We start from the raw sequence: 57,671 nt of genomic DNA, 5'->3' as shown, positions 1-57,671 counted from the left end.
CGACTGCCATCACGCGGCATACCTCGAATACAACTGGAACGGCAGGAGCGTCGATATGGTGTTCGAGTTGAATCAGGTCGGGTGACAGAAGAGCGGCGAAGCAGCGCGGGGACTTCAGCCGTTCAAGGCAAGGCCAATTCCGCCGCCCCTTCCGCGCGCGCGGCCTCGACCGAGATCGACCAACGACGCAACGCCTGCGGCTGCACGATCGTCAACGTGCCGTCCGGCCCGAACGCGCCCGTATCGATGAACACTTGCGAGCCGATCTGCGTGATGTCGCGCACCGGCGTATGGCCGCAATAGGTCAGCGACAGCCCGCGCTGCCGCAGCGGATCGCCGTTGCCCAGCGCGAGCTCGCGACCCCACAGCAATTGCTGGCGCGTTTCGGCCGAATAATTGCCCGCGTCGAGCTCGGCGTCGGAGCCGAAAAATTCGGCGTGCAGAACGTTGAAGCGCGCCTTGCCGCTGCCGATCACGCGCACGAGCGGCAGCGTGCGCAGATGCTCGGCGTAATAGCGCAGACGCTCGTCGGGCACCTCGGCCGCCCACGCGCCGCCGATGCCGTACCACCACTGCCGCCGCAAGCGGCCGTCGGCGACCGCGCACAGCGCGTCCTCGTGATTGCCGAGCACCGCATGGAACCACGGCTTCTCGAGCAGCGCGAGCGCCTGCTCCGAGTGCTCGCCCCGATCGACCAGATCGCCGACCGAAAACAGCCGGTCGCACGTCGGATCGAACGCGATCTGACGCAGCAGGTAGCGCAAAGCGTCGACGCAGCCGTGCAGATCGCCGACCACGAAATCGCGGCCGGCCTCGTTGGCGTCGTGATGCTGAACGAAGTTGGCGGGGGTGGAATTCATTCCACCATGATAATGCGGCCGACGCGCACGCGTATGCGGGGTGCCTATCGTATCCGGACGCTTCATCGAGCAAGAAAGACATCGAACGACGCAAAAATGACGCTGAAACGCCACATTTGCGGTATGCGTTACCGGAAATGCACGTTTGCGCGAGTCACTCCTGGCGCGCGCCCGAGTCGTCCCGCGCGTTATTGCAGCGTGCGCAGCTTCGCCACCTGGTCGGCCGCGATCGTCGCCTGCGGATTGCCGAACTGTTTCGTCACGTAGTTGGTGATCGCCGCGATCTGCTCGTCGTCGAGATGGCCGCCGAACCCGGGCATCAGCACGTCCGCGTGCGCGGTCGTGCGATTTACGCCGTGCAGAATGACCAACGCGAGATTGTTCGCGTCGTTCGCGCCGACCGTCGAGTTGTGGATCAGCGACGGATACGCGCCCGGCGCGCTCGCGCCCACGCCCTGCCCAGTCCAGCCATGACAGGTCGCGCAATTGGCGACGAACAGCTGCGCGCCGTTCACGCCGGTGATCGCGGTGCCGCGCATGGCGGTGACGTCGCTGGCCGGCTTGCCCCATTGATGACGGGGACGCGCGTCGCCGCCGCTCACGGCCGGCACCGAGCGCAAGAACACGACGATCGAGCGCAGATCCACCGGCGTCAGATACTGCGTGCTGTTCGCGACCACTTCGCCCATCGGGCCGGCCGCGTTTGCGCGGCTCGGCGCCGCGCCGGTCGACAGATACGACGTGAGTTCGTCGTCGCGCCAGTCGCCGACGCCGCTCAGCTTGTCCGGCGTGATATTGAACGCATGCCAGCCGGCCTGCACCGCACCGGAGAAACGCGCGCTCGACTTCAGCCCCTGCATGAAATTGCGCGGTGTATGGCATTCCTCGCAATGCGCGAGCCCTTCGACCAGATACGCGCCTCGGTTCCATTCGGGGCTCTGTTTCGGGTCCGGCACGAAGCGCCCCTCGGTGAAGTTGAACAGGTTCCAGAACACCATTAGCCAGCGCTGATTGAACGGGAACTTGAGGCTGTTCGAGGGCGGCGTGTAGTGAATCGGCGCGAGCGTGTTCAGATACGCGCGAATCGCGAGCACGTCCTGTTCGGTCACGCGTGTGTAGGCGGTGTATGGGAACGCCGGATAGAGCCGCTCGCCGCCTTTGCCGATGCCTTCGTGCATCGCGCGCATGAAATCGGCGTCGCTCCATTGGCCGATGCCGGTGTCGGGATCGGGCGTGATGTTCGGCGTCACGATCGTGCCGAACGGTGTGCTGATCGGCAGGCCGCCCGCGAATGGGCGCGACTTGTCCGCCGTATGGCAGGCCGCGCAATCGGCAGCACGGGTCAGGTATTGGCCGCGCTTCACGAGTTCGCCATTCGCGGCCTTGCCGGCGAGCATGGCCGGGCCGCCGACCGAAGCCTGCGCCGCGTCGTCGGCGCGCGCCTGGGTGATCGGCATTTCGTCGGTCGAGTCTGCGTCCGGGCCGTGCGACTCGTGCCACGCTATCGACAGCGCAAGCAGCGAAAACGCGGCCGCGAGCGCCGCGCCGCCGAAGCGGCGGCGCTGGTTGACGTGCATCAGCACAGGGTCCGGCTGCGCGCGACAGGTCTTCTTCGTCATTGTGGCTCTCCGGTCGGCGCTCAGATTTCGCGCTTCAGCTTGTCGCCCAGTTTCAGCGACAGTGCAGCGATCGTCAGCGTGCAGTTCACCGACGCGGCGGTGGGCATCACGCCGCTACTGGCGATGAACAGGTTCGAATGATCGTGCGTGCGGCAGTCCGCGTCGACAACCGAACTCGCCGCATCGCTGCCCATGATCGTCGTGCCCATGATGTGATTGTTGGGCGCGAAGCTGTCGTCGAACGAGACCTCGGTGCCGCCGAATAGCGTCGCGATCTGCGCATACAGTTCGTGCGTATTGGCGGCGCTCTTCTTCACGTACTCGTTGATCGAGTAGTAGATCTCGGGCTGAGGAATCCCGAGCGCGTCCTTGTGATCTGCCGACGGCACGATGCGGTTCTGCGGCTCCGGCAGATGTTCGTGAAAGCTGTTGATGTTCAGCGTGCGCGCCGCGCGGTCGCGAATCTGCCGGTCGAGTTCGGCGCCGGTCAGGCCTTTTTTCAGCAGGTCGGCGGTGACCCCCATCGTCGGCACGCCGTTCGACAAATGCAGCTTCTTCGCCGCGTGATCGGAGCGGAACGCGCCGTCGCGGAAGTTGACGATCGAGGTCATCTCCATCGGGCCACGGCCGGGCCACAGCGGTTCGTTGGCGAGAAACGTGACGCCGGTGCCGGGATGGTCCATCAGGTTGCGGCCCACCTGATCGGAGCTGTTGCCGACGCCGCGCGGGAATTTGTCGGAGGTCGACATCAACATCAGCTTCGGCGTTTCGATGCCGTTCGCCGCGAGCACGAACAGCTTGCCCGTGACGCGTGTGCTATTGCCGTTCGGGTCCTTGTAGTGGACCGCGGTGATGAGCCCTTTGTCGTCCGCTTCGATGCGATGCACGACCGCTTCGGGAATCAGTTTCGCGCCGGCCTGCTCGGCCTTCTCCGCGTGAATCACGCCGTTGTACATCGCCGCGATCGGGCAGATCGGCATGCAGTTGTTGTTGCCGCAGCAGGTGGGCCGCGCATCGTACGGACGGCTGTTGCGCGCGACCGGTTCGGGCACGACCTTGAAGCCCTGCGCGTTGAGCACGTCGCTGAACCGCTGATCCATGTACGACAGTGGCAGCTGCTGCATCGGATAGGGCTTCGAGCGCGGCGAACCGAGATCGATCGAACTATCGGGACCGGACACGCCGAGCTGCACTTCGGCGGCCACGTACCACGGCTCGAGCGTTTCGTACGGATACGGCCAGTCGCGCCCGACGCCATACAGCTTGCGCAACTGGAAGTCCGACGGCAGCAGCCGCCACGCGGCGGCCGCCCAGTGCCAGGTCGTGCCGCCAACCAGCCGCACGTATTGTGAGTTGTACGGATAATCGCCCTTCTGGATCAGGTAGTTGTTCGCGGGCGCGTACTCGGGATGCGGCGCGTAAGGCGTCGACGGATACGGCGTCGCGAAGTCGGACTTGGCCGGCGAGTTGCGGAAGTTCTCGACGATCTGCCAGCGCGGAATGCGCGGCCCCGCTTCGAGCAGGATCACCGACGCGCCCGCCAGCGCCAGCTGATGCGCAACCAGACTGCCGGCGACGCCGGAGCCGACCACGACGATATCGGCGGATTGTGTGTTTGCCATCGTTTCTCTCTTCGATGCCCTGCCTGTTGCGGGCTTTGTTCGTGCGACGCTTGCGGGTCCGGCGTGCTGGTTGCGCTGCTGGCGTGGCCCGCTCGCGGGCTCGCGCGGCTCGCGCGGCTCACGCGGGCGTCGGCTTCTGCGTCCAGTAGAACGGCACGTCGCGGCAATAGGAGGGAATCGTGAGCACGTCTTGCACGGGCTCGAACATCAGCGCCTTTTCATACGCGATCACCTGGACGTGCGGCATGTCGCCGACGAGGCCCAGATACCACGCGCGCATGATCGCGCCGACCGTTTTCGCGAGCGCGGGCTGGTCGGTCTGCAGCGCCTGTGTGACCGTATCGGACGGCACGCCGCCGTGGCCTTGCAGCCATGTGTTCAGCGCCGCGACGTTCTGCGCGAACTGGTTATCGGCACGCGCCAGCGCATCGTAGACACGTTGGCCAAGCACGGTATCGAAACTGCTACGACCGGTGAGGTGTTGCGAAACCGCGAGGAAGGCATCGAGTCCGCCCCCGGCTGGCCGCGTATCGGCGAAGGCGGGCGCGATCCACGACAGCGAACGGCTCGCGCCGGCGAACGCGAGCGCCGCGGCCGTCGCGCACGAGCCGAGCACCCAGGCCCTGCGCGAAGCGGAAAACGACGGCGGCAAGCCGGTGAAACGTGTGGCATTGCGATAAGACTTCGCTCCTTGCCGATGCGTCACGTGGGGATGCGCATCGTTATCCTCAGGAACATCTGTCATGGGGGCTCCAGATGATGAGTCGTTCTCGACGAGCAGCGCGGCGAGGGCATGATGCCGTTCGCCTGCCGCTTCGTTTGCTCCTCCCCAAACCTGGTCTTACGCCGCTTCAGCGGTCTCGTATCCGTGCGCGTAATTCACGCGCGCCGCATGTGCGGTGTTGCATGCATGACCGCAACGATTGCTGCCGTCATCTACCAATCGCCTTTCAACTGAAAGCGGCGCGCAAGGCCGCCGCGAAAGACTATAGCCTGTGACCCACCATTCGACAATCGGTCCGCGTTGCACGCGTAGAATCCGCGACACCGACTGCCCTACACTTCGTCGTTCATCGAGTCCATGTCCATCAACTACTATCCGCAGCTTCTTCGCAATCGGCCCCGCACGGTGATCGGCCTCGTGATCGGGATCGTCGTCGCGTTCCTCGTGCCCGGTCATACGAGTCCGATCGCCCGCACACTGATCGGCTGGGACGCGGCCATCTGGAGCTACCTGCTGATGATCTGGGTGCATATGGCTCTTGCCGACGAGCACCGCGTGCGCGAATACGCGATGCGCGACGACGAAAACGCGGGCGTCGTGCTGGTCGTCATCTGCGTCGCGACGATCGCGAGCGTCGCCGCGATCGTGCTCGAACTCGCGTCGGCCAAGGGCGCGGGCGGCGCAACGACCGTCTGGCACTACCTGCTGACCGGTCTGACGCTGATCGGCGCATGGTTTCTGATTCCGACGATCTTCACGCTGCACTACGCGCGCCTCTACTTCGACACGGACGCGCAAGAGACCGCGTTGAAGTTTCCCGATCACCATTTGCTGCCGAACTACTGGGACTTCCTGTACTACTCGTTCACGATCGCGGTCGCGTCGCAGACTTCCGATGTCGTGTTGCGCTCACGCGAAATTCGCCGCGCGACGCTCGCCCAATCGGTCCTGTCGTTCTACTTCAACGTCGCGGTGCTCGGCCTGTGCGTGAACATCGCGGCGGGACTGCTGGGTTCGTGACACGGCCGCTGCGCGGCGTTCGGATGAATTTCATGCGAATGCCACGCGCGTGCCACATGGCTGCCACGCGAGCGGCACCCAGGCTTCACGCGTCCGCTTGAACCGCATTCCGGGCAACGCGGGGCCGCCCGTGTAAAACCGGCCCCACACCACCCCGTTTTACATGCCGGCCAGCCGCGGCGTGCGTAACAATGCCCGCATTTTTGCGCGCGCTCCGTGCGCGCGCGCACCTTCGGCACCCGCCATCTCACCGTAACCTCCCCGTTTCCGCGCTAGCGCGGTGCCCGGCTGCCCGCGTTGGCACACGGTTTGCTCCTTTCCGCGACGAGTGACGACCAGTCCCGCGAGACCGGCGTCTGGCGTCAAAGCACCCGCGACTGGCCAGCGGCGCGACGATCTTTGCACTACATTGACCAGTACGTGCCCCCGCTGACGCATCGCGCGGTATCCGGCTCGGGAAGCCCAATGAGCGCTGTGATCGCATGCCAAGTGCATCCACACCGCAGCAGGACAATTCTGGAAACGACCGATGGAATCTCCAAACGGGTACGCGCCGCGGATTTACTTTTTTCATTCTCTTCTCGTCGGGCCCCTCGATGCCTGGCCCGCGCAGTTCGCTCATGCGGCCGGGCTCGGCTTCGATCATGCGTTGATCGGCGGGCTGTTCGAGCCCGGCCAGGCCGGCCATGGCCAGGTGGTCGGCAATCACGCTCGGCTGCATCCGGTGTTCGAGGCGCAGCATTCGGTGCACGACGCCGTGCGCATGCTCGCCGATGCCGCGCGCCGCAACAACCTGACGCTGCTGGTCGATCTCGTGATCGACCGCATGGCCGCGGACGGCGTGCTGTACAGCGAGCATTCGGACTGGTTTCACGCGCGTGAGTCCGAGCTCGCACGGCTCGATCCGCGCCACGTGCATCGCGAAGACAACGTTGCCTACGCGAATTTCGACGACCCCGCGACGAGTGCCTCGCTGAGCGTCTGGTGGACCCAGCAACTGCTCGCGCTCGCCGAGGCCGGTGTCGGCGGCTTCCGTTTCGATTCGCCGCATCGCGTGCCGGCTGCCGTATGGCGGCACCTCGGCGATGAAGTGCGCGCGAAGCATCCGCGCGTGCGCTTTCTCGCGGCAACGCCGGGCCTGTCGCGCGGCGATCTGCCCGGTCTCGAAGCAGCCGGCTTCGACAGCGCGTTTTCGTCGGTGCGCTGGTGGGATTTCCGTTCGAGCTGGATGGCCGAGGAGCATGCGGCGCTCGCGCGCGTTGGTGCGCCGATCGCCTTTCCCGAAGCGCCGTACGGTACCCGCCTCGCCGCCGAGCTGATCGACGTGCATGATGCGGCGATCGTCGAGCGGGCGTATCGACGCGCGCTGTTCACGTCGGTTGCATTGGGCAGCGGCTGGATGATGCCGATGGGCTTCGAATACGGCATCGCCGAACCGATGTCGCAAACGCGCGGCGACGCCGCGCAGTTCGCCCGCGCCGCGCAGTCGCGCCGCTTCGATCTGAGCGCCGCCGTCACCCAGGCCAACGACTTCGCGCGCAACACGCCGACACTGCACGCGAACGGTGAATTGCGCCCATTGAGCGGCCCCGGCGCATCGGCCGCGGTTCTGCTGCGCGGCGACGCAGCCGATCTGCGCGACGCCAGCGAAGCAGTCCTGATCGTCGTGAATCCCGAACTCGGCGCGCCAGTGCGTGTCGATCCCGCGCGCTTCCTCGCGGGCGTGCCGGGCAGCTTTACGCGCTTCGCGCCGCTCGACGCGCGCGGCCGAACCGAACCCGCGGCACTCGCGCCGTTCGCGCTCGCGCCCGGTGCGGTGCGGCTGCTGCGCGCGTTCGCGGAACAGCCGATCTGCCTCGCGCCGCCGATCGACAAGGCGAACAGCAAGCGCAGCGGCCGCAAGACAGTGCTCGACGCGATCGAAGCGCCGCGCGTCGCGATCGAGAGCGTGTCGCCGTCGGTGGAGAACGGTCGCTTCGCGGCCAAGCGCAGCGTCGGCGAGCGGGCGGAAATTCGCGCGGCGATCTTCGCCGAAGGTCACGACAAGATCGCGGCTGCCGTGCTGTGGCGCGCGGCCGACGAAACCGCGTGGCACGAAGAACTGATGTCGCCCGCGCCGCCGGCCGGGCTCGACTTGTGGAGCGCGCGCATTCCGCTCGAGCGGATCGGCCGCTACGAGTTCACCGTGATCGCGTGGCGCGACGAGTTCGCGTCGCTCGTCGAGCACATCCAGAAGAAGCTGAAGGCGAACCAGACCGTCGAGATAGAACTCGACGAAGCCGCGCATCTGTTCGCGCTCGTGCTCGCCGAAGTCGAGACGACCGAAGGCGCCGACAAGGAGCCGCTCGAACACATCGTGCGCGACTTCCAGAAGGCCGACGCCGAACAGAAGCTCGCAGTGATTCTCGCGCCCGCCACAGCGAAGGCAATGACCGCCGCGCGCCATCGCCCGTTTCTGAGCCGCGACCCCGTGATCTACAAGATCGACGCGGAACGCACGGCCGCCTATTTCGCGAGCTGGTACGAGATCTTCCCGCGCTCGATGAGCGACGACGAGTCGCGCCACGGCACGTTCGCGGACGTGAGCGCGAAGCTGCCGCGCATCCGCGACATGGGCTTCGACGTGCTGTACTTCCCGCCGATCCACCCGATCGGCCTCGCGAACCGCAAAGGCCGCAACAACACGCTGACCACGCAGCCGGGCGATGTGGGCAGTCCCTATGCGATCGGCGCCGCCGAGGGCGGTCACACCGCCGTGCATCCGCAACTCGGCACGCTCGACGATTTCAAGGCGATGCTCGCCGCCGCGCATGCGCATGGCCTCGAGATCGCGCTCGACTTCGCGATCCAGTGCTCGCCCGATCACCCGTGGCTGAAGGAGCATCCGACGTGGTTCGCGTGGCGCCCTGACGGCACGCTGCGCTACGCCGAGAATCCGCCGAAGAAGTATCAGGACATCGTCAACCCGGACTTCTACGCGCACGACGCCAAGCCCGGCCTGTGGCTCGCATTGCGCGACGTGATCCTGTTCTGGGTCGACGCGGGCGTGCGCATCTTCCGCGTCGACAATCCGCACACCAAGCCGCTGCCGTTCTGGGAATGGATGATCGCCGACGTGCGTGCGCGCCACCCCGACACGATCTTTCTCGCCGAAGCCTTCACGCGGCCGCGCATGATGAACCGGCTCGGCAAAATCGGCTTCTCGCAGTCGTACACGTACTTCACGTGGCGCGAGTCGAAGCGCGATTTCACCGAGTACATGGGCGAACTCACGCAGACCGGCGCGCGCGATTTCTATCGGCCGAACTTCTTCGTCAATACGCCGGACATCAACCCGCGCCATCTGCAATCGCAGGGACGCACGGGCTTTCTGATCCGCGCGGCGCTGGCCGCGACCCTGGCCGGCCTGTGGGGCGCGTATAGCGGCTTCGAACTGTGCGAGGCCACCGCGCTGCCGAACAGCGAAGAGTATCTGGACTCCGAAAAGTATCAGTTGCGGGCGTGGGACTGGCACCGGCCCGGCAATATCGTCGGCGAGATCACCGCACTGAACCGCATCCGTCGCGCGAATCCGGCGCTGCAAACGCATCTCGGTCTCACGTTCCTCGCCGCGCACAACGACCACATCCTGTGCTTCGAGAAAGCGACCGAATCGCGCGACAACGTGATCGTCGTCGCGATCAATCTCGATCCGTTCAACGAACAGGGCGCGGACATCGAGTTGTCGTGGGACACGTTCCAGCGCTGGCATCTACACGATCACGCCACGCTCGAAGTGATCGACCAGATGACCGGCGCACGCTTCGAATGGCACGGACGCTGGCAACACGTGCGGCTCGGCTCGGGCCAACCCTTCTCGATCTGGCGAATCGCGCCGCTAGGCGGCCTGCCCGCCGATCGCCCCGAGGACAGCGACCACGATCCCGACAGCGCTCCTCACGCAGACGCTGTCAACCCAACCTGGATGGAAGGTGGAACATGAAGCGCGACGATCCAGCCCAAACCGCGCACGAGGCGCAAACGGCGGTGGCCGTCGGCACCGCGGCGAAGGTACGCACGCGCCGCCGCGGCAAACCCGCGGCCCTCAGCGACGATCCGCTGTGGTACAAGGACGCGATCATCTATCAGGTGCACATCAAGTCGTTCTTCGATGGGAACAACGACGGCGTCGGCGATTTCCCCGGTCTGATGGCCAAGCTCGACTACATCGCCGAGCTCGGCGTCAACGCGATCTGGCTGCTGCCGTTCTATCCGTCGCCACGCCGCGACGACGGCTACGACATCGCCGACTACCGCAACGTACATCCCGACTATGGTCAGCTCGCGGACGTGCGGCGCTTCATTCAGGAAGCGCACGCGCGCGGCATCCGCGTGATCACCGAGCTCGTCATCAACCACACGTCGGATCAGCACCCGTGGTTCCAGCGCGCGCGGCGCGCGAAGCCCGGCTCGAACTATCGCAACTACTACGTGTGGTCCGATACCGATCAGAAGTACCCGGAGACTCGCATCATCTTCATCGACTCGGAGCCGTCGAACTGGACGCACGATCCGGTTGCGGGCGCGTACTACTGGCACCGCTTCTACTCGCACCAGCCCGATCTGAACTTCGACAATCCGGCGGTGTTGAAAGAGGTGCTGCACGTGATGCGTTTCTGGCTCGACATGGGCATCGACGGGCTGCGGCTCGATGCGGTGCCATACCTCGTCGAACGTGAAGGCACCAACAACGAGAACCTGCCTGAGACGCACGAGATCCTGAAGCGGATTCGCGCGACCATCGACGCCGAGTACCCGAACCGGATGCTGCTCGCCGAGGCGAACCAGTGGCCCGAGGACGTGAAGGAGTATTTCGGCAACGAAGACGAATGCCATATGGCATTCCACTTCCCGCTGATGCCGCGCATCTACATGTCGATCGCGAGCGAAGACCGCTTCCCGATCACCGACATCATGAAGCAGACACCGGAACTCCCCGAATCGAACCAGTGGGCGATCTTCCTGCGCAATCACGACGAGCTGACGCTCGAAATGGTCACCGATTCCGAGCGTGACTATTTGTGGAACACCTATGCGAGCGATCGCCGCGCACGTTTGAATCTCGGCATTCGCCGCCGTCTCGCGCCGCTGATGGAGCGCGACCGCCGCCGCATCGAGCTGATCAACTCGCTGCTGCTGTCGATGCCCGGCACGCCGGTCATCTACTACGGCGACGAACTCGGCATGGGCGACAACATCCACCTCGGCGACCGCGACGGTGTGCGCACGCCGATGCAGTGGTCGTCGGATCGCAACGGCGGCTTCTCGCGCGCCGACCCTGAGCAACTGGTGCTGCCGCCCGTGATGGGTACGCTGTACGGCTTCGACGCGGTCAACGTCGAAGCGCAGAGCCGCGACCCGCATTCGCTGCTGAACTGGACCCGCCGCATGCTTGCGACGCGGCGCGCGAAGCAGACCTTCGGACGCGGCACGATCCGCTTTTTGAAGCCTGAAAACCGCAAGATTCTCGCGTATCTGCGCGAGATGCCCGGCGCGGCGCCGATCCTGTGCGTCGCGAATCTGTCGCGTGCGCCGCAGGCGGTCGAGCTCGAGCTGTCAGAATTCAAAGGCTTCGTGCCGATCGAGATGACCGCCGATTCGGTGTTCCCCGCGATCGGCCAGTTGACCTATCTGCTGACGTTCCCGCCCTACGGCTTCCTGTGGTTCATGCTGTGCGAAGGCGGCGGGCGTCCGACATGGGCGCAGGCGCATTCCGAGCCGCTGCCCGAGTTCGTCACGATCGTGATCCGCGAAGGACAGTCCGGGCCGACACCCGAAAACGTGCGGCTGCTGGAATCCGAGGTGCTGCCGTCGTGGCTGAGCCGGCGCCGCTGGTTCGCGTCGAAAGATCAGAAGATGCACGCGGTGCGGCTCGCCGCGCTGACCACGATCCCGAACGGCGGCTTCGCGTTCACTGAAATCGAAGCAGACGTCGGCAACCACACCGAGCGCTACGTTGTGCCGATCGCGATCACATGGGGCGGCGAAACCACCACGCCGCTGTTTCTGCAACTGGCGCTTGCACGCGTGCGGCGGGGCCGCAACGTCGGCCATCTTACCGACGCGTTCTCGCTGCCGATCTTCGCGCACAACGTGCTGCGCAAGATGCGCGAGCGCGCGGTCGTGCCGACCGTGCAGAAAAGCGAGATCAAGTTCCTGCCGACTGAGCGCTTCGCCGAACTCGACGCTCTCGGGGAGCGGCCCGAGATTCGCTGGCTCGCGGCCGAACAGAGCAACAGCTCGCTGATCGTCGCCGATGCCGCGGTGCTGAAGCTGGTGCGACGGCTCGTCAGCGGCATCCATCCGGAAGCGGAAATCAGCCGCTATCTGACGCAGCTCGGCTATGCGAACACCGCACCGCTGTATGGCGAAGTGGTGCGCGTCGATCCCGAGGGTGTGCCGCATACGCTGGCGATCCTGCAGGGCTTTATCGACAATCAGGGCGATGCGTGGAACTGGTCGCTCGACTATCTGCGCCGCTCGGTCGACGAACTCGCGATCGCGATTGACACCGAGACGCAGAGCGTACCCGATCGCACGAACGAGTCGATTCTGCTGGACGGTTACGGCGAACTCGCGGGCATCATCGGCCGCCGGCTCGGCGAGTTGCACGTCGCGCTCGCCACGCCGAGCGACGACCCCGCGTTCGCGCCGGAACCGGCCAACGCCAAACAGGTGAAGGCATGGGTCGAGGCGGCGCAGACGATGCTCGCGGCCGCGCTCGATCTGCTCGCGCCGCGCATCGCGGACATGAGCGACGCGGACACGAAGGGGCTTGCGCAAAGTCTGATCGATCGCCGCGCCGCGCTCGTCGAGGCCGTCGACAAGCTGGTGCCGGGCGACGCGGGCGCGTTGCGCATCCGCATCCATGGCGACTTCCATCTCGGCCAGGTACTGGTCGCGCACGGCGACGCGTACCTGATCGACTTCGAGGGCGAGCCCGCGCGTTCGCTCGACGAGCGTCGCCAGAAATCGAGCCCGTTGCGCGACGTGGCCGGTCTGATGCGCTCGCTCTCGTATGCGAGCGCAGCCGCGCAATCGACCACCGAAGGCGCGCCGCAACAGACCGCCGATCGCAAGCGCGCGCTGTTCGAACGCTTCCGCGCGCACGCGACTGGCGCGTTCCTCGCGGAATATCGCGCGGCCGCCGCGCAGTCGCCGACGCCGCTCGTCGCGCCCGAATCCGAGGAGGCGCTGCTCGATCTGTTCCTGATCGAGAAGGCCGCCTACGAAATCCGCTACGAAGCGGCCAACCGACCCGCGTGGCTCGGCTTGCCGGTGCGCGGCCTCGCGGCGCTCGTGAGCCGGCTGCTCGGCGACACCGGCAGGCCGCCGCACCACGATCCGTCAACCCAGGCGCCTGGCGCGGCCACGCCGCCTAACCCGGCCGAGGGCGACTATGAGTGAGCATGATCCGGCCGCAGGCCTTCAACCCGTCGATATCGACGCGCTCGTCGAAGCGCGTCACCCCGATCCGTTTTCGCAGCTCGGGCTGCATCAGACGGACGCGGGGCCGATCGTGCGCGCGCTGCTGCCGAACGCCGCGCACGTCACCGTGATTTCGCGCGCTGATGGCGCGACGCTCGGCGAACTCGAACAACTGCGCCCTGGCCTGTTCGCGGGCCGCATCACGTCGGCGATGCCGTATCGCTTGCGCATCGACTGGCATGGTGTGGTGCAGGAAGTGGAGGATACCTATTCGTTTGCTCCGGTGCTCGGCGGCGAGCCGCTCGAACGTCTCGCGCGCGGCGATCCGTACGCGGTGCTCGAATGTCTGGGCGCGCGGCCGGTCGACGTCGACGGTGTGCCGGGCGTGCGCTTTGCGGTGTGGGCGCCGAATGCGCGGCGCGTGTCGGTGGTCGGCGACTTCAATGCGTGGGACGGCCGCCGCCATCCGATGCGGCTGCGTCACCAGGCGGGCGTGTGGGAGCTGTTCGTGCCGCGTGTCGGCGCCGGCACGCGCTACAAGTACGAGCTGCTGTCGCGCGACGGCCATCCGCTGCCGCTGAAGGCCGACCCGTGCGCGATGCAGACGGAAAAGCCGCCGGGCACCGCATCGATCGTCGCACACGTCGACGAGATCGAGCAGTTTCCGTGGAGCGATCACGAGTGGATCCAGTCGCGCGCCGACAAGCAGACCGCGCGCACGCCGATCACGATCTACGAAGTGCACGCGGAGTCGTGGCTGCGCGTCGCCGAGGAAGGCCAGCGTGGTCTCGTCTGGGAAGAGCTCGCCGAGCGGCTGATTCCCTACGCGAAGAGCATGGGCTTCACGCACCTCGAATTTCTGCCGATCGCCGAGCATCCGTTCGGCGGTTCGTGGGGCTATCAGCCGCTCGGGCAGTTCGCGCCGTCCGCGCGCTTCGGCAAGCCCGAGCAGTTCGCGCATTTCGTCGATCGCGCGCACGAAGCAGGGCTCGGCGTGATTCTCGACTGGGTGCCCGCGCATTTCCCGAACGACGCGCATGGCCTGATCGATTTCGACGGCACGCCGCTCTACGAGCATGCCGATCCGCGCGAAGGCTATCACCAGGACTGGAACACGATGATCTATAACCTCGGCCGCAACGAGGTCAGCGCGTTCCTGATCGCGTCGGGGCTCGCGTGGTTGAAGCGCTATCACGTCGACGGCCTGCGCGTCGATGCGGTCGCGTCGATGCTGTATCGCGACTACTCCCGTGCGGCCGGCGAGTGGGTGCCGAACATCTATGGCGGCCGCGAGAATCTCGAATCGATCGCGTTCCTGAAGCGGTTGAATCACGAGGTCCGCTATGTGCCGGGCGCGCCCGGCGCGATCACGGTCGCCGAGGAATCGACCGCATGGCCGGGCGTGACCGCGCGCCTCGCGGACGGCGGCCTCGGCTTCGACTTCAAGTGGAACATGGGCTGGATGCACGACACCCTGCACTACATGCACGAAGACCCGATGTATCGCCAGTATCACCACCACAACATGACGTTCGGCATGGTGTACGCATATTCCGAGCACTTCGTGCTGCCGCTTTCGCACGACGAGGTGGTGCACGGCAAGGGCTCGCTGCTCGGCAAGATGCCCGGCGACCGCTGGCAGCGTTTCGCTAATCTGCGCGCGTACTTCGGTTTCATGTGGACGCACCCGGGCAAGAAGCTGCTGTTCATGGGCGGCGAATTCGGCCAGATGGCGGAGTTCGACCATGACGGCTCGCCGCATTGGCATCTTCTCGACGATTCGAACCACCACGGCGTGCAATTACTGGTGCGCGACCTGAACCATCTGTATCGCAACGAGCCCGCGCTGCATCTGCTCGACAGCGAACCGGGCGGCTTCGAATGGTTGATCGGCGACGACAGCGGCAACAGCGTGTTCGCCTATCGGCGCACCGACGGCGCGGGCCAGGAGTTCGTCGTGGTGTGCAACATGACGCCGGTGCCGCGGCTCGGCTATCGGCTGGGCATGCCGCGCGGCGGACGCTGGGTGGAAGTGCTGAATACCGATGCAGGCGTGTATGGCGGCTCGAACATGGGCAACGGCGGGCTGATTCATTCCGACCATGTATCGAGCCACGGCAGGCCACATTCCGCCGCGCTGATCTTGCCCCCGCTCGCGACGATCGTATTGCGCGCGGACTGAGAAAACGTGCCGTAACCCGGGCGCGCGGCGCACAGGCAGCCGCCGCGCGCCCGTTGCATGAAGACCCAGTCAGACCCGAGCTCCAGCTCGACAATCAGAACAGGAAAGGGAAATCATGTCGCATGCGTTGCCCGAGCGGTTGCTGCCCGGCTCGCCGTATCCGCTCGGCGCGAACTGGGATGGGCTGGGTGTCAACTTCGCGGTGTTCTCGGCCAATGCGCAGAAAATCGAGCTATGCCTGTTCGATTCAACCGGCCGCAAGGAGATTCGCCGCTTCACCATGCCCGAATGCACCGACGAGATCTGGCACGGCTATCTGCCGAACGCGCATCCGGGCACCGCGTACGGCTTTCGCGCGCATGGGCCGTATCAGCCGCATTTCGGGCATCGTTTCAATCCGCACAAGCTGCTGCTCGACCCGTATGCGCGCAAGCTCGTCGGGCAGTTTCGCTGGTCCGACGCGCTGTTCGGCTATCGCGTGCATTCGAATCGCGCGGACCTTTCGATCGACCGGCGCGATTCCGCGCCCGCGATGCCCAAGTGCGTCGTGATCGACGAGGCGTTCGACTCGTCGCACGACAGGCGGCCCGACGTGCCGTGGGGCGGGACCGTGATCTACGAAACGCACTTGCGCGGCGCGTCGATGCTGCGCTCCGATCTGCGCCAGCATGAACGCGGCACGTTCGCGGCGCTCGCGTCGCCGGAGTTCATCGAGCATTTGCTGAAGCTCGGCGTGACCGCGGTCGAGCTGCTGCCCGTGCACGCGTTTCTGAACGACCGCTTCCTCGTGGAGCGCGGCCTGCGCAATTACTGGGGCTACAACACGGCGGCGTTCTTCGCGCCGGAGCCGACCTATCTGAGCACGCACCGGCTCGACGAAATGCGCATCGCCGTGCGCCAGCTGCACGCGGCCGGCATCGAGGTGATTCTCGACGTGGTCTACAACCACACTTGCGAAAGCAATGAGATGGGCCCGACCATTTCATGGCGCGGCCTCGACAATGCCAGCTATTACCGGCTGATTCCCGGCGACGAGCGTCACCATATCAACGACACGGGCTGCGGCAACACGGTCAATCTGCCGCATCCGCGCGTGCTGCAGATGGTGATGGATTCACTGCGCTACTGGTCGACCGCGTTCAATATCGACGGCTTCCGTTTCGATCTCGGCGTGACGCTCGGGCGCGAAAGCCACGGCTTCGATCCTGGCTCGGGCCTGTTCGACGCGTTGCGCCAGGACCCGGTGCTATCGCAACGCAAGCTGATTTCCGAGCCATGGGATCTCGGCCCTGGCGGCTATCAGCTCGGCAATCATCCGCCGGGATTCAGCGAATGGAACGACCGTTTCCGTGACACGGTGCGACGTTTCTGGCGTGGCGATGCCGGCCTGCGGCCCGACCTCGCCGCGCGCCTGACCGGGTCGGCCGATCTGTTCAACCGGCGGCATCGCAAGCCGTGGGCGTCGATCAACTTCGTCACGTCGCATGACGGCTTCACCTTGGCCGATGTCACCGCGTACGAGCAGAAGCACAACGAAGCCAACCTGGAAGACAACAACGACGGCCACAACGAGAATTGCAGCCGCAATTGGGGTCTCGAAGGCGCGACCGACGACCCCGCGATCCTCGCGACCCGCCGTCGGGTGTCGCGCTCGCTGATCGCGACACTGATGATCGCGCTCGGCACGCCGATGCTGCTGGCCGGCGACGAAGCGCTGCGCACGCAGCGCGGCAACAACAATGCGTACTGTCAGGATAACGACCTATCCTGGATCGACTGGGACCTCGCGGATTCGCCGGAAGGTCAGCGCATGACCGAGTTCGTCGCGCGCGTGATCGGGTTGCGCAAGCGTCATCCGCTGCTACGTGAAACGCGCTTTCTGTTCGGCGACCGCGAAGTGCTGCCCGGCCTGTTCGACGTCGGCTGGTTCGACGAACACGGCGATCCGCTGACGATCGAAGCGTGGCAGGACCCGGAGGGACGCGCGTTCACGTTGCGTCGCGCGGGTCCGGGCCTGAATGGCGAAACCGAAGTATTGTTAATGATGCTCAACGCTCACGAGGAACCGCTGCAGTTCGCGCCTCCCGCGCCGCACCTGGAATGGCATGTGCTGTTAGACACGGCCGATCCGGAACGCGCGCCGCAGCGGCTCGCGACGGCCGAACTCGAGGTCGCCGCGCACGGCCTCGTGATACTCGCCGCGCAACCGACCGGTGAAGCGGATTGGCAAGCCGGCTGGGTGGCTGGCGCGCAGCACGGGCCGCGGCTGTTGACCGCGCTGCCGCCCGATCCGGGCGCGCAGACCGCAAACGATGTTGGTTCGCAATGAACGATGCACTGCGGCGACCTCGTTCGAGCGTGGACAAATCGCGCCGCAGCCGGGGTGGCAAGAATGTTGCGACGCAATGCCTGCTTGCGTTGCGTCGCATTGCCGTCCAGGCTCGTTAGCAGATTCGAATGGTGAAGACATGTCTGAAAGTCCGATTGATCCTCACACGCATCATCACGCGCACTGCCTGCCGTTCAGCGCGCAGTTGATCGGCGCGAGCGGCCCGCGACCGCGCACGCGGTTCCGTTTTTGGGCACCGTCGTGCAACAGCGTGCAGGTGGTCGTCGAAAACGGCCCCGCGCAAGGCGCGCACGACATGGCTCCGACCGGCAACGGCTGGTTCGAGACCACCGTCGAGAGCGGCGCGGGCACGCTGTATCGGTTCCAGCTCGACGACGGGCAGGCGGTGCCCGATCCGGCCTCGCGGTTCCAGCCGCGGGACGTGCACGGCCCGAGCGAGGTCATCGATCCGCGCGCCTACCATTGGGAACACACCGAATGGCACGGCCGGCCCTGGGAAGAAACGGTGCTGTACGAATTGCACGTCGGTGCGATGGGCGGGTATGCGGGCGTGCAAAAGCGCCTGCCCGAGCTCGCCGCGCTCGGCGTCACCGCCATCGAACTGATGCCGTTGAACGACTTTCCCGGTCGTCGCAACTGGGGTTACGACGGCGTGTTGCCGTACGCGCCCGACTCCGCATACGGCCGCCCCGAAGAACTGAAGGCGCTGATCGACGCCGCGCATGGTGTGGGCCTGATGGTGTTTCTCGACGTCGTCTACAACCACTTCGGACCGGACGGCAACTATCTGCATACGTACGCGGAGCCGTTTTTCCGCGCAGGCGTGAACACGCCGTGGGGCCCCGCGATCGACTTCGAGCGCAGCGAAGTCAGCGACTTCTTCACCGACAACGCCGTCTACTGGATCAACGAGTACCGCTTCGACGGACTGCGCTTCGATGCGGTGCATGCGATCGACAATCCCGGGTGGCTGCGCGAGCTGTCGGACCATATCCGCGCGCGCGTGCAGCAGGGCCGTCACGTGCATCTGGTGGTCGAAAACGAGCACAACAGCGCGAGCCTGCTCGACGCGCATTTCGACGCGCAATGGAACGACGACGCGCACAACACGCTGCACGTGCTGCTGACCGGCGAAACCGAAGGCTATTACCACGCGTATGCCAACGAGCCGATTCGCCGGCTCGCGCGAGTGCTGGCCGAAGGCTTCGCGTATCAGGGCGAGCCGTCGCCGCTGCACGATGGTGCGCCGCGTGGCGAAGCGAGCGCGCATCTGCCGCCGACGTCGTTCGTGATGTTTTTGCAGAACCACGATCAGATCGGCAACCGTGCGTTCGGCGAACGTCTGCGCAAGCTGACCTCGGATGACGCGCTGCGCGCCGCGACCGCGTTGCTGTTGCTGTCGCCGCAAATTCCGCTGCTGTTCATGGACGAGGAGCACGGTTCGACGCAACCGTTCCTGTTTTTCACCGATTACACCGGCGATCTCGCCGACGCCGTGCGCGAAGGGCGACGCCGTGAATTCGCGCGCTTTGCCGCGTTCAGCGATGAGAAACGCCGCGCGCAGATTCCCGATCCGAACGATGCCCAGACCTTCGCCGCCTCGTCGCCACCCGCGCCCGATGTAAAGCCGACGCCGGATCGGCTCGACTGGATGCATTACTACAAGTCCGCGCTCGCGGTGCGCGCGAAGCTGATCACGCCGCGCCTGAAACATACGAAGGCGTGCGGCGCGACCGTGCTGCGCGATGCCGGTGGCGGCGACGCGAACGCGCTGATCGCGCGCTGGAATCTCGGCGATGGTGAGACGCTGTCGATCGCGCTGAATCTGTCGCAGCAGAACGTCGCGTTCGACGCCATCCCCGACGGCAAGATCATTTTCGAAACACCGCCGCGCGCGCGCGAACAGGCCGACGCGCGGGTGTTGCCCGCGCATGCGTGCATCGCTTGGCTGACCGGCGACATCAACGAATTCGCGAGCCGCCACGATGCGCGCATCGCATCGCACGAGGAGCAGCGCGCGTGACGACCCGACGCCCCAACGACAGGCTCGCCGCGCTCGCCACCCGCGCAGGCTTCGAGGTGGAGTGGCAGGACGCGCACCATCATACGCAGCACGTGCCGGAGAAGACTCTTGGCACGCTGCTCGAACGCATGGGTCTGCCGTGCGGCAACGTCACGGATATCCGCCACAGCGCCGCTGCTCTGGAGGCCGAACTATCGGGCCGCCGGCTGCCGCCGCTGATGACCGCGGTGATCGGGCGTGGCATCGCGCTGCCCGCGGCCGCGGTCAGGTCGGGCAGCCATTACCGGATCGAGCTGGAGAGCGGCTCGATCATCGACGGCCGCTTCACCGCGCCGAAAGGCGAGGAAGCGCTGCTCGCGCCGATCGACGAAACCGGCTATCACACGCTCGTGATCAACGACCAGCGCATGACGCTCGCGGTCGCGCCGCCGCGCTGCTACACCGTCGCCGACGCGTGGCGCACGCTGCACGGCGGCGGCGGAGAAGGCGAACGCGAAGCCGCGCCGCCCGCGCCGCCACTGTGGGGCATCGCCGCGCAACTGTATGGCTTGCGCCGCACCGGCGACGGCGGCATCGGCGATTACACGGCGCTCGCGCAGCTTGCGCGGCACGGCGCGCAGCGCGGCGCGCACGCGCTCGCCGTCAGTCCGACCCACGCGATGTTCAGCGCGCAGCCCGAGCGCTTCAGCCCGTACGCGCCGTCGTCGCGTTTATGGCTCAACGTCACGCATATCGATCCGGCCGCGGTGTTCGGCGCGGATGCGTCCGCGTCCGCATCGGCGCAGGCCGGCAACGCGTGGTCCAAATATGAAGAGCTGCCGCTGATCGATTGGCCGCACGCGACCCCGCTGAAGCTCACGGTTTTGCGCGCGCTGTACGAGCAGTTCAGCGCCAACGAGCGCCCGCAGCACTCGCCGCGAGCGCTCGAATTTCACGGCTTCTGCGAACGCGCGGGGCGCGGGCTCGAAGATCATGCGCGCTTCGAAGCGCTGCAGGCCGCGCAGCTCGCGCAAGGCGGCGACGGCCATTGGCGCAACTGGCCCGATGCGTTGCGCGACCCACGCAGCCCCGAAGTCGAGGCGTTCGCCGCCGCGCATCGCGACGAGGTCGACTTTCATCTGTTCCTGCAGTGGCTGGCATCGCGCGGGCTGTTGCACGCTCAGCACACCGCGCGCGAAGCCGGCATGGCGGTCGGCCTGATCGCCGATCTCGCGGTTGGTTGCGACAGCGCCGGCAGTCATGCATGGTCCTATCCCGACGACATGCTGCAGGGCGTGTCGGTCGGCGCGCCGCCCGATCTCTTCAACCAGGCCGGCCAGTCGTGGGGACTCACGACCTTTTCGCCGCGCGCGATGCGCACACAAGGCTTCGCCGCGTTCATCGACATGCTGCGCGCGGCGTTCGCGCATGCCGGCGGCATCCGCATCGATCACATCCTCGGCTTGCGGCGTCTGTGGCTCGTGCCCGAAGGCGAAAGCGCGCGCAATGGCGCGTATCTGCGCTATCCGCTCGAAGACCTGCTGCGGCTGATCGCGCTCGAATCGTGGCGGCATCGCTCGATCGTGATCGGCGAGGACCTCGGCACCGTGCCGTCCGGGTTTCGGGAGCGGCTCGACGAGCATGGCATCGAGGGGATTCGCGTGCTGTGGTTCGAAGGCGCCCCCGACGGCAACGGCTTCAAGGCGCCGGCCGATTGGGACCGCTACGCGGTCGGCACGACGACCACGCACGATCTGCCGACCGTCGCCGGCTGGTGGCGCGGCAGCGACATCATGTGGCGCAACCGCATCGGCCAGACGATGGCGCGCGCCGACGGGCGCGATCCCGAGGAAGCGGCGCTCGAAGAGCGCGCGCAGCAGCGCGCCGACTTGTGGCGCGCGTTCCAGCAAGCGGGCGTGGCCGCGCCCGAGGTCGCGCCGCCGGACGCCGACAACGCGCCGGTCGACGAAGCGCTCGCATTCGTCGCCGCGACACCGGGGCCGCTCGTCACGTTTCCGCTCGAAGACCTGCTCGCGCTCGACGAGCAGCCGAACCTGCCGGGCTCGATCGACGAACATCCGAACTGGCGCCGCCGCATGACGCTGCCCGTCGACGCGATGTTCGACGACCCCGTGTTCACCGACCGCCTGCTGGCCGTCGACGGCGCGCGCCGCGCCGCCGCGCGTTCATCCAACACTTCCGCGGAGCCTGACACGCCATGACCGTTCCACGCTCCACACTGCGCCTCCAGTTCCATCGAGGCTTCACGTTCGACGACGCCGCGCGGCACATCGACTACTTCGCCGCGCTCGGCATCAGCCACCTGTACGCGTCGCCGATCACGACGGCCGAGCCCGGCTCGATGCACGGCTACGACACCGTCGACTACACCCAGGTCAGTGCCGAATACGGCGGCGAGGCGGGCCTGAAGCACCTCGTCGACAAGCTGCGCGCGCACGACATGGGGCTCATCGTCGACATGGTGCCGAATCATATGGGCGTCGGCGGGTCGAGCAACGCGTGGTGGCTCGACATCCTCGAATGGGGCCGCCACAGCGCGTATGCGCGTCATTTCGACGTCGACTGGCATTCGCCCGATCCCGCACTGCGCGGCAAGGTGCTGCTGCCGACGCTCGGCGCGTCGTACGGCGAAGAACTGGCGGCGGGCCGCATCGGGCTGCATTTCGCGGCCGACAGCGGACGCTTTCATATCGGCTACGGTCCGCACGTGTTCCCGATCTGCCCGGTCGATTACGCGGCGATCCTGCAAGGCGCCGACCGCGCCGATCTGAGCGCGCTCGCGAATCGCTTTCAGGGGCTCACCACGCAGCCCGCCGACCAACCACGCGCCGCCGAGGCGCGCGACGCGCTGCGCGAGTTCGTCGCGCGCGAAGGCGAGTCGGCGATCGAGTTCGTGCTGGAGACTTACGCGCCTGAGGATCCGGTCACGCGCGACCGGCTGCATCGGCTGCTCGAGCGGCAGCATTTCCGGCTCGCGTGGTGGCGCACCGCCTCCGACGAAGTGAACTGGCGGCGCTTCTTCGACATCTCGACGCTCGCCGGCGTGCGCGTCGAGCGGCCCGAGGTGTTCGAGGCGGTGCACGCGCTGATCTTTCGCCTCTATCGCGAAGGGCTCGTCGACGGCTTGCGGATCGATCACATCGACGGGCTCGCCGAGCCGCGCGAATACTGCCAGCGTTTGCGCCAGCGGCTCAGCGAGTTGCGCGACACCGCGCCGTATGTGGTGGTGGAGAAGATTCTCGGCCGTGGCGAGCCGTTGCGCGACGACTGGCCCGTCGACGGCACGACGGGCTACGACTTCATGAACGACGTCGGCGCGCTGCTGCACGATCCGGCCGGCGCGGACCCGCTCGCCGGTACGTGGGCCGAGCTCACCGGCCGCAGCGCGCGCTTCGCCGATGAAGCGCACGCGGCGCGGCGCAAGATTCTCGGGGAAAACTTCTCGGCGGAACTGGACCGCGCGGCGCGCGCGCTGCATCGGATCGCACGCGATTCGCTGAGCACGCGCGACTTCACGTACCCGGCGCTGCGCCGCGTGCTCACCGAACTGGTCGTGCATTTCCCCGTGTACCGCATGTATCCGCTGGGCGGACTGCGCAGCGCCGCCGACAACGTCTATTTCGAGGAGGCGCTCGCGGGCGCGCGCGCTTCGCTGCCGCGCTCGGACCATGCGGCGCTCGAGCGCGTGAATGCGTGGCTCGGCGGCAGCGCCGAAGAGGCGCCGCCCGCGCGGCCCGGCGCGCAGTCGCAGCAGCAGGCGCAAGGCGGCGGAGCGTCGCCGCATGCGGGCTCGTCCCGGCGCAGCGCGCAAACGCTGTTTTCGCAGCTGACCGCGCCGCTCGCCGCCAAGGCGATCGAGGACACCGCGTGCTATCGCTACGGCCGTCTGCTGTCGCGCAACGAAGTCGGCTCGGACCCGGGCGAGTTCGCGCTGTCGGTGGAGCAGTTTCATGCGGGCAATCTCGAGCGCGCGCAACGTTTTCCTCATGCGATGCTTGCGACCGCCACGCACGATCACAAGCGCGGTGAAGATGTGCGCGCGCGGCTCGCGGTGCTCAGCGAGATCGCCGACGAATGGGGCGCGACGTTGCGTGCATGGTCGACGTTGAACGCGCCGCAGCGTCGAGCGCTCGACGGCACGCCGATCAACAGCGTGAGCCAGGACAAGAGCGACGCATGGGCTCCCGGCCCCGCCGCCGAGGCGATGCTGTATCAAACGCTGGTGGGCTGCTGGCCGCCGCCGCTGCGCGCCGACGACGAAGCCGGCGTCAAGGAGCTGGCCAAGCGCGTCGCGCAATGGCAGTTGAAGGCGCTGCGCGAGGCGAAGCTGCAAACCAGCTGGCTTGCGCCCGACGAAGCCTACGAAGCCGGCTGCCGCGAATTCCTGTTCGGCATTCTTGCGCCGCAGCGGCGCGACGCCTTTCTGAAGGAGCTGTCGGCGTTCGTCGAGCGCATTGGTCGCGCGGGCGCGCTCAACAGCCTGCAGCAGACGGTGTTGCGCGTCGCGTCGCCTGGGATCCCTGATCTTTATCAAGGCACCGAGCTGTGGGACTTCAGCCTCGTCGATCCGGACAATCGGCGGCCCGTCGATTTCGCGAAACGCGAGGCGTGGCTGCCGCAGACGCAAACGCCGCCGTCGGAATTTCTGGCGGACTGGCGCGACGGGCGCGTAAAGCTCGCGGTGATCCAGCGCGTGCTGGCGTTGCGCGCGCATCTGCCGGAGCTACTGAGTCAGGGCGCGTATCTGCCGCTCACGGTGCGCGGCGCGCATGCGTCGAGTGTGATCGCGTTCGCGCGGCGGCATGGCAATGCGTGGGCCGTGGTGATTGCCAGTCGTTTGGCCGCGCGACTGCTTGGCGATGATGCTGGTCTGCCGCTCGTCGAGCCGGCGCAATGGGCGGATACGGCCATCGAAATGCCGCCCGATCTGTCGGCGCGTGCGCTGTTCGATTGGCTGAGCCCCGCCGCGCCGAAAGTCGACGATCACGGGCTGCTATATCTGCGCGACGCGCTCGCCGCGATGCCGGTCGCGGTGTTGGTTGAGGATGGGGTGCCTCGAAGCTGAGGCGGCTAAAAAGGGTTGAGGCTTCGGCTTGGCTCGACCCTCAACCGCCCTCGTCGTCGAACAGCTTCGGATACACGCGCACGAGCACGATGCGCGGTCCCTTCATCTTCTTGACCACGACGTCGAAGTCTTCGAACTCGACGCGCTGCCCTTCGCTCGGCAGATCGTTGAGCGCCTGGATCACGAGCCCGCCCACCGATTCGGCCTTGCCTTCATCGATGTCGATACCCAGAGCACGTTCGAGCGACACCACCGGCAAGCTGCCCTTGCCCATCAGCGTGCCGTCGTCCATGCGGGTCCAGTCGGCGTCGCCCTGGCGGAATTCATCGTGGATCTGCCCGACCAGCGCGCCGAGCAGGTTGTCGAGCGTCAGGAAGCCGATCGGTTTCGCGTTCTTGTGGCCGACCAGCGCGAAGTGCGGCGCGCCCTTGCGAAAGCGCCGGAACAGTTCGAGCGCCGGCATGTCCGGCTTCACGTACTGCACGGGGCGGACGTAGCGCGACAGGTCGTCGAGCGTGCTGCCCGCCTGGCGCGCGAGCAGCAGGTCCTTCAGATGGATCATGCCGGCCACGCGTTCGCCGGATGCATCCTCGAACAGCGGATAGCGGCTGAAGCGGTGCCGCGCGACCACCTGCATGTTGTCGCGCAACGGCAGATCGCGCCGCAGGCACACCATTTCATGCGACGGCCGCATCAGGTCCGATACGGTCATTCGCGAGAAGTCGAGCGAGTGCGCGATCGTGTTCCATTCGTCCTGGCTGTACGCGCCGGTCGACGCACCGAGTTCGCTCGCGACGTTCGCGCGGCGGCCGCGCAGGATCAGCTTGAGTTCCTCGGTCGAGTAACGCGAGTCGTGACCCTGGTCGGTATCGAGCCCCGCGGCCTTCAGCACCGCGTTCGCGCTCGTGTTGAGCAGCCAGATGGCCGGGTACATGGCCCAGTAGAAACCGTACAGCGGCGTCGCGGTCCACAGCGAAATTTTCTCCGCCTCGCGAATCGCGAGCGACTTCGGCGCGAGTTCGCCGACCACGATATGCAGGAACGAAATACACGAAAACGCGAAGAACAGTGAAATGCCATGCATCAGCTTCTCGGACTCGACGCCGATCACGGTGAAAAGCGGCATCAGCAGTTGCGCGAACGCCGGTTCGCCGATCCAGCCGAGGCCGAGCGACGCGAGCGTGATGCCGAGCTGACACGCCGACAGATACGCGTCGAGCTGTCCGTGCACCTTCGCGAGCAGACGCCCGCGCATGCCATGCTGGGTGGCAAGGCTTTGCACACGGGTCTGCCGCAGTTTGACCAGACCGAATTCGGCGGCGACGAAAAAGCCGTTGAGTGCAACCAGAAACATTGCACCGATAAGAGCGACAACCTGGATCAAAGCGACGGGCTCCGGCAACAAAAGTTGTCAGTATAGGGGCTGAAAGCTCGATGAATTCTTGATTGTGCGCCAACGCATTCGCGCGCGACGCTCATTTCGGCCCCGCCGCGCTGAATGGCACGCGCAGCACGAGCGTGGCGGGGGTCGCGGTGACGCCGTCCGCTTCCGTCGTATCGCTTTGCTCGAAGCTTCCGCCGTGCGCCTCCGCGACGCGTTTGCACAACGCGAACACCCACGCGATGCGCTTCGCCTCGTGCGGTTCGCCCGCCTGCTTGCGCGCGAACGCTTCGAGCACATGCGGCAGCGCGGCGTCGTTCAACGCGGCCTCGTTCGGCTCGTACGTGACGCTCGCATGCCATGTGCCGTTGTCCGCGCGCGCGGCCAGTGCGACCTCGGTGCCCCGCGCGCTCGCTTCGACGGCGAACGTCAGCATCAGCCACACCGCGGCGGCGAGCCGAGCGCGGTCTCCGTTCAGTTGCTCGGTGGCGATCTGCGAGTCGAGCCGCACTTCGACGCCGCGCGCGCGGGCGAGGCCGGCGCGGACTTCCTCGACGGTTTCGTCGAGCAGCGGATGCAGCGGAAAGGGTTCATACGTGAGCGCGAGCGATTTCGTTTCGGCGCGCGTCGCATCGACGATCGTCTCGAGCAGCTTCACCTGCTGATCGACGCCGCTGCGAATGCCGGTGATCGCGCGCTGCGAATTGGGATCGTTCGCGTCGAGCTTGCGCTCGAGCACGTACGCCCAGCTATGAATCGCATTCAACGGACCGCGCAGGTCGTGCGACACCTGCGACAGCACGTGATCGCGCATGAACAACGCGGTTTCCGCGCGCAGCAGCGCGCTGCGTTCGGTGATGACGAAGCCGGCCGACGCCGGCTGGGCGCCAGCAGTCCCGTTGGGTGACGTAGTCACGATCGAGTCCTCTCAGGCAATGCTGGATGATGGGGGGAAGCCTCATTATAGGCATCCCGTTCGGACCGGCCAGTCGAGGCCGAATCGCGACGCGGGACGCAATCCGCATGCCATGCGCGGAACCGGACCAGACTCGGCGATCGACGTCAACGCGCCTACAATGTCGGTTTTACGTTTTGATCTGAGGAGCAACGCATGTCGACTGTGACGACCGAATCCGGCCTGAAGTACGAAGATCTCGTGGAAGGTACCGGCGCCGAAGCCGTGGCCGGCAAGACCGTGACCGTGCATTACACGGGCTGGCTGACCGACGGCCAGAAGTTCGATTCGAGCAAGGACCGCAATGACCCGTTCGCGTTCGTGCTGGACGGCGGCATGGTCATCAAGGGTTGGGACGAAGGCGTGCAAGGCATGAAGGTCGGCGGCAAGCGCAAGCTGACCATTCCGCCGCAACTCGGCTACGGCGTGCGCGGCGCGGGCGGGGTGATTCCGCCGAACGCGACGCTCGTGTTCGAAGTCGAACTGCTCGAAGTCTGAGCCACGCCTGAGTATTGTCGTGAGCCACGCCGCCGTCACCGCCCCCAACGTTTCGCTGCGCTGCTATGGCGCGATCGAAGCGTCGGACGTGCACGACTTCCACCAGGTCGTGCTGGGGCTCGACGGCGCAATGGTGATGGCGGTTGACGGCGTCGCCGAGCAGATCGACGCCGGCTCCGCATGGCTGATCCCGGCCGGCGCGCGGCACGATTATGCGGGTGTCGGCACCAACCGGCAGCTCGTGCTCGATTTGCCTGCGGCGTCGCTGGCGGTGCCCGAGCGGTTGTTCGAGCGCGCGCGCGCCGTGGCCGTTGATCCGTCGCTCGCACAGCTCGTGCACGCGATTGCCGCGCATGCTGCGGGCGGCGTGGGCGAAGCGCAAGGTAATGCCTTCGGTCACCGTCGCTTTCATTGGGATGCTGCGGCACGCCTGGGCGCCGCGCTTGTCGCCGATTCCGGGGCACTAGCCGGTGTGCAGAGCGAAGGCGTTCGCCTCGATTTCGCGCGCATCGACCGCTGGCTGCGCGCGCATCTGTCCGAGCCGCTGAAGATCGCGGACCTCGCCGCGCACTGCGGTTTCGGCATGCGGCGTTTTCATCAACTGTTTATCGATGCGTTCGGCGAGACGCCGCATCGCTATTTGCAGCGGCTGCGGCTCGACACGTCGATCACGCTGCTTGCGGACGCGCGTCTTTCGTTGACCGATATCGCGCTCGAGATCGGTTTCGGCGATCAGAGCGCTTACACGCACGCGTTCACGCGGCGTTTCGGGCTGGCGCCCGGGCAGTGGCGCGCGTTGCGGCACTGAGCGCGGCGGAGGTGGCGCGGAGGGCTTTGAGACCATTTGAAGCCCTGTATGCCGCGCACAGGTTTTGCCCTGCCTGTCAGCTTTCGAGCCCACATTGTCGTACGCATCTGCTCGGGCGTGTCGCCCTTCAATTCGAACGATACGATCGCGCCGCCCAACTTCTGCTGACGCATCGCGAGCGCGTGCTGAGGATGCGATTCGAGCCCCGGATAGAACACGCGATTGACGGCCGGATGCGAGTCGAGCCAGCGCGCGATTTCGAGCGCATTCGCCGACTGCTTCTCGACGCGTAGCAGCAACGTTTCCATGCCTTTCAACAGTACCCACGCGTTGAACGCGGACAGCGTCGGCCCGGCGCTGCGTACGAACGGAAACACCTTTTCCATGATGATTTTCTTCGAACCGACCAGCGCGCCGCCGAGCACAGGGCCCTGGCCGTCGAGGAACCTGGTCGCAGAATGCATGACGACGTCCGCGCCGTGCAACGCCGGGCTGCAGAAGCAGCTATCGACGACGAACAGCGCATTCGCGTAATGCCGAACTTGCTGAAGATCTGCGAGAACATGCCGAGCGTCGAGCCGAACAGCGCCCGCGAGCTGACGAGGTGATCGCCCGCCTGCAACGTCGACATCACGACCGACATGATCGCGGCCATGCCCGAAGCCGTCGCGATGCAGGCCTCGCCGCCTTCGAGCGCGGCCAGACGGTCCTGGAACATCGACACGGTCGGGTTCGAGAAGCGCGAGTACGTGAAATAGTCCTCGGAGTTCCTGAAGCGTTCGGCGGCGTCCGCGGCGCTCGCGAACACGAAGCTCGAGGTCAGGAAGACCGCTTCCGAGTGCTCGTTGAAATCGCTGCGCACGGTGCCCGAGCGAACGGCCAGCGTGTCGAAGTCAAAGTCGTGGAAGTCGTCCATGTGGGTTCTGGTCTCCAGGTTTCCGTGGCTGCTTCCGTGGCTAAATGAGGCAGCAACAAAAAAGCCCGCTTTTGCGTCGGCATAAGCGGGCTTCATGTACGGGGAGGCTGGAGCCAGGGCGGACGACTGTCGCGTTCCGCCCTTCGCTTTAGCTGTTTCGGGTTGCCCCGCGTCCGCAAGCTGAGATCAAATCGACGCAAGCCAACATGTTAATGCGCTCGGGGCGCGGTGTGTACGCTCAACCCACCGACAGTTGCAGATGCAGCTGCGAACGCGCCGGGCCGCCACCGTCGATCGCTTCGCTCGCGGCATCGCGATCCGATTGCGACGACGGCGCGAGACGCGCGCTTTCGATGCGGTCGAGGTATTCGGTCGTGATGTCGCCGGTCACGTAGTTGCCGTCGAAGCACGAAGCCTCGAACTCCTTCAGCGCCGGGTTGATATCGCGCACCGCCTGCTTCAGCGCATCGACGTCCTGATACACGAGGTGGTCCGCGCCGATCATGCGCGCAACTTCCTCGTCCGAGCGGCCGTGCGCGACCAGTTCGCCACGCGTCGGCATATCGATGCCGTAGACGTTCGGGAATTTCACCGGCGGCGCAGCCGACGCGAAAATCACCTTGTTCGCGCCCGCATCGCGCGCCATCTGCACGATTTCATGCGACGTCGTGCCGCGCACGATCGAGTCGTCGACGATCAGCACGTTCTTGCCCTTGAACTCGATGTTCATCGCGTTCAGCTTCTGGCGCACCGACTTCTTGCGCACCGCCTGCCCCGGCATGATGAAGGTACGGCCTACATAGCGGTTCTTGAAGAAGCCCTCGCGATACTCGACGCCGAGCTTCTTCGCGACCTGCATCGCTGCCGGGCGCGACGAATCGGGAATCGGCATCACCACGTCGATTGCGACGTCGGGCAGCTCGCGCCTGATCTTCTCGGCGAGGTAGTCGCCCATGCGCAGACGCACGTTGTAGACCGGCACGCCGTCGAGCACCGAATCCGGACGCGCCAGATACACGAGTTCGAAGATGCAGGGGTTCAGGCTGGTGGTCGTCGCGCATTGCTGCGAATGCAGCTGGCCTTCGGCGTCGATGAAAATCGCCTCGCCCGGCTGCACGTCGCGCACGAATTCGAAACCGACACCTTCGATCGCCACCGATTCCGACGCCAGCATCCACTCGACGCCGTCAGCCGTTTCCCGTTTGCCGAGGCACAGCGGACGGATGCCGAACGGGTCGCGGAGACCAAGCAGGCCGTAGCCAGCGATCAACGCGACGATCGCATACGAGCCGCGCACCCGCCGATGCACGCCCGACACCGCCTTGAACAGCGCGGCCGGATCGAGCTGCAGACCCGAGCTCGACAGTTGCAGCTCGTGCGCGAGCACGTTGAGCAGCACTTCGGTATCGGAATTGGTGTTCACGTGGCGGCGATCGATGCGGAACATCTCATCTTTCAGTTGCTGCCAGTTGGTAAGGTTGCCGTTATGCGCGAGGATGATGCCGAACGGCGCGTTCACGTAGAACGGCTGCGCTTCTTCTTCGCTCGACGCCGAACCGGCGGTCGGGTAACGGACCTGGCCGATGCCCGTCGTGCCCGGCAGGCTGCGCATGTTGCGCGTGCGGAACACGTCGCGCACCATGCCGTTGGCCTTGTGCATGTGGAAATTGCTGCCGTTCGCCGTCGCGATGCCGGCGGCGTCCTGACCGCGATGCTGCAGAAGCAGCAGGCTGTCATAGATCAGCTGGTTGACCGGGGAATGGGAAACTACGCCTACGATGCCGCACATGGCATGTCCTTCAAAGGTACGAAATTCGTGATAGCGACCGGTGCCTGCGACCGCGCCCGCGCTTTCATGCGACGGCACGCGCTACGACGTCAAGGCAGCCGGTATGCGCCGGAGTCCTGTTGCGCATTGCTCGGGGCGCCCGAATCGTCCACATGGACGTAAGCGGCGAGCGCCTCGGGGAGCAGCGGTTTCATTGCGCGTACGCCCGCAACCGCATACGGACGAAGCAGCGCGTTGCGCCAGAATTCCTCTTTGGGCAGTTCGGTCAAGCCTGCGAGGGCGACCAGAATCAGCACCAGAACGACCCCACGCACGAGGCCGAACATCAAACCGAGCGAGCGGTCCGCACCACCCAGTCCCGTGACCTGCACGAGGCGGCTGAGCAGCGCGCTCACCACGCTCGTGACCAGCACTACGCCGATCACCACGAGCGAAAAAGCCAGCAGCCACTGCGTCAACGCGCCGCCTGGCCAGGTAGACGGGATATACGGGACCACGTAGCCCACGAACTCGCAAGCGATGAAAAACGCCGCGACCCAGCCGATCAAACCAAACACTTCCGACAGCAAACCGCGCCAGGCGCCTCGCAGCGCCGACAAACCGATCACCGCCATTACAGCGTAGTCGAAGGCAGTGAACATCGCTCGCTTACTGTGCTCTGCCGCCGTTCGAGCCCGACACGAGGCCCGCCTCGCGGACCTTCGCGACAGCGGCGGTGGCCGCGGCGCGGTCGGCGAACGGGCCTGCACGCAGCAATGTCAGCGTCGAGCCGTCGGCTTGCTTCCTATGTTCCGTATATGTGGGCACGCCTGCCGCTTTCAACTTCGCGGCCCAATTGCGCGCGTTCGCTTCGTTCGAGAAGGCGCCGAGCTGCACCGCGAAACGGTTGCCCGGCGGCGAAGCCGGCGTGCCGGAGTTCGCGTCGGCGCTGGCGGTGGCCGTGTTCGCTTCGTCGTCGGTCGACGCCGACGGTGTGGTGGCGGGTGCCTTCGTCTGTTTGGCGGGGACAGCAGGCGCGGTGTTGGCTGCGAGCGATTGCGTTTGCGGCTTCGCGGTGGGCTTCGGCGTCGCGGCGGTAACAGCGCCAGTTGCGGCGGAGGGGGTCGCGCCTTGTTTCGCTGCGGTCGATTGCGTCGATTGCGTCGATTTGGCGGCGAAGACCGAGGCTGCCGCCGTGGTCGCCGCGCTCGTTGCCGGCGCGAGGCCGGACGCAGCCACGCCCGTGTCGGCGGCCGGCGGATTGTCCAGCGCGACGCCGGCCTGCACGTCTTCGTTGGCGGTGGATCTGGCGAGCTTCGGCGCGGGCCGGTTCGGAATGTCGATCGAGATGTCGTCGGTGACGGGCTTGGGGTGCGAGTCCAACACCATCGGCAGGATGATCACCGCCGCGACAACCAGTGCGATTGCGCCGACGAGCCGGCGGCGCGCGCGCTGCTTTTCCGGCAGCGTGGGGTCGAGCAGCATTGCATCTGCATCGACGGTGCGCTCGGTGCGGCGGGTGCGCCGCTCGACGCGTTCACCCCGGGTGGCCCGATTGGAACTGGTGTTTGCGCCGCGCCGGCTGGGCGCGTCGTCTTTCTTGCCGAACGAGAAAATTCCCATGAATCGCTTGGTTCGAGCCTGGTGCCCGCTCAGTGTTGCTGCGATTTCCGGTAGGCCATCACACCCGCTACCGTATAGAAACTGCCGAAAACCACGATTCTATCATTCTCTGACGCACGTTTTAGCGCGTCCTGGAAAGCCTGCGCCGGCGTCGCGTAACGCATGACGCTGCTGTCGGCGCCGTCTTCCACGCCCAGCTCGCGCAACACGGTTTCCAGCTCTTGCGCGGACGCGGCGCGCGGGGTCGGCAGATCGGTCACGCACCAGTGATCGATCTCGCCTTTCAGATGACTTAGCACGCCGGCGATGTCCTTGTCGCGCATCGCGCCGAACACCGCATACGTGTACGGGAAAAAGCCCATGTTGCCGAGGTTCTGCCCGAGCACCGCGGCGGCATGCGGATTGTGGCCGACGTCGAGCACGATGGACGGCTTGCCCGGCAGTACCTGGAAACGGCCCGGAAGATCCACGTTGGCGATGCCGAGCCGGATGTCCTGCGCGGACACCGGCAGACGGTCGCGCAAAGCTTCGAGCCCGGCCAGCGCCGCCGACGTGTTGATCAGCTGATTCGCGCCGCGCAGCGATGGATACGCGAGCGCCGAGCGCCGCAGCGTCGGGCCGACATAGCTCCACTGCTGTCGCTCGCTGCCGGCTTGGCCTTCGTAACGGAAATCGCGGCCGAACAACCACAATTGCGCCCCGATCTTTTCCGCGTGATCGATCAACGATTGCGGCGGCACCGGGTCCGCGCAAATCGCGGGCTTGCCGGGACGGAAGATACCGGCTTTTTCGAACGCGATTTTTTCGCGCGTGTCGCCGAGATAGTCGGTGTGGTCAATATCGATGCTCGTGATGATCGCGCAGTCGGTATCGAGGATATTGACCGCGTCGAGACGGCCACCGAGGCCAACTTCGAAAATCACCGCGTCGAGGCCGCGCGACGCGAACAGGCTCATGATCGCTAGCGTCGTGAATTCGAAGTAGGTCAGCGTGACCGGTTTGGCGAGGCTCTGGCGCGCGGCCTCGACGGCTTCGAAGTGCGGCAGCAGATCTGCGTCGCTTGCCATTGCCCCGTTGATGCGCGCGCGCTCGTTGAACGACAGCAGATGCGGCGACGTGTGGCAGCCGACCGTATAGCCCGCGCGCAGCAGGATCGCTTCGAGAATCGCGCAGGTCGAGCCTTTGCCGTTCGTGCCGCCCACCGTGATGATCGGGCACGCAAACGATAGCTGCATCGCATCGCGTACCTGGGAGATGCGGCCCAAACCCATGTCGATGCCGACCGGATGCGCGGATTCAAGGTGCGTGAGCCACGCGTCGAGAGTGGGGAATGTCGTCATCGGGTGAATCTTGAGTGAGTCGCGGTAGTTCGGTTCTGCAGTGCTGCGAAGGGTGCTGGTCAGGCGGTTGCGGTCGAGGGTCGCGGGTCGCCGGTCATGGGCGTAGGCCGTTGCGCGGTTTATGCGCACAAACCCGCGCCTTGAGCCGCGCCAGCTTCGGCTTCGACCGCTGCCGCATCGCAGGCGACGGTAATTATCCTGGAAATGACAGCGCGCCGCTTGATTGCTCACGCGGCGCGCTATTTTTTGATTGCTTCTCTGGCTCCACCGCGTCTTCGACAGCGCGGCGAAAGAGCGGCAAATGCGGTGCTGCCCGGCTTTTACGCGACCGCGTCCGCCGGCTGATGGCTCAACAGCGCCAGCAATTGCGCGATCTCTTCGCGCAGCTTGCGACGATCGACAATCATGTCGATCGCGCCCTTTTGCAGCAGAAACTCGGCGCGTTGGAAGCCTTCCGGCAGTTTCTCGCGCACGGTCTGTTCGATCACGCGCGGACCAGCAAAGCCGATCAGCGCCTTCGGTTCGGCGATCACGACGTCGCCGAGGAATGCGAAACTCGCGGACACGCCGCCCATCGTCGGGTCGGTCAGCACCGAGATGAATGGCAGCCTGGCTTCCGCCAGCTTCGTGAGCATCGCGGTGGTCTTTGCCATCTGCATCAACGACAGCAAGCTTTCCTGCATCCGCGCGCCGCCCGAAGCGGTGAAGCAGATGAACGGCACTTTCTGTTCGAGCGCGTTCTGCGCGCCGCGCGCGAAACGCTCGCCGACCACCGAACCCATCGAGCCGCCCATAAACGAGAACTCGAAGTTCGCCACGACGACCGGCAGCGTGTGAATCGCGCCGCCCATCACGACCATTGCGTCGGTCTCGTCGGTTTCGTCCATCGCCTCTTTAATGCGCTCAGGGTACTTGCGGCTATCTTTGAACTTCAGCGCGTCGACCGGAACGATTTCCTGGCCGATTTCGTAGCGGCCTTCCGGATCGAGCAGGCTGTCGAGCCGCTCACGTGCGCCGATGCGCATGTGATGGTCGCACTTGGGGCAAACATGCAGATTGGCCTCGACGTCGTTGCGATACAGCACGGCTTCGCACGACGGGCACTTGATCCACAGGCCTTCCGGAATTCCCTTGCGGTTTTTCGGGTCGGTTTGTTTGATTTTCGGCGGCAGCAGCTTATCGAGCCAGCTCATAGGGAATCCTTCCGGGTCAGCAGTCGCGCGAACGGCGGGACGAGCCCGCCGCTCACGTTACCGCGACAAAAAATAACTGTTATCGGGCAGTCGCAACGCTATCGAGCGCCTCGCGCACCTCGGCAACGAAACGCGTGAGCGTCTCGGCAGCGGCATCGGGCGCTGCCTGTTCGAGCAATTGAACGATACGGCTGCCGATCACGACGGCATCGGCCACCTCGCCCACCGCACGCGCCGTTTGCGCGTCGCGAATGCCGAAACCGACGCCCACCGGCAGGGGGACGCGCGACTTGATGGCCGGGATTTTACTCGCGATGCTGGAAACGTCCAGATTTGCGGCGCCGGTGACCCCTTTCAGCGACACATAGTAGACGTAACCGCTGGCGATGCGGCCGACTTCGGCGATACGTTCGTCGGTTGAAGTCGGCGCGAGCAAAAAGATCGGATCGATCCCGGCAGATTGCATCTGTTCCGCGAAGTTTGTGCACTCTTCAGGCGGATAGTCGACCACCAGCACGCCATCGACACCGGCTTCCTTCGCGGCTTTCGCGAAGGCCTCGGCGCCCATTCGCTCGATCGGATTCGCATAGCCCATCAGCACGACCGGGGTTTTGTCGTCGGCTTCGCGGAAGCGTTTGACGTCGGCCAGCACATGGCGTAGCGACACGCCCTTCGCGAGCGCGCGTTCAGACGACTGCTGAATGACAGGACCGTCTGCCATTGGGTCGGAAAACGGCACGCCTAGTTCGATTACATCCGCGCCACCGGCGGCGAGGGCGTGCATGAACTCGACCGTGCGAGCCGGGTCCGGGTCGCCAGCGGTCATGAACGGGATCAAGCCTTTCTTACCATGGGCGGACAGCGCGGCAAACGTGTTCTTGATACGGGACATGGAAGTACTCTCGAATTAGGGCTATTGCGCGCCCATTGCCGCACGCTTTTCAGCGAACTTAGAGGTGCATCTCGCGCTTTTCACTGCACTTCGGTCGGCGGCTGCACTTTTGGCCTGGCTCGGGTCCGACGGGGCGCAGCAGGCGTAGCGGCGGCGCTGACGCGCTCGCGCGCTATCGCACAATAGCTCTCGTTGATCTCATAGCCGACGAATTCGCGCTGATGACGGACGCAAGCGACTGCGGTGGTGCCGCTGCCCATGAATGGGTCGAGCACGCGGCCGCCCTTCGGGCAGCAGGACAGTACCATCCGCTCGACGATTTCCAGAGGTTTCTGGGTTGGGTGCGCAACGCGCTCGGCATGCTGCCGATGCAGACGCGATACCGACCAGACATCCTTCGGATTATAGCCAAGCTCCAACCACTTGCTTCCTTCAAACAACTTTCGCGAACGCGCCTTCTTCGTGACTGCATCGTACGGGATGCGGACGGGATCGAGATCGAAGAAGTAGTCCTTCGACACGGCGAAAAAACCGATGTTGTCATGCACTGACGTGAAGCGGCGCGTGGTGCCGCCCATACTCGGCACGCGCCGGTCCCAGATGATTTCGTTGACCATCGTGAGTTTCGTCTTCAGGAAACTGAAGATTTCCGGCGCGTATTGCCAGGTGCAGAAGATATAGAGCGACCCTGTTGGCTTGAGCTTCGGTACAGCGAGCTCGAGCCAGCCGCGCGTCCAGACGACAAATTCCTCGCCCGTGCGCATGTCCGAGTCGTTGCCATAGTCCTTCCCCAACCCATAAGGCGGATCACAGACGATCAGGTCGATCGACTCATCGGGAATGTTCGCTACATCGGTTAGAAAATCGCGGTTCAATAGCTGAATGCCCGCAGGCACCTGCGCCAGCAGCGGTGCGGATGCCGCGGCCGCCGGGACTTCGGCGGCCGGATTCGTGGATTCAATCGCCGGCTGCGGCTCGTCGAACTCGTCGCGCATCGTCGCGGCTCAGAACTGGATACCCGATCGCTCAGCGACCGTGTGCATGTCCTTGTCGCCGCGGCCCGACAGGTTGACCAGCAGAATCTTGTCTTTCGACAAGGTCGGCGCGAGTTTCGTAGCGTAAGCGAGCGCGTGGCTCGACTCCAGCGCAGGAATAATGCCCTCGATGCGGCAGCAATCGTGGAACGCCTTCAGGGCTTCTTCGTCGGTGATGCCTACGTATTGAGCGCGATTGCTCTCTTTTAGCCACGCGTGCTCGGGGCCGACACCCGGGTAGTCGAGGCCTGCCGACACCGAATGCGTCTCGATGATCTGGCCGTCTTCGTCTTGCAGCAGATACGTGCGGTTACCGTGCAACACGCCGGGACTACCGCCGATTAGCGATGCCGCGTGACGACCCGTTTCGAGGCCGTCGCCGGCCGCTTCGACGCCGATCAACTGCACGGAACTATCGTCGATATACGGGTAAAAGATCCCCATCGCATTGGAACCGCCGCCAACACACGCGATGACGGCGTCCGGCTGGCGGCCAGCGAGTTCTGGCATCTGCACGCGGCATTCGTCGCCGATCACTCGCTGGAAGTCGCGCACCATCATCGGGTACGGATGCGGACCCGCAACCGTGCCGATGATGTAGAACGTGTTTTCGACGTTGGTGACCCAGTCGCGCATCGCTTCGTTCAGCGCGTCCTTCAGCGTGCGCGACCCCGATTCGACCGGCACGACCGTCGCACCGAGCAGTTTCATGCGATAAACGTTCGCGGCCTGGCGGCGCACGTCCTCGGCGCCCATGTAGACCACGCACTCCATACCGAAGCGCGCGCAGATTGTCGCCGTGGCCACGCCGTGCTGACCGGCGCCGGTTTCCGCGATCACGCGCGGCTTGCCCATGCGCTTGGCGAGCAGCGCCTGGCCGATCACGTTGTTGATCTTGTGCGCGCCGGTGTGATTCAGGTCTTCACGCTTCAGATAAAGCTGCGCGCCGCCGAGCAATTCGCTCCAGCGCTGGGCGTGATAAATCGGGGACGGCCGACCCACGAAATACTTCAATTCGCGCTCGTATTCGGCGACGAACTCGGGGTCTTTCTGATATTTCTCGTACGCTTCACGCAACTCGTTGAGTGCGGAAAACAGCGTTTCGGCGACGAACACACCACCAAATTGGCCGAAGTGGCCTCTTTCGTCAGGCAAGTTGTACATGGTGATCACTTTTCTCAGGATGGCTCGCGGCTTTCATCGGAAAGCGCCCGCGAGCCTGAATCATTCAGCGTCCGCAGCGCGCACCGCGCGTACGAACGCCGCCATCCGGGCGTGATCCTTCACGCCCCGGGCGCCCGCTACTTCGATGCCGCTCGAGACATCGACTGCGTACGGGCGCACGCGATGGATCGCATCACTGACGTTTTGCGCGTTCAACCCACCACTCAAAACGGCCCGACGCGCGAGCTCTGCTGGAATAAGTGACCAATCGAAAACCTTCCCACCGCCGCCGTAGCCTTCGACATGGGTGTCGAACAGAAGACCACTGGCTGCTGAATAGTTGAATGCCGATTTTACCAAATCGGCCGCTCGAGTATCCGCCGCAACTCGCAACGCGCGCAACCAAGGCAAACCCGCAACGCCGGCGAGCGCCTCGCACTGCTCAGGCGTCTCGTCGCCGTGGAACTGCAACAGCGTCAGGTTCACGTTGCTCGCGACTTCGTGAACCCATTCCGGCGTCGCGTTGACGAACAGACCGACGACCGACACGAACGGCGGCACCTCGTGCACGAGTTCGACCGCTTGCGCGACGCTCACCGAGCGCGGGCTCGGCGGATAGAACACGAGGCCGATCGCGTCGGCGCCGAGGTCGATCGCGTGTGCAATGTCGACGGGTTTCGACAGTCCGCACAGCTTGATGCGCGTGCGATGTGGCACGCCTTGCAAGGCGGTGGCGTCGGTCTGAATGGCGGGGTTCTCTGCTGCTTTCATGTTTCCGGTTGTTCGGTCCATACGCTGCTCCACGGCACGCTGCCCGTCGCCGGGTCGGGCACGCCGAATTGCTCAGGATAGCCCACTTGCGCGAGGTACAAGCCGTCGGGCATGAAGGTCGGCGCCGCGCAATCGCGGCTACGGCTCGCGAGCACGTCGGCCATCCACGCGGCCGGGCGGCGGCCGCTGCCGATTTCGATCAGACAGCCCATCACGTTGCGCACCATGTGATGCAGGAACGCGTTCGCGCGGAAGCGGAAATGCACGAAGTTACCCTGTCGTTTGACGTCGATCTGGTACAGGTGCTTGAACGGCGTCTTCGACTGGCATTGCGACGAACGAAACGCCGAAAAGTCATGCTCGCCGATCAGGTGCTCGGCGGCCGAGCGCATCGCGTCGACGTCGAGTGGCGTGTGCACCCAGCCGGCGCGCGTCGTGAACATCGGCGAGCGAACCGGACTTACGTACAGCACGTAGTAATAGGTCCGCTCGAATGCCGAAAACCGCGCGTGAAAATCGTCGGGCATCGGCTTGGCCCATTGCACGCCGATCGTCTTCGGCAGAAACGCATTCGGGCCGCGCACCCAGGAGATCTCGAGACGATCGAGGTCGGTGTCGAAATGCACGACCTGACCCAAGCCATGCACACCGCGGTCGGTGCGGCCGGCGACCACCGTCTGCACGGGCGTGCGCATGAATTCGCGCAGCGCCCGTTCGAGCTCGTCCTGTACCGTGTTGCCGTGCGGCTGCGACTGCCATCCAGTGAACGCGGCGCCGTCGTATTGCACGCCTAATGCGATGCGCTTCACGACAGCGGTGCGAGAGTCGAAAGCAACGCGCGGGCTTCGGTGCGCGTGGCCGGATCGTTTGCTTCGATCACTTCGTTGATGAGCGCGCGGGCGCCCGCCAGATCGCCGAGCTCGATGTACTCGGAGGCCAACTCCAGCTTGTTGCGCGCGATGCGGCCGAGATCGGCCGGTGTGAAGGCCGGCAATGGCTGAGCCGGGCTCGGCGGCAACTCGAGGTCGAAGTCGAGCTTCAGCGCGCCGAAGCCGGCCGCGCCGAGGCCCGCGACGGCGCCGTGGCCGGCTGTGCCGGCGGCGATCTGGTCGGCGATGTGCGGGGCGTCGTCGTCCGCGCCATGGACGCCGAAGGCCTGCTGCGCGGTCGTGCCGGGCGATGCGACCGGTTGCGTCGAAAGCGACGTGGAAAGCTCCGCTTCGCCGACGGTGGGCACGTCGATGCGCGGTGGCAGCGGCATGTTGAGGCTGCCGAACGCGTCGACGGCCTCGCGCGGGAACTCGGTCGGCGCGGACGGCGCGCGTTCCGTCGGCACGGGGATGTCGCTGAACGGCTGACCGAACGACGTAGTGGCGCGCGGTTCGATCTGATGTTGCGTGAAATCGATCACCGGGGGTGGAACGTTCAAGGGGGACTGCGGTTCGGCCGTCGCGGTGTGCGACGCTGTCGAGGGCGGTTCCGCGGCGCTTGGGCTCGGGGTTGTCGTCGTGCCTGTCGTTTTCTCTGCGGTCGGACTTTCTGTGGGTTCCTCGTCCCATTGCAGGCGATGCGCGTTCTCGTCCTGCGTCGCGGCGCCAACCGGTTCGAGCGGTCCCAGCGGCAGCGCGTCGGCGCCGAGTTCTGCCGCGGCGGCGAGATTGGCGGCCGTCGCGGCGGAGCGCAACGTCTCGTCATGGGCGGGTGCGACAGCCGGTGGTTCGCTGGACAGTTCGCTTTGGCTGGGTAGCGGGATGCTGGCGAGTGGCGCCGTCGGTGCAGTAGGTTCGGGCGTGCCTGCTTGCTGTGCCGCCTGTTCTTCTGCGGCGCGCTCGGATGCGCTGCGTTCTGCTGCGATGCGTTCCGCTTCCGCATGTTCGGCGGCGACGCGTACTGCTGCTTGTTCGGCTGCTGCTTGTTCGGCTGCTGCTTGTTCGGCTGCTGCTTGTTCGGCTGCTGCTTGTTCGGCTGCTGCTTGTTCGGCTGCTGCGCGTTCCGCCGCGGCGTGTTCTCCGGCCGCTGCTCGCTCTGCTGCGGCTCGCTCCGCTGCCGTCTGTTCGGCTGCTGCACTTTCCGCTGCGGCTTGCTCGGCTGCTGCACGTTCGGCTGCCGCGCTTTCTGCTGTGGCTTGCTCGGCTGCTGCACGTTCCGCAGCCGCACGTTCCGCAGCCGCACGTTCCGCAGCCGCATGCTCTGCTGCTGCGGCCTGCCGTGCAACCTCTTGATCTTGCGCGTCCGATCCTTCCGTGACCGCGGCCTGCCCCGCCGCCGCGCTGCCATTGCGCGAATCGGCCTCACGCGCGGATCTCGCCATTTCCGCATCAGTTGCCTGGGCAGCCCGTGCCGCGGCCTCTTTATCGTGCTTGCGGCGACCCATGCGCAGAGCAGCGAGCAGAACGATCAGTGCCGCGCCTACGGCCGCCGCGATGCTCAAATCGCGCTGAGAGATGCCGCCCTCATTCGACGGCGACGTCGTCACATTCGCGTGCTCCGGCGCCACGGCCACGGTCGCCGCGGAACCTGCCGGTGCCGGCTGCGCAGCGCTCGTCGGCGTTGGGCCTGAAGCGACGGGCGCCCCGCCGATACCGTGCTTCTGCAACTCCATCAGCACGCGGTTTTTCAGCGCCAGCAATTGCTGCAGACTCGACACCTGCGGATGCGGCTGCGAAGCCGCCTGCGCGGTCGCTGCCGACGGCGCTTGTCCGGCGGGCGCGCTCGCCGCCGGTTGAATCGATCCGGCCCATTCCCGCGTGCCACTCGTCGCCACCGGCGCCGAACCGGCCACTGGCGCGGACGAAACCGCACCGCCCGCCGCCACGCCGGTCGATACCGCCGCACTGGCCGCGCCGGAAACCGTGGATGCGGCTGGCGTCGTCGCTTGAGCCGCCGCGCTGGCCGCACTCGCGGCGGCGGCGTTGACCTGCGCGACTGCACTCGCCGTGCTGGCGGCAGCCGCCGCGGCCGGCGCGGCCGGCGCGGCAGTCGGCGCGGAATCGGGCGCAGCCGCCGTGGACTCCGACGCCCCTGCCGCGGCCCCAGTCGACGAAACCGCCAAGGCCCCCGACGCATCGAGCGCCGGCACGATCAACACTGCTCCTACACGCATCCGGCTCGGATCGTGATTCATGAACGCGGCCGGATTCGTGTCGAACAATGCGTGCGTAGCGCGTGCGAGTACCGCCCGGTCATGCGACTGCGTAATAGCGATCGCGACATCGTTCAGCGACTGCCCTGCGTGTACGGTGTACTGAGAGCCCGCAGCGACAGCAACGACAGCGGTAGTGGAACTGACAGCGGAAGCGGCATCCGGCGCGCTCGTGGCACTAGCCGGCGCGGCAAGCGCATTGCCCGCGCCACCGCCGAGCAGCGCAAGGGCGAAAGTGGCACAAGCGGCCATCGCCGCCGGACGGCTGCTGAATCGCACCTTCTCGTGACGAATGGACATAGCCCGAAGAGCGGAGCGTCGAAAGTTCATCGGGACTCCTGGGCGCGTCAGCGCGCAGCCTTTTTTGCGAGTGGAAAGAGACAAGATGATCGGAGCACACAATGAAAAAGCGCCGCGCAAGCGCGACGCTTCTTGAGTTGTCTACGCGTCGTGAGCGCGTAGTTTACTTTACTTGTCGAGCACAATGCGAAGCATACGACGCAGCGGTTCAGCCGCGCCCCACAGCAGCTGATCGCCGACCGTGAAGGCCGACAGATACTCGCCGCCCATCGCGAGCTTGCGCACGCGGCCGACCGGCACCGTCAGCGTACCGGTGACAACCGCCGGGGACAGATCGCGCATCGACGCTTCGCGTTCGTTCGGCACAACCTTGACCCAGTCGTTGCCCGACGCGAGGATGCTGTTCACTTCGTCGAGCGGCACGTCCTTGTTCAGCTTGATCGTGAGCGCTTGCGAATGGCAGCGCATTGCGCCGATCCGCACGCACAGACCATCGACGGGAATCGAACCCGGCGTGCCCATGGCCGGCTTGCCGAGGATCTTGTTGGTTTCCGCGCCGCCCTTCCACTCTTCCTTCGACATGCCGTTGCCGAGATCCTTGTCGATCCACGGAATCAGCGAGCCCGCGAGCGGCACGCCGAAGTGGCCGGTCGGCATGCTGTCGCTGTTCATCGCTTCGAGCACGCGGCGGTCGATGTCGAGAATCGCCGAAGCCGGGTCTGCCAGTTCGTTCTTCACCGCGCCGTGCAGCGTGCCCATTTGCGACAGCAATTCGCGCATGTTCTGCGCGCCCGCGCCGGATGCGGCCTGATAAGTCATGGCCGTCATCCAGTCGACGAGGTTTTCGCGGAACAGGCCGCCCAATGCCATCAGCATCAGGCTGACCGTGCAGTTACCGCCGATGAAATTCTTCTGGCCTTTGACGAGCGCGTTCTTGATCACGTCGAGGTTGACCGGGTCGAGAATGATGACCGCGTCGTCCTTCATGCGCAGCGACGATGCCGCGTCGATCCAGTAGCCGTTCCAGCCCGCCGCGCGCAGCTTCGGGAACACTTCGTTCGTGTAGTCACCGCCCTGGCAGGAAATGATCGCGTCGCACTTCTTCAGGTCGTCGATGCTTGTCGCATCTTTGAGCCTGGTCTCGTTTTTGGCGAACGAAGGCGCGTTGCCGCCCGCGTTGCTGGTGCTGAAAAACACCGGTTCGATCAAGTCGAAATCGCCTTCCTGCTGCATACGTTGCATCAGGACGCTGCCGACCATGCCGCGCCAACCTACGAGACCTACGTTCATGACTTCATACCCTTCGAATGGAAACTTCCCCGCGTCTTTGCCCGCAGTGACCGCGCGGGGAAGATGGGCGGGCACGACGGACGATCAGCGCTTCGTGATCGTTTTCGGGGTAATGGTTTTGACGGTAATGGCGAACTCGATCGCACGGGCCGTTGTGCCGTGCATTTTGGAAATCGAGGAGATTTGGGAGATCTGAGCCATCAAAACAATATACACGAAAACGGAAAACCGGCGGCGTTCTTCGCCGTATGACGCGCAAATCGGCCTGTTTCAAGGCCCGATTCGCGTTTTTAAAAGGCCAGTATCGTTGACCTGACCACCGCATGCCCTCGCTCTGCGAGCGCATGCGGTACACGCGTTTTACAGCGCGGCCACGACGGCATCGCCCATCGCGGCGGTGCCGATCTGCTTGCAACCCGGCGTGAGAATGTCGCCGGTGCGATAGCCCTGTTCGAGCACCTTCTTCACCGCGGTTTCGATGCGATCGGCCTGCTCCGCCTTGTTCAGCGAATAGCGCAGCATCATCGCGGCCGACAGGATCGTGGCGAGCGGATTGGCCACGCCCTTGCCGGCGATATCCGGCGCGGAGCCATGCGACGGCTCGTACAAGCCCTTGTTGTTCTTGTCGAGCGATGCCGACGGCAGCATGCCGATCGAGCCGGTCAGCATGGCCGCCTCGTCGGACAGGATGTCGCCGAACATGTTGCCGGTCACGATCACGTCGAACGACTTCGGCGCCTTCACGAGCTGCATCGCGGCGTTGTCGACGTACATGTGCGACAGTTCGACGTCCGCGTATTCCTTCGACACGTCGATCATCACGTCCTTCCAGAACTGCGACGTTTCGAGCACGTTGGCTTTATCGACCGAGGTGAGCTTCTTGCCGCGCTTTTGCGCCGCCTGGAATGCGACGTGCGCGATGCGGCGCACTTCGGGTTCCGAATAGCGCATCGTGTCGAAGCCTTCCTTTGCGCCGGCGAACAGGCCGTCCGGCGACGTACGCACGCCGCGCGGCGCGCCGAAGTAGATGTCGCCGTTCAGTTCGCGCACGATCAGGATGTCGAGACCCGAAACGATCTCTTCCTTCAGCGACGACGCGCCCGTCAGTTGCGGGTAGCAGATCGCCGGACGGAAGTTCGCGAAAAGTTCCAGGTGCTTGCGCAGACCGAGAATCGCCTGCTCAGGGCGCAGCGCGCGTTCGAGCTTGTCGTACTTCCAGTCGCCGACCGCGCCGAACAGGATCGCGTCGGCTTCCTTCGCGAGCGCGAGCGTCGAGTCCGGCAGCGGGTGGCCCTTCGCTTCGTAGCCTGCGCCGCCGACCGGCGCTTCTTCGAGTTCGAACTTCTCGCCGAGCACGTTCAGGACCTTGACGGCCTCCTTGACGATTTCGGGACCGATGCCGTCGCCCGGCAACACTGCGATCTTCATGCGAATTCCTTGATGATTTTTTCGGATCTTTCTGGCGCAAACCGACATTGGCGCGCGGACTTCACGCCCCTAACGCCCTCACGGTTTTGCTTAGCGGACGAGGCGATGGTTCAGCCACGGTTGCTTCGCGAGACGCTCCGCTTCGAATTGGCGGATCTTGTCCGCGTGACGCAGCGTGAGGCCGATGTCGTCGAAACCGTTCAGCAGACAATACTTGCGGAACGCAGCGACTTCGAACGGATATTCGGTGCCGCCGTCGGCCGTGCGCACGACTTGCGCTTCGAGGTCGATCGTCAGCTCGAAGCCGTTGAACGCATACGTCTCGTTGAACAGATGATCGACCTGCTGTTCGGTCAGCACGATCGGCAGCACGCCGTTCTTGAAGCAGTTGTTGTAGAAGATGTCCGCGAAGCTCGGCGCGATCAGCGCGCGAAAGCCGTATTGCTGCAACGCCCAGGGCGCGTGTTCGCGCGAGCTGCCGCAGCCAAAATTCTTGCGCGCGAGCAGCACCGAGGCGCCCTGGTAGCGCGGCTGGTTCAGCACGAAATCCGGGTTCAGCGGACGCTTCGAGTTGTCTTGACCCGGTTCGCCGTGGTCGAGGTAGCGCCATTCGTCGAACGCATTCGGACCGAAACCCGTGCGCTTGATCGACTTCAGGAACTGCTTCGGAATGATCGCGTCCGTGTCGACGTTCTCGCGATCGAGCGGCGCCACGACGCCGGTGTGTACGATGAATTTATCCATGACGCTTGCGCCTGTTCAGGACCGGGCGATGCGACTGGCGGCTGGAACCCCCGCGCCGTATCGCCGGCAAAAATCAAAAACCGCTTATTTCTCAGCGTGATTGCTGATCGAATTGCCGAGGTGCGACATGTCCTGGCCGAATCCGTGCACCGTGTTGCAGCCGGCAAGACCGAGCAGGAGCCCGGCGAACGTGCCGAGTGCGAAGCGGCGCAATAGAGTGATGCGATTCATGTTCTTGATCATGCGATTTATCCGAGCTTGCGAATGTCGACGAAATGCCCTTCGATGGCCGCAGCCGCGGCCATTGCGGGGCTCACCAGGTGCGTGCGGCCACCAGCGCCCTGACGACCTTCGAAATTGCGGTTCGACGTGGACGCGCAACGCTCGCCCGGCTCGAGCCGGTCGGCGTTCATTGCCAGACACATCGAGCAGCCCGGCTCGCGCCATTCGAAACCGGCCTCGGTAAAGACCTTGTCGAGGCCTTCACGCTCCGCCTGCGCCTTCACGAGACCCGAACCCGGCACGACCATCGCCAGACGGATGTTCGGCGCGACGCGACGGCCGAGCTTCTTCACGACGTAAGCCGCGGCGCGAATGTCTTCGATGCGCGCGTTGGTGCACGACCCGATGAAGATTTTATCCGGCTTGATCGACTCGATCGGCGCGTTCGGCTCGAGCGCCATGTACTTGAGCGCGCGCTCCATCGCGTCGCGCTTGACCGGGTCCTTTTCGCGCTCCGGATCCGGCACGCGGCCGTCGATCGGCGTGACCATTTCCGGCGACGTGCCCCAGGTGACCTGCGGCACGATTTCGGCGGCGTTCAACTCGACCACGCGATCGAAATGCGCTCCGTCGTCCGACTTGAACTGCTTCCAGTACTCGACCGCGTGATCCCACTCGACGCCCTGCGGCGAGAACGGACGGCCTTTCAGGTATTCGACCGTGGTGTCGTCGACGGCGACCATGCCGGCGCGCGCGCCCGCTTCGATCGCCATGTTGCAGACCGTCATGCGGCCTTCCATTGTCAGCGAACGGATCGTCGAGCCGCCGAATTCGATCGCGTAGCCGGTGCCGCCCGCGGTGCCGATCTTGCCGATGATCGCGAGCACGATGTCCTTCGCGGTACAGCCGCGCGGCAATTGGCCCTCGACCTTCACGAGCATGTTCTTGCTCTTCTTCTGCAGCAGCGTTTGCGTGGCCAGCACGTGCTCGACTTCCGACGTGCCGATGCCGTGCGCGAGCGCGCCGAACGCGCCGTGCGTGGACGTGTGCGAGTCGCCGCAGACGATTGTCATACCCGGCAGCGTGGCGCCCTGTTCCGGCCCGATGATGTGAACGATGCCCTGACGCAGGTCGTTCATCTTGAACTGTGTGATGCCGAAGGCGTCGCAGTTGGCGTCGAGCGTGTCGACCTGCAGCTTCGACACCGGATCGGCGATGCCGTGGCTGCGGTCCGTGGTCGGCACGTTGTGGTCGGACACGGCCAGGTTCGCGCTGATGCGCCACACCGGACGCTGGGCGATTTTCAGGCCTTCGAACGCCTGCGGGCTGGTCACTTCATGCAGCAGGTGACGGTCGATGTAGAGAATCGTGGTGCCGTCGTCTTCCGTGTGGACCACGTGCGTGTTCCACAATTTGTCGTAGAGGGTCTGTGCCATGGTATGCGGGGAGTAATGACTGCGGGCTGACTGTGTCGATTGATTATGCCACGCTGCACACCGCGATGGGCTGCTCAGCCGACGAAAAAACCGATAAAAAACATGGAGTTGGCTGGTAGTGGCAATACCTGTATCGTCGTTACCCGGCAAGCGTTGGCCCCAGCGACGCCTAGCTGCCGCCGAAACGGAAAACGCCCCAACGGTAAACCCGTCGAGGCGTTTTATTCACTCCAATTTCGCGCTTTTGCACGGCACGAATGCCGCTGCGAAGCGCGCGTATTGAGGTCGATCAGCGATCAGCGCTGTGCGATCGGCTTCGCTTCACGCAGCGTCTCGCCGATGAACAGCTGACGCGGACGGCCAATCTTCTGCTCGGGATCGGCGATCATTTCGTTCCACTGCGCGATCCAGCCGACCGTGCGTGCCATCGCGAAGATACACGTGAACATCGACGTCGGAATGCCCAGCGCGCGCTGCACGATGCCCGAGTAGAAGTCGACGTTCGGGTACAGCTTGCGCGACACGAAGTATTCGTCTTCGAGCGCGATCTTTTCGAGTTCCATCGCGAGCTTGAACAGCGGATCGTCGTGCAGGCCCAGCTCTTCGAGCACTTCGTAGCAGGTCTCGCGCATCAGCTTCGCGCGCGGGTCGTAGTTCTTGTACACGCGGTGGCCGAAGCCCATCAGCTTCACGCCCGAGTTCTTGTCCTTCACCTGCTTGATGAACTCAGAAATGTTGTCGACCGAGCCGATTTCTTCCAGCATGGTCAGCGCGGCTTCGTTCGCGCCGCCGTGCGCCGGGCCCCACAGACACGCGATACCCGCCGCGATACACGCGAACGGATTCGCGCCCGACGAACCGGCGAGCCGCACGGTCGACGTCGACGCGTTCTGCTCGTGGTCAGCGTGCAGGATCAGGATACGGTCGAGCGCGCGCACCAGCACGTCGTTGACCTCGTACTCTTCGCACGGGTTCGAGAACATCATGCGCATGAAGTTCGCGCTGTACGACAGGTCGTTCTTCGGATACACGAACGGCTGGCCGATGCTGTACTTGTACGCCATCGCGACCAGCGTGGGCAGCTTCGCGATCATACGGATCGCCGACACTTCGCGGTGATGCGGGTTATTGATGTCGAGCGAGTCGTGATAGAACGCGGACAGCGCGCCGACCGCGGCGACCAGAATTGCCATCGGGTGCGCGTCGCGGCGGAAGCCGCGGAAGAAGAACTGCATCTGCTCGTGCACCATCGTGTGCTTCGTGACGGTGCCGACGAATTCGACCTTCTGCTTCTGGTTCGGCAGCTCGCCGTTCAGCAGCAGGTAGCAGGTTTCGAGGAAATCGGCGTTTTGCGCGAGGTTGTCGATCGGGTAGCCGCGGTAGAGCAGTTCGCCCTTGTCGCCGTCGATGTAGGTAATCGCCGAATTGCACGCCGCCGTCGACATGAAGCCCGGGTCGTACGTGAATTTGCCGGTCTGGCCGTACAGTTTGCGAATGTCGATCACATCCGGGCCAATCGTGCCCTTGTAAATCGGCATTTCGACGCTCGGCGAATTGTCGCTGAACGATAGCGTGGCTTTAACATCTGACGGGGTCATAGCACATCCTCAATCGAAGTATGGATACAGGGTTTCGATAATTGCACGCCTGGAACAACGGACTGGCGGCGCTCAAGCGTTGCGCAGCAACTCCAGAACCCGGACCACGTCCGGGTCGGCCAGATCGCCTTCAGGTTCCTTGCGCGCGAGCAGCAAGTCCATCAGGTCGTTATCGCTCAGCTCGAGCAGGCGCGTGAGTGCGCCCACGTCGGCATCGCTGAGGTCATGCTCATATCGGCTGAAAAAACGCTCGAAAATCAGGTCGTTTTCCAGCAGGCCCCGCCGTGCGCGCCAGCGAAGACGCGCGCGGCGGAGGGGGTCGGACTGATGCGATGTTTCGGTCATGTCGGTACACCCCGCGCCGCGCCCGGGCGCACTGACCGCCCTCTCGGGGACAGCGCGCGCCAGGGAGCGCGGAGCTCATTGATACTAGACAGCGCGGCGAACCATCAATTCCTTGATCTTGCCGATTGCCTTGGTCGGGTTCAGGCCCTTCGGACAAACGTCGACGCAGTTCATGATGGTGTGGCAACGGAACAGACGGTACGGATCTTCCAGGTTGTCGAGGCGCTCGCCGGTTGCCTCGTCGCGGCTATCCGCGATGAAGCGGTAGGCTTGCAGCAGACCAGCCGGGCCGACGAACTTGTCCGGGTTCCACCAGAAGCTCGGGCACGACGTCGAGCAGCTCGCGCACAGAATGCATTCGTACAGGCCGTCGAGCTCGTCGCGTTCTTCCGGCGACTGCAGACGTTCCTTTTCCGGCGGCGGCGTATCGTTGATCAGGTACGGCTTGATCGAGTGATACTGGTTGAAGAACTGCGTGAAGTCGCAGATCAGGTCGCGCACGACGGGCAGGCCCGGCAGCGGACGCAGCACGATCTTCTGCGGCAGGTCGTTCAGGTTCGTCAGGCACGCGAGGCCGTTCTTGCCGTTGATGTTCATTGCGTCCGAACCGCACACGCCTTCGCGGCACGAGCGACGGAACGACAGGGTTTCGTCGAGCGCCTTCAGCTTGATGAGCGCGTCGAGCAGCATGCGTTCGTGCGAGTCGATTTCGATCTCGTACGTCTGCATGCGCGGAGCGGCGTCCTTGTCCGGATCGTAGCGGTAAATTTCAAATGTACGCTTGGCCATTTCTCTGAATTCCTTTGACTTGTGCCTTAGAAGGTACGCGCTTTCGGCGGAACCGATTCGACGGTCAGCGGCTTCATGTGAACCGGCTTGTAGTCGAGGCGATCGCCTTCGCTGAACCACAACGTATGGCGCAGCCAGTTTTCGTCGTCGCGATGTTCGAAGTCGTTCTGCGCGTGCGCGCCACGGCTTTCCTTGCGCGCTTCGGCGGAGACCATCGTGGCGCGTGCCACTTCGATCAGGTTCGCCACTTCGAGCGCTTCGATGCGAGCCGTGTTGAACACCTTCGACTTGTCCTTCAGATGGATGTTGTCGACGCGTGCCGCCACTTCACGGATGGCCTCGACGCCTTCGGACAGCAGAGCCGAGGTACGGAACACACCAGCGTGCTTCTGCATCGTGCCGCGGATGTCGTTCGCGACCGACTGTGCGTACTCGCCCGACGACGAGTTGTCCAGCTTCGCCAGACGCGACAGCGCGAAGTCGGCTGCATCGGCCGGCAGCGGCTTGTGTTCCTTCAGTTCCTTCACGTGCTTGACGATGTGGTTGCCGGCAGCGCGGCCGAACACCACGAGGTCGAGCAGCGAGTTCGTGCCGAGACGGTTTGCGCCATGCACCGACACGCACGAGCATTCGCCCACTGCGTAGAAACCGTTGACGACTTCTTCGTGGCCGCGGGGCGTACCGACGACCTGGCCGTTGATGTTCGTCGGGATACCGCCCATCTGGTAGTGGATGGTCGGCACGACCGGGATCGGCTCCTTGATACAGTCGACGTTCGCGAACTTCAGCGCGATTTCGCGGATCGACGGCAGACGCTTCATGATCGTCTCGGCGCCGATGTGCGACAGGTCGAGCAGAACGTGATCCTTGTTCGGACCCACGCCGCGGCCTTCCTTGATTTCCTGGTCCATCGAACGCGAGACGAAGTCGCGCGGCGCCAGGTCCTTCAGCGTCGGCGCGTAGCGTTCCATGAAACGCTCGCCGTTCGAGTTACGCAGAATACCGCCTTCGCCGCGCACGCCTTCGGTGATCAGCACGCCCGCGCCGGCCACGCCGGTCGGGTGGAATTGCCAGAATTCCATGTCCTGCAGCGCGATGCCCGAACGGGCCGCCATGCCGAGGCCGTCACCGGTGTTGATGAACGCGTTGGTCGAGGCCGCGAAGATCCGGCCCGCGCCGCCCGTGGCGAACAGCGTGGTCTTGCCTTCGAGGATGTAGACGTCGCCGGTTTCCATTTCCAGTGCGGTCACGCCGAGCACGTCGCCGTCGGCGTCGCGGATCAGGTCCAGCGCCATCCATTCGACGAAGAATTGCGTCTTGGCAGCAACGTTCTGCTGGTACAGCGTGTGCAGCAGCGCGTGACCGGTACGGTCAGCCGCCGCGCAGGCGCGTTGCACCGGCTTTTCGCCGTAGTTCGCGGTGTGGCCGCCGAACGGGCGCTGATAGATCGTGCCGTCCGCGTTACGGTCGAACGGCATGCCGAAGTGTTCGAGTTCGTAGACGGCGTTCGGTGCTTCACGGCACATGAACTCGATCGCGTCCTGGTCGCCGAGCCAGTCGGAGCCCTTGATCGTGTCGTAGAAGTGGTAGTGCCAGTTGTCTTCGCTCATGTTGCCGAGCGAAGCGCCGATGCCGCCTTGGGCCGCGACCGTGTGCGAACGCGTCGGGAACACCTTGGACAGCACGCAGACCGACAGACCGGCACGCGCGAGTTGCAGCGACGCGCGCATCCCCGAGCCGCCCGCGCCGACGATGACGACGTCGAAGCGGCGACGCGGCAGAGAATTCTTGATTGCAACCATGCTTTTATACTCTCCAGAGAATCTGCGCAGCGTAGCTCGCACATGCGAGCAGCCAGAGGATCGTCAGCACCTGGAGGACGAGACGCGTGCCAACGGGCTTCACGTAATCCATCCAGATGTCACGGATACCAACCCACGCGTGGTAGAACAGCGAGAGAAGCGTGACGAACGTGGCGAGCTTCATCCACTGCGTCGCGAAGATCGACGCCCAGCCGTCGTACGAAAAGTCGCGCGCGAGGAAGAACCACGCGAGCAGAATCACCGTGTACACCGCCATCACGCAGGCGGTGACGCGTTGCGCGAGCCAGTCGCGCAGACCGTAATGCGCGCCGACGACGAGACGCTTCGAACCGATTCGGTTATTGGCTGACATTTTTTAGAATGCTCCGAACAGTTTTGCCGCGAATGCGATGGTAAGCAGCGACGACACGACGATCACCACGATGGAGGTCGATTTGCCCTTCTCCTTCGACACGGCATCATGATTCGTATCCATCACGAGGTGACGGATGCCGGCGCAGAAGTGGAACAGGAAGGCCCACGCGAGAACCAGCGTGATCAGCTTGACGATGATGTTGGAGAGGAAGCCTTTGAATACTTCGAAGCTCAGTTCGGAAGTCAGGCTCTGATCGAAGAGGAACAGCAGGAACGGAAGGAAGAGAAACAACAAGGCACCGCTCACGCGATGCAGAATCGACACGCGCCCCGCCAGCGGGAGACGGTATGCCGTCAGTATTTGCCCAATACCGATGTTCCGGAATTCCGGCCTCGGTTTTTTTACGGCTTCTGCCATGCTAGACCCCTACTATGTAGTCACACTAATCCGCAATTTTAGCGCCTTTTTATATCGCGCTGCAGCGAAAACCACGCTGGGTCCTTTGCGGCGCGCGCATTAAAAGCGCCTTCCGATTGGCACGCGTGTGGGACGCCGCGCCTCGTTTCAGCCCGATTCAGCTCAGATCGTTCTGATAGTAATACCCGGTTGTGACATACCAACCTCGCCGGACTTCGACCGGCCGGTCCCCATAGGTATAGGACACGCGCTCGACCGACAGCAACGGAAAACCCGCCGGCACATGCAGCAGGTCCGCCACGGAAGGCTCCGCCGCGACCGCGCGGATTTTTTCCGTCGCGCGAATCATGCGGGTACCGAATTCCGTCTCGAACATCGCGTAGAGGGGACCCTTGTACTCCGACAGCCGCTCGAGCGTGAGCCCGCGGAACACGACGCCGGGCAGCCAGATTTCGTCGAGCACGGTGACTTCGCCGTCGAACTGCAGCAAACGCTTGATCAGCACGACCGGATCGGCCGGCTTCAGATCGAGCTGCCGCGCGATTTCCGCCGATGCGCGCAGCCGCCGGCATTCGAGCAGACGGCTCACGTGCGGATGCTCGGCGCCGTCGTCCGCGAGCAATCTCAGGAAACGGAACTGCGCGCGCTCTTCGTTGTGCGTTGCAACGAAGGTGCCCTTGCCCTGGCGGCGCACCAGCAGGTTGTCGGCGGCGAGTTCGTCGATCGCCTTGCGCACCGTACCCTGACTCACCTTGAAACGCGCGGCCAGTTCGACTTCACTAGGAATGATCTCGCCCGGCTTCCATTCGCCGCTTTCGAGGCTCTGCGTAATCAAGCCCTTGATCTGCTGATATAAGGGGCTGAAGGTAGGCGACGCGGCAGCGGAAACAGTGGATACGCCTTCGCCGGCGGCCCCTTGGCCATTCGGGTTCACAGGATTCGCCGGGTTCGAATTCATGCGCGCATTTCATCATAAAGGGCTGGGACACGTCTAGGGTTTTCCCCGCGATAGATGTGTCTTATATAAGACATAAGATACTGTTGACTTTGTCTGTTTCGACTCCTACACTCCTTGTCGAGCAAGGGTTTGCGGGATTTTGCGGCGGCTGTTTGATGCAGCGCCGCGACGCTCCGGCAGCCACTCTGCACCATGCCGTCCCCTACGCAGTCCAGGTTTCGATTCGCCGCCATCCGTTGCATTCGCGCGCTGTCTCCGTGTTGCACCCGCTGGCCCGACGCTTGCCGAAACGCGCTGTTTGCAGGAGCCCGCACCGTGCAGTTGCGGCCCCGGCCCGGCGTAAGCCCTGGGCCATCCCGTCCCGCTCCGCAGTACAGCTTTCCGGCACGGCGGTCTTGCCGTAACGCGCCGCCCGGTCTCGCCAATTCCGAGCCCGCACGCGAACAGTGAATTCCGCCGTGTTTCATCACGCTTCGCTGAACGCGCATATAGAATGGCGTTTTCCCTAGCGTCTAACGCATCGTCCTGGAGATTTCTCAATGGCTAAGCCCGCAAAGCGCGTTGCCGTCACCGGCGCCGCAGGTCAAATCGCTTACTCCCTGCTATTCCGCATCGCCAATGGCGACCTGCTCGGCAAGGACCAGCCGGTGATCCTGCAACTGCTCGATCTGCCGCAAGCGCAAGCCGCCGTCAAAGGCGTCGTGATGGAACTGGATGATTGCGCATTCCCGCTGCTGTCGGGCGTCGTGATCACGGACGACCCGAAGGTCGCGTTCAAGGACGCCGACATTGCACTGCTGGTCGGCGCGCGTCCGCGTTCGAAGGGTATGGAGCGCAAGGATCTGCTGTCGGCCAACGCCGAAATCTTCACGGTTCAGGGCAAGGCGCTGAACGACGTCGCCAGCCGCGACGTGAAGGTTCTGGTGGTCGGCAACCCGGCCAACACGAACGCATACATCGCCATGAAGTCGGCGCCGGATCTGCCGAAGAAGAACTTCACCGCGATGCTCCGTCTGGACCACAACCGCGCGCTGTCGCAACTGGCCGCCAAGTCGGGCAAGCCGGTCGCGTCGATCGAAAAGCTCGCAGTGTGGGGCAACCACTCGCCGACCATGTACCCGGACTTCCGCGTTGCAACGGCTGAAGGTCAGGACCTGACCAAGCTGATCAACGACGAAGAATGGAACCGCAACACGTTCATCCCGACCGTCGGCAAGCGCGGCGCGGCGATCATCGAAGCGCGCGGCCTGTCGTCGGCGGCATCGGCGGCTAACGCTGCGATCGACCACGTGCGTGACTGGGTGCTCGGCACGAACGGCAAGTGGGTCACGATGGGCATCCCGTCGGACGGCTCGTACGGCATCCCTGAAGACATCATCTACGGCGTGCCCGTGACCTGCGAAAACGGCGAGTACAAGCGCGTCGAAGGTCTGGCAATCGACGCGTTCTCGCGCGAAAAGATGGACGGCACGCTGCAGGAACTGCTGGAAGAGCGCGACGGCGTTCAGCACCTGCTCGGCTAAGCATCTGATGCCGATGAACCGGAACTCCGAAGCCTCAGCGCGGCGGGTTCCGGTTTTTTTCGTGTGAATGGCCGTGCGATCATCGCCATTCGCCTCTGATTCGAACGTGCTTTGCCGTTGCCCGACGGCACTCGCGCAGAGCACGCCCGAATCCGACATCCTTAATTTTCACCACGCCCCACACGCCGAAGATGCGCGTTCTCACACCCGCCGAAGTGCTGTTTGAGGGCGAAGCGCCGCCCGCTGTGCTGCCTGCCTGCGATCACTACGCGGGCAGCGAAAAGCTGATGCTGAAGTCGCTCGCGTTACAGCAGCAACTCGGCCCGGTGTTCGATATCACGCTCGATTGCGAAGACGGCGCGCAGGTCGGCCGCGAGGCTGAGCACGCGGAACTGGTCGCATCGCTACTGGGCAGCGAGCGTGACCGCTTCGGCCGCGTCGGCGTGCGCATCCACGACTTCGCTCAGGCGCACTGGCGCGACGACGTACGCCTCATTCTGCGCGCCGCAAAGCGAGCACCCGCTTACATCACGCTGCCGAAAATCCGCCATGTTCACGATGCCGCCGAAATGATCGCGTTCATCGAGGCGACGCGGCGCGAGCTCGGCCTCGCGCAGCCGGTGCCGGTGCAGTTGCTGGTCGAAACCCACGGCGCGCTTACGCGTGTGTTCGAACTCGCCGCGCTGCCGGGCGTCGAGGCGCTGAGCTTCGGCCTGATGGACTTCGTCTCCGCGCACGACGGCGCGATCCCCGATACCGCGATGCGCTCGCCGGGCCAATTCGATCATCCGCTCGTGCGGCGCGCGAAGCTCGAGATTTCGGCGGCCTGCCATGCGTTCGGCAAGGTGCCGTCGCACAACGTCAGCACCGAAGTGCGCGACATGAGCGTTGTCGCGAACGACGCACAGCGCGCCCGCAACGAGTTCGGCTACACGCGCATGTGGAGCATCCACCCCGCGCAGATCGAGGCGATCGTCGCCGCGTTCGCGCCGCGCGACGAAGAAATCGCGACGGCCGCCGAAATCCTGCTCGCCGCGCAGTCCGCGCATTGGGGCCCGACGCGTCATGGCGATACGCTGCACGACCGTGCGAGCTACCGCTATTACTGGTCGGTGCTGCGCCGCGCGCAAACCACCGGCCGCGCTGTTCCACAAGAAGCGGCGCCGCTTTTTGCGCAAGTGGGCGCCAACGGACAGTCGGTGGCATAAGCGACGCGTTTTTCAAACGGCAGCGATGAGCCGGCACACAGGAGAAGGCGGAACATGAGCGAGACGACGCAAGCCGCTGGCGCAACAGGCGGCAACGAAACGCAAAGCGGCTTCAAACCGAAAAAATCCGTCGCGCTGTCGGGCGTGACCGCGGGCAACACCGCGCTGTGCACGGTCGGCAAGACCGGCAACGATTTGCACTATCGCGGCTATGACATTCTCGACATCGCCGAGGCGTGCGAATTCGAGGAGATCGCTTATCTGCTGGTCCACGGCAAGCTGCCGACCCAGGCCGAACTGACCGCGTACAAGACGAAGCTGAAGTCGATGCGCGGCCTGCCCGCCAACGTGAAAGCCGCGCTCGAATGGATTCCGGCCGCCGCGCATCCGATGGACGTGATGCGCACCGGCGTGTCGGTGCTCGGCACCGTACTGCCCGAGAAGGACGATCACAACCTGCCCGGCGCGCGCGATATCGCCGACAAGCTGATGGCCTCGCTCGGCTCGATGCTGCTGTACTGGTATCACTACTCGCACAACGGCAAGCGCATCGAGGTCGAAACTGACGACGATTCGATCGGCGGTCATTTCCTGCATCTGCTGCATGGCGTCGAGCCGTCGAAGGCGTGGGTCGATGCGATGCACGTCTCGCTGAACCTGTACGCGGAGCACGAGTTCAACGCGTCGACGTTCACCGGCCGCGTGATCGCGGGCACGGGCTCGGACATGTACTCGGCGGTCACCGGCGCGATCGGCGCGCTGCGCGGACCGAAACACGGCGGCGCCAATGAAGCCGCGTTCGAAATCCAGTCGCGCTA

At 64.8% G+C, this 57,671-nt stretch carries 43 protein-coding genes and 1 pseudogene (1 of these 44 running past the window's edge); 14 read left to right on the top strand and 30 right to left on the bottom strand.

The genetic code is table 11. The features are described from left to right. Window positions 1-85 carry the 3' portion of an RES family NAD+ phosphorylase gene (locus HWY30_RS22980; RefSeq protein ID WP_090808353.1) on the top strand. 617 nt of this gene lie to the left of the window's left edge, so only the last 85 of its 702 coding nucleotides appear in the window; its start codon lies off the left edge, out of view; it ends in the stop codon at window positions 83-85. Window positions 86-122: 37 nt separating this feature from the next. On the opposite strand, the gene HWY30_RS22975 is transcribed toward HWY30_RS22980, so the two are convergent. The 4 genes from HWY30_RS22975 to HWY30_RS22960 all read right to left on the bottom strand — a co-directional run bounded on the left by HWY30_RS22975 (window position 123) and on the right by HWY30_RS22960 (window position 4,846). Continuing rightward, complete coding sequence (locus HWY30_RS22975; protein WP_341809939.1) at window positions 123-860, bottom strand: metallophosphoesterase; 738 nt, start codon at window positions 858-860, stop codon at window positions 123-125. Window positions 861-1,048: 188 nt separating this feature from the next. Then, on the bottom strand, window positions 1,049-2,479 hold the full coding sequence (locus tag HWY30_RS22970; RefSeq protein WP_090808349.1) for a cytochrome c: 1,431 nt from the start codon (window positions 2,477-2,479) through the stop codon (window positions 1,049-1,051). A 20-nt stretch (window positions 2,480-2,499) separates the two neighbouring features. Next, the gene (locus tag HWY30_RS22965) at window positions 2,500-4,101 is read right to left on the bottom strand and encodes a GMC family oxidoreductase (protein WP_090808346.1); all 1,602 of its coding nucleotides are present in this window, start codon (window positions 4,099-4,101) and stop codon (window positions 2,500-2,502) included. A 118-nt stretch (window positions 4,102-4,219) separates the two neighbouring features. After that, window positions 4,220-4,846, bottom strand: coding sequence for a sugar dehydrogenase complex small subunit (locus HWY30_RS22960; protein ID WP_090808344.1), 627 nt, complete (start codon window positions 4,844-4,846; stop codon window positions 4,220-4,222). Between the two features lie 336 nt (window positions 4,847-5,182). On the opposite strand from HWY30_RS22960, the gene HWY30_RS22955 reads away from it, so the two are divergent. From HWY30_RS22955 to treY, 8 genes are all read left to right on the top strand, one after another. Then, entirely contained in the window at window positions 5,183-5,845 is a 663-nt protein-coding gene (locus HWY30_RS22955) for a DUF1345 domain-containing protein (RefSeq protein ID WP_090808342.1), read from the top strand. 529 nt (window positions 5,846-6,374) lie between these two features. Beyond that, the gene (locus HWY30_RS22950; RefSeq protein WP_090808339.1) at window positions 6,375-9,827 is read left to right on the top strand and encodes a maltotransferase domain-containing protein; all 3,453 of its coding nucleotides are present in this window, start codon (window positions 6,375-6,377) and stop codon (window positions 9,825-9,827) included. Then, the gene (treS, locus tag HWY30_RS22945; protein WP_090808337.1) at window positions 9,824-13,291 is read left to right on the top strand and encodes a maltose alpha-D-glucosyltransferase; all 3,468 of its coding nucleotides are present in this window, start codon (window positions 9,824-9,826) and stop codon (window positions 13,289-13,291) included. The genes HWY30_RS22950 and treS overlap by 4 nt, the downstream gene beginning before the upstream one ends. Further along, on the top strand, window positions 13,284-15,494 hold the full coding sequence (gene glgB / locus HWY30_RS22940; RefSeq protein ID WP_090808335.1) for a 1,4-alpha-glucan branching protein GlgB: 2,211 nt from the start codon (window positions 13,284-13,286) through the stop codon (window positions 15,492-15,494). Before treS ends, glgB begins: the two co-directional genes overlap by 8 nt. A gap of 115 nt (window positions 15,495-15,609) precedes the next feature. Next, entirely contained in the window at window positions 15,610-17,823 is a 2,214-nt protein-coding gene (gene glgX / locus HWY30_RS22935; protein ID WP_090808333.1) for a glycogen debranching protein GlgX, read from the top strand. A gap of 139 nt (window positions 17,824-17,962) precedes the next feature. After that, window positions 17,963-19,867 carry a malto-oligosyltrehalose trehalohydrolase gene (treZ, locus tag HWY30_RS22930; RefSeq protein ID WP_090808330.1) on the top strand — a complete coding sequence of 635 codons (1,905 nt, stop codon included), beginning with the start codon at window positions 17,963-17,965 and terminating at the stop codon, window positions 19,865-19,867. Next, window positions 19,864-22,068, top strand: a complete 2,205-nt coding sequence (gene malQ / locus HWY30_RS22925) for a 4-alpha-glucanotransferase (protein WP_090808328.1) — start codon at window positions 19,864-19,866, stop codon at window positions 22,066-22,068. Before treZ ends, malQ begins: the two co-directional genes overlap by 4 nt. Continuing rightward, window positions 22,065-24,932 carry a malto-oligosyltrehalose synthase gene (treY, locus tag HWY30_RS22920; protein WP_090808326.1) on the top strand — a complete coding sequence of 956 codons (2,868 nt, stop codon included), beginning with the start codon at window positions 22,065-22,067 and terminating at the stop codon, window positions 24,930-24,932. Before malQ ends, treY begins: the two co-directional genes overlap by 4 nt. Window positions 24,933-24,972: 40 nt before the next feature. Here treY and HWY30_RS22915 read toward each other — a convergent pair whose 3' ends face one another. Beyond that, window positions 24,973-26,316, bottom strand: coding sequence for a hemolysin family protein (locus tag HWY30_RS22915; RefSeq protein WP_090810353.1), 1,344 nt, complete (start codon window positions 26,314-26,316; stop codon window positions 24,973-24,975). A gap of 91 nt (window positions 26,317-26,407) precedes the next feature. Next, window positions 26,408-27,229 carry a sensor histidine kinase gene (locus HWY30_RS22910; protein ID WP_090808324.1) on the bottom strand — a complete coding sequence of 274 codons (822 nt, stop codon included), beginning with the start codon at window positions 27,227-27,229 and terminating at the stop codon, window positions 26,408-26,410. A gap of 195 nt (window positions 27,230-27,424) precedes the next feature. Here HWY30_RS22910 and HWY30_RS22905 point away from each other — a divergent pair, with 195 nt between their 5' ends. Together HWY30_RS22905 and HWY30_RS22900 are read left to right on the top strand one after the other, a co-directional pair. Continuing rightward, window positions 27,425-27,766, top strand: coding sequence for an FKBP-type peptidyl-prolyl cis-trans isomerase (locus HWY30_RS22905; protein ID WP_090808322.1), 342 nt, complete (start codon window positions 27,425-27,427; stop codon window positions 27,764-27,766). A 19-nt stretch (window positions 27,767-27,785) separates the two neighbouring features. Then, window positions 27,786-28,574 (top strand): AraC family transcriptional regulator, encoded by a 789-nt coding sequence (locus tag HWY30_RS22900; protein ID WP_090808320.1) that lies wholly within the window; start codon window positions 27,786-27,788, stop codon window positions 28,572-28,574. Here the strand turns inward: HWY30_RS22900 and HWY30_RS22895 are convergent. The 24 genes and pseudogenes from HWY30_RS22895 to HWY30_RS22780 all read right to left on the bottom strand — a co-directional run bounded on the left by HWY30_RS22895 (window position 28,508) and on the right by HWY30_RS22780 (window position 54,122). Next, window positions 28,508-29,490 (bottom strand): annotated as a pseudogene (locus HWY30_RS22895) (PLP-dependent transferase). The gene HWY30_RS22900 and the pseudogene HWY30_RS22895 sit on opposite strands and share 67 nt — an antisense overlap. Before the next feature lie 238 nt (window positions 29,491-29,728). Continuing rightward, a complete protein-coding gene (gene purF / locus HWY30_RS22890) occupies window positions 29,729-31,279 on the bottom strand; it encodes an amidophosphoribosyltransferase (RefSeq protein WP_090810350.1) in 1,551 nt (516 codons plus the stop codon). Window positions 31,280-31,368: 89 nt separating this feature from the next. Beyond that, window positions 31,369-31,920, bottom strand: a complete 552-nt coding sequence (locus tag HWY30_RS22885) for a CvpA family protein (RefSeq protein WP_090808318.1) — start codon at window positions 31,918-31,920, stop codon at window positions 31,369-31,371. A 7-nt stretch (window positions 31,921-31,927) separates the two neighbouring features. Next, window positions 31,928-32,881 (bottom strand): SPOR domain-containing protein, encoded by a 954-nt coding sequence (locus HWY30_RS22880; protein WP_090808315.1) that lies wholly within the window; start codon window positions 32,879-32,881, stop codon window positions 31,928-31,930. Window positions 32,882-32,910: 29 nt separating this feature from the next. Beyond that, the gene (folC, locus tag HWY30_RS22875; protein WP_090808313.1) at window positions 32,911-34,221 is read right to left on the bottom strand and encodes a bifunctional tetrahydrofolate synthase/dihydrofolate synthase; all 1,311 of its coding nucleotides are present in this window, start codon (window positions 34,219-34,221) and stop codon (window positions 32,911-32,913) included. Window positions 34,222-34,541: 320 nt separating this feature from the next. Continuing rightward, window positions 34,542-35,414, bottom strand: coding sequence for an acetyl-CoA carboxylase, carboxyltransferase subunit beta (gene accD, locus HWY30_RS22870; protein ID WP_090808311.1), 873 nt, complete (start codon window positions 35,412-35,414; stop codon window positions 34,542-34,544). Window positions 35,415-35,493: 79 nt separating this feature from the next. Continuing rightward, window positions 35,494-36,306, bottom strand: coding sequence for a tryptophan synthase subunit alpha (gene trpA / locus HWY30_RS22865; RefSeq protein WP_090808309.1), 813 nt, complete (start codon window positions 36,304-36,306; stop codon window positions 35,494-35,496). 80 nt (window positions 36,307-36,386) lie between these two features. After that, window positions 36,387-37,301: a DNA-methyltransferase gene (locus HWY30_RS22860; protein ID WP_090808307.1), complete on the bottom strand. Its 915-nt coding sequence runs from the start codon at window positions 37,299-37,301 to the stop codon at window positions 36,387-36,389. 9 nt (window positions 37,302-37,310) lie between these two features. Further along, window positions 37,311-38,504, bottom strand: a complete 1,194-nt coding sequence (gene trpB, locus HWY30_RS22855; RefSeq protein ID WP_090808306.1) for a tryptophan synthase subunit beta — start codon at window positions 38,502-38,504, stop codon at window positions 37,311-37,313. 60 nt (window positions 38,505-38,564) lie between these two features. Beyond that, the gene (locus tag HWY30_RS22850; protein ID WP_090808304.1) at window positions 38,565-39,275 is read right to left on the bottom strand and encodes a phosphoribosylanthranilate isomerase; all 711 of its coding nucleotides are present in this window, start codon (window positions 39,273-39,275) and stop codon (window positions 38,565-38,567) included. Then, on the bottom strand, window positions 39,272-40,084 hold the full coding sequence (gene truA, locus HWY30_RS22845) for a tRNA pseudouridine(38-40) synthase TruA (RefSeq protein WP_090808302.1): 813 nt from the start codon (window positions 40,082-40,084) through the stop codon (window positions 39,272-39,274). Before truA ends, HWY30_RS22850 begins: the two co-directional genes overlap by 4 nt. Beyond that, window positions 40,081-42,747, bottom strand: coding sequence for a FimV C-terminal domain-containing protein (locus tag HWY30_RS22840; protein ID WP_167368736.1), 2,667 nt, complete (start codon window positions 42,745-42,747; stop codon window positions 40,081-40,083). Before HWY30_RS22840 ends, truA begins: the two co-directional genes overlap by 4 nt. Before the next feature lie 138 nt (window positions 42,748-42,885). Beyond that, complete coding sequence (gene asd / locus HWY30_RS22835; protein ID WP_090808298.1) at window positions 42,886-44,007, bottom strand: aspartate-semialdehyde dehydrogenase; 1,122 nt, start codon at window positions 44,005-44,007, stop codon at window positions 42,886-42,888. Window positions 44,008-44,367: 360 nt separating this feature from the next. Next, window positions 44,368-45,435, bottom strand: a complete 1,068-nt coding sequence (gene leuB, locus HWY30_RS22830) for a 3-isopropylmalate dehydrogenase (RefSeq protein ID WP_090808296.1) — start codon at window positions 45,433-45,435, stop codon at window positions 44,368-44,370. A gap of 90 nt (window positions 45,436-45,525) precedes the next feature. Then, window positions 45,526-46,179, bottom strand: a complete 654-nt coding sequence (gene leuD, locus HWY30_RS22825) for a 3-isopropylmalate dehydratase small subunit (RefSeq protein WP_090808294.1) — start codon at window positions 46,177-46,179, stop codon at window positions 45,526-45,528. 84 nt (window positions 46,180-46,263) lie between these two features. Beyond that, on the bottom strand, window positions 46,264-46,422 hold the full coding sequence (locus HWY30_RS22820; protein ID WP_090808292.1) for an entericidin A/B family lipoprotein: 159 nt from the start codon (window positions 46,420-46,422) through the stop codon (window positions 46,264-46,266). Between the two features lie 5 nt (window positions 46,423-46,427). Next, window positions 46,428-47,837, bottom strand: coding sequence for a 3-isopropylmalate dehydratase large subunit (gene leuC, locus HWY30_RS22815; RefSeq protein ID WP_090808290.1), 1,410 nt, complete (start codon window positions 47,835-47,837; stop codon window positions 46,428-46,430). 296 nt (window positions 47,838-48,133) lie between these two features. Continuing rightward, window positions 48,134-49,435 (bottom strand): citrate synthase, encoded by a 1,302-nt coding sequence (gene gltA / locus HWY30_RS22810; RefSeq protein ID WP_090808288.1) that lies wholly within the window; start codon window positions 49,433-49,435, stop codon window positions 48,134-48,136. A gap of 72 nt (window positions 49,436-49,507) precedes the next feature. Beyond that, window positions 49,508-49,780: an FAD assembly factor SdhE gene (locus HWY30_RS22805; RefSeq protein ID WP_018424116.1), complete on the bottom strand. Its 273-nt coding sequence runs from the start codon at window positions 49,778-49,780 to the stop codon at window positions 49,508-49,510. 84 nt (window positions 49,781-49,864) lie between these two features. Next, the gene (locus tag HWY30_RS22800; protein WP_090808286.1) at window positions 49,865-50,569 is read right to left on the bottom strand and encodes a succinate dehydrogenase iron-sulfur subunit; all 705 of its coding nucleotides are present in this window, start codon (window positions 50,567-50,569) and stop codon (window positions 49,865-49,867) included. 26 nt (window positions 50,570-50,595) lie between these two features. Continuing rightward, on the bottom strand, window positions 50,596-52,371 hold the full coding sequence (gene sdhA, locus HWY30_RS22795; protein WP_090808281.1) for a succinate dehydrogenase flavoprotein subunit: 1,776 nt from the start codon (window positions 52,369-52,371) through the stop codon (window positions 50,596-50,598). 4 nt (window positions 52,372-52,375) lie between these two features. Further along, window positions 52,376-52,744: a succinate dehydrogenase, hydrophobic membrane anchor protein gene (gene sdhD / locus HWY30_RS22790; RefSeq protein WP_090808279.1), complete on the bottom strand. Its 369-nt coding sequence runs from the start codon at window positions 52,742-52,744 to the stop codon at window positions 52,376-52,378. Window positions 52,745-52,747: 3 nt separating this feature from the next. Then, on the bottom strand, window positions 52,748-53,164 hold the full coding sequence (sdhC, locus tag HWY30_RS22785) for a succinate dehydrogenase, cytochrome b556 subunit (protein WP_090808277.1): 417 nt from the start codon (window positions 53,162-53,164) through the stop codon (window positions 52,748-52,750). Between the two features lie 157 nt (window positions 53,165-53,321). Further along, window positions 53,322-54,122, bottom strand: a complete 801-nt coding sequence (locus HWY30_RS22780; RefSeq protein ID WP_090808275.1) for a GntR family transcriptional regulator — start codon at window positions 54,120-54,122, stop codon at window positions 53,322-53,324. Between the two features lie 539 nt (window positions 54,123-54,661). Between HWY30_RS22780 and HWY30_RS22775 the strand changes: the two genes are divergently transcribed. The 3 genes from HWY30_RS22775 to HWY30_RS22765 form a co-directional block, all read left to right on the top strand. Then, on the top strand, window positions 54,662-55,645 hold the full coding sequence (locus HWY30_RS22775; RefSeq protein WP_090808272.1) for a malate dehydrogenase: 984 nt from the start codon (window positions 54,662-54,664) through the stop codon (window positions 55,643-55,645). Window positions 55,646-55,836: 191 nt separating this feature from the next. Beyond that, window positions 55,837-56,853, top strand: a complete 1,017-nt coding sequence (locus tag HWY30_RS22770; RefSeq protein WP_090808270.1) for an HpcH/HpaI aldolase/citrate lyase family protein — start codon at window positions 55,837-55,839, stop codon at window positions 56,851-56,853. A 54-nt stretch (window positions 56,854-56,907) separates the two neighbouring features. Further along, window positions 56,908-57,671: citrate/2-methylcitrate synthase (locus tag HWY30_RS22765; protein WP_279613296.1), on the top strand; the 764-nt coding region annotated here is incomplete at its 3' end.

The sequence above is a fragment of the Paraburkholderia tuberum STM678 genome (assembly GCF_902833905.1).
In the GTDB taxonomy this organism is placed as follows: domain Bacteria; phylum Pseudomonadota; class Gammaproteobacteria; order Burkholderiales; family Burkholderiaceae; genus Paraburkholderia; species Paraburkholderia tuberum.
Note: the sequence above shows the minus strand (reverse complement) of the source record. Positions and strands in the feature narration are given on the sequence as shown.

What these genes read in the sequence shown, in the direction of transcription:
- HWY30_RS22780 (WP_090808275.1), bottom strand. Translation starts at nt 54,122, where the DNA reads ATGAATTCGAACCCGGCGAATCCTGTGAACCCGAATGGCCAAGGGGCC.
- HWY30_RS22850 (WP_090808304.1), bottom strand. Translation starts at nt 39,275, where the DNA reads ATGAAAGCAGCAGAGAACCCCGCCATTCAGACCGACGCCACCGCCTTG.
- sdhD (WP_090808279.1), bottom strand. Translation starts at nt 52,744, where the DNA reads ATGTCAGCCAATAACCGAATCGGTTCGAAGCGTCTCGTCGTCGGCGCG.
- leuC (WP_090808290.1), bottom strand. Translation starts at nt 47,837, where the DNA reads ATGGCACAGACCCTCTACGACAAATTGTGGAACACGCACGTGGTCCAC.
- glgX (WP_090808333.1), top strand. Translation starts at nt 15,610, where the DNA reads ATGTCGCATGCGTTGCCCGAGCGGTTGCTGCCCGGCTCGCCGTATCCG.
- HWY30_RS22805 (WP_018424116.1), bottom strand. Translation starts at nt 49,780, where the DNA reads ATGACCGAAACATCGCATCAGTCCGACCCCCTCCGCCGCGCGCGTCTT.
- HWY30_RS22775 (WP_090808272.1), top strand. Translation starts at nt 54,662, where the DNA reads ATGGCTAAGCCCGCAAAGCGCGTTGCCGTCACCGGCGCCGCAGGTCAA.
- purF (WP_090810350.1), bottom strand. Translation starts at nt 31,279, where the DNA reads ATGTGCGGCATCGTAGGCGTAGTTTCCCATTCCCCGGTCAACCAGCTG.
- HWY30_RS22975 (WP_341809939.1), bottom strand. Translation starts at nt 860, where the DNA reads ATGAATTCCACCCCCGCCAACTTCGTTCAGCATCACGACGCCAACGAG.
- HWY30_RS22770 (WP_090808270.1), top strand. Translation starts at nt 55,837, where the DNA reads ATGCGCGTTCTCACACCCGCCGAAGTGCTGTTTGAGGGCGAAGCGCCG.
- treZ (WP_090808330.1), top strand. Translation starts at nt 17,963, where the DNA reads ATGTCTGAAAGTCCGATTGATCCTCACACGCATCATCACGCGCACTGC.
- treY (WP_090808326.1), top strand. Translation starts at nt 22,065, where the DNA reads ATGACCGTTCCACGCTCCACACTGCGCCTCCAGTTCCATCGAGGCTTC.
- HWY30_RS22880 (WP_090808315.1), bottom strand. Translation starts at nt 32,881, where the DNA reads ATGGGAATTTTCTCGTTCGGCAAGAAAGACGACGCGCCCAGCCGGCGC.
- leuD (WP_090808294.1), bottom strand. Translation starts at nt 46,179, where the DNA reads ATGGATAAATTCATCGTACACACCGGCGTCGTGGCGCCGCTCGATCGC.
- HWY30_RS22800 (WP_090808286.1), bottom strand. Translation starts at nt 50,569, where the DNA reads ATGGCCAAGCGTACATTTGAAATTTACCGCTACGATCCGGACAAGGAC.
- asd (WP_090808298.1), bottom strand. Translation starts at nt 44,007, where the DNA reads ATGAACGTAGGTCTCGTAGGTTGGCGCGGCATGGTCGGCAGCGTCCTG.
- HWY30_RS22970 (WP_090808349.1), bottom strand. Translation starts at nt 2,479, where the DNA reads ATGACGAAGAAGACCTGTCGCGCGCAGCCGGACCCTGTGCTGATGCAC.
- HWY30_RS22965 (WP_090808346.1), bottom strand. Translation starts at nt 4,101, where the DNA reads ATGGCAAACACACAATCCGCCGATATCGTCGTGGTCGGCTCCGGCGTC.
- HWY30_RS22960 (WP_090808344.1), bottom strand. Translation starts at nt 4,846, where the DNA reads ATGACAGATGTTCCTGAGGATAACGATGCGCATCCCCACGTGACGCAT.
- HWY30_RS22885 (WP_090808318.1), bottom strand. Translation starts at nt 31,920, where the DNA reads ATGTTCACTGCCTTCGACTACGCTGTAATGGCGGTGATCGGTTTGTCG.
- treS (WP_090808337.1), top strand. Translation starts at nt 9,824, where the DNA reads ATGAAGCGCGACGATCCAGCCCAAACCGCGCACGAGGCGCAAACGGCG.
- HWY30_RS22905 (WP_090808322.1), top strand. Translation starts at nt 27,425, where the DNA reads ATGTCGACTGTGACGACCGAATCCGGCCTGAAGTACGAAGATCTCGTG.
- sdhC (WP_090808277.1), bottom strand. Translation starts at nt 53,164, where the DNA reads ATGGCAGAAGCCGTAAAAAAACCGAGGCCGGAATTCCGGAACATCGGT.
- trpB (WP_090808306.1), bottom strand. Translation starts at nt 38,504, where the DNA reads ATGTACAACTTGCCTGACGAAAGAGGCCACTTCGGCCAATTTGGTGGT.
- sdhA (WP_090808281.1), bottom strand. Translation starts at nt 52,371, where the DNA reads ATGGTTGCAATCAAGAATTCTCTGCCGCGTCGCCGCTTCGACGTCGTC.
- gltA (WP_090808288.1), bottom strand. Translation starts at nt 49,435, where the DNA reads ATGACCCCGTCAGATGTTAAAGCCACGCTATCGTTCAGCGACAATTCG.
- accD (WP_090808311.1), bottom strand. Translation starts at nt 35,414, where the DNA reads ATGAGCTGGCTCGATAAGCTGCTGCCGCCGAAAATCAAACAAACCGAC.
- folC (WP_090808313.1), bottom strand. Translation starts at nt 34,221, where the DNA reads ATGACGACATTCCCCACTCTCGACGCGTGGCTCACGCACCTTGAATCC.
- HWY30_RS22840 (WP_167368736.1), bottom strand. Translation starts at nt 42,747, where the DNA reads ATGAACTTTCGACGCTCCGCTCTTCGGGCTATGTCCATTCGTCACGAG.
- leuB (WP_090808296.1), bottom strand. Translation starts at nt 45,435, where the DNA reads ATGAAGATCGCAGTGTTGCCGGGCGACGGCATCGGTCCCGAAATCGTC.
- trpA (WP_090808309.1), bottom strand. Translation starts at nt 36,306, where the DNA reads ATGTCCCGTATCAAGAACACGTTTGCCGCGCTGTCCGCCCATGGTAAG.
- HWY30_RS22820 (WP_090808292.1), bottom strand. Translation starts at nt 46,422, where the DNA reads ATGATCAAGAACATGAATCGCATCACTCTATTGCGCCGCTTCGCACTC.
- HWY30_RS22860 (WP_090808307.1), bottom strand. Translation starts at nt 37,301, where the DNA reads ATGCGCGACGAGTTCGACGAGCCGCAGCCGGCGATTGAATCCACGAAT.
- HWY30_RS22950 (WP_090808339.1), top strand. Translation starts at nt 6,375, where the DNA reads ATGGAATCTCCAAACGGGTACGCGCCGCGGATTTACTTTTTTCATTCT.
- glgB (WP_090808335.1), top strand. Translation starts at nt 13,284, where the DNA reads ATGAGTGAGCATGATCCGGCCGCAGGCCTTCAACCCGTCGATATCGAC.
- HWY30_RS22955 (WP_090808342.1), top strand. Translation starts at nt 5,183, where the DNA reads ATGTCCATCAACTACTATCCGCAGCTTCTTCGCAATCGGCCCCGCACG.